The 56,464-nt window shown below is 74.1% G+C and carries 52 protein-coding genes, 1 tRNA gene and 1 other RNA gene (2 of these 54 running past the window's edge); 38 read left to right on the top strand and 16 right to left on the bottom strand.

Going from position 1 to position 56,464, the window contains the following annotated elements:
- Window positions 1-933, top strand: the 3' portion of a protein-coding gene (locus tag ACTMS2_RS04820; RefSeq protein WP_441174294.1) for a stage II sporulation protein M. 60 nt of this gene lie to the left of the window's left edge; the window shows 933 of its 993 coding nt (coding positions 61-993); the start codon falls outside the window, past its left edge; it ends in the stop codon at window positions 931-933.
- A 24-nt stretch (window positions 934-957) separates the two neighbouring features.
- Here the strand turns inward: ACTMS2_RS04820 and ACTMS2_RS04815 are convergent, their stop codons facing one another.
- The 5 genes from ACTMS2_RS04815 to ACTMS2_RS04795 are packed head-to-tail and all read right to left on the bottom strand — an operon-like array spanning window position 958 to window position 6,215.
- Window positions 958-2,268, bottom strand: coding sequence for a DUF58 domain-containing protein (locus ACTMS2_RS04815; protein WP_441174293.1), 1,311 nt, complete (start codon window positions 2,266-2,268; stop codon window positions 958-960).
- On the bottom strand, window positions 2,265-3,257 hold the full coding sequence (locus tag ACTMS2_RS04810) for an AAA family ATPase (protein ID WP_363624103.1): 993 nt from the start codon (window positions 3,255-3,257) through the stop codon (window positions 2,265-2,267). Before ACTMS2_RS04810 ends, ACTMS2_RS04815 begins: the two co-directional genes overlap by 4 nt.
- A complete protein-coding gene (locus ACTMS2_RS04805; protein WP_441174292.1) occupies window positions 3,254-4,813 on the bottom strand; it encodes a DUF4350 domain-containing protein in 1,560 nt (519 codons plus the stop codon). Before ACTMS2_RS04805 ends, ACTMS2_RS04810 begins: the two co-directional genes overlap by 4 nt.
- Window positions 4,810-5,376 carry a DUF4129 domain-containing protein gene (locus ACTMS2_RS04800; protein WP_441174291.1) on the bottom strand — a complete coding sequence of 189 codons (567 nt, stop codon included), beginning with the start codon at window positions 5,374-5,376 and terminating at the stop codon, window positions 4,810-4,812. The genes ACTMS2_RS04805 and ACTMS2_RS04800 overlap by 4 nt, the downstream gene beginning before the upstream one ends.
- Window positions 5,373-6,215: a hypothetical protein gene (locus ACTMS2_RS04795; protein ID WP_441174290.1), complete on the bottom strand. Its 843-nt coding sequence runs from the start codon at window positions 6,213-6,215 to the stop codon at window positions 5,373-5,375. Before ACTMS2_RS04795 ends, ACTMS2_RS04800 begins: the two co-directional genes overlap by 4 nt.
- A 199-nt stretch (window positions 6,216-6,414) precedes the next feature.
- On the opposite strand from ACTMS2_RS04795, the gene mtrA reads away from it, so the two are divergent.
- The 5 genes from mtrA to hpf all read left to right on the top strand — a co-directional run bounded on the left by mtrA (window position 6,415) and on the right by hpf (window position 12,286).
- Window positions 6,415-7,104 (top strand): MtrAB system response regulator MtrA, encoded by a 690-nt coding sequence (gene mtrA, locus ACTMS2_RS04790; protein ID WP_089001893.1) that lies wholly within the window; start codon window positions 6,415-6,417, stop codon window positions 7,102-7,104.
- Window positions 7,105-7,116: 12 nt separating this feature from the next.
- Entirely contained in the window at window positions 7,117-8,904 is a 1,788-nt protein-coding gene (gene mtrB, locus ACTMS2_RS04785; protein WP_441174289.1) for an MtrAB system histidine kinase MtrB, read from the top strand.
- A complete protein-coding gene (locus ACTMS2_RS04780) occupies window positions 8,901-10,697 on the top strand; it encodes an LpqB family beta-propeller domain-containing protein (protein ID WP_441174288.1) in 1,797 nt (598 codons plus the stop codon). The genes mtrB and ACTMS2_RS04780 overlap by 4 nt, the downstream gene beginning before the upstream one ends.
- A gap of 5 nt (window positions 10,698-10,702) precedes the next feature.
- Window positions 10,703-11,407, top strand: coding sequence for a ComF family protein (locus tag ACTMS2_RS04775; RefSeq protein ID WP_441174287.1), 705 nt, complete (start codon window positions 10,703-10,705; stop codon window positions 11,405-11,407).
- A gap of 249 nt (window positions 11,408-11,656) precedes the next feature.
- Window positions 11,657-12,286: a ribosome hibernation-promoting factor, HPF/YfiA family gene (hpf, locus tag ACTMS2_RS04770; RefSeq protein WP_441174286.1), complete on the top strand. Its 630-nt coding sequence runs from the start codon at window positions 11,657-11,659 to the stop codon at window positions 12,284-12,286.
- A 134-nt stretch (window positions 12,287-12,420) separates the two neighbouring features.
- Here the strand turns inward: hpf and ACTMS2_RS04765 are convergent, their stop codons facing one another.
- Window positions 12,421-13,530, bottom strand: coding sequence for a GNAT family N-acetyltransferase (locus ACTMS2_RS04765; protein ID WP_441174285.1), 1,110 nt, complete (start codon window positions 13,528-13,530; stop codon window positions 12,421-12,423).
- The gene (locus tag ACTMS2_RS04760; protein WP_441174284.1) at window positions 13,527-14,690 is read right to left on the bottom strand and encodes a GNAT family N-acetyltransferase; all 1,164 of its coding nucleotides are present in this window, start codon (window positions 14,688-14,690) and stop codon (window positions 13,527-13,529) included. The genes ACTMS2_RS04765 and ACTMS2_RS04760 overlap by 4 nt, the downstream gene beginning before the upstream one ends.
- 160 nt (window positions 14,691-14,850) lie before the next feature.
- Here ACTMS2_RS04760 and secA point away from each other — a divergent pair, with 160 nt between their 5' ends.
- On the top strand, window positions 14,851-17,772 hold the full coding sequence (secA, locus tag ACTMS2_RS04755; RefSeq protein ID WP_441174283.1) for a preprotein translocase subunit SecA: 2,922 nt from the start codon (window positions 14,851-14,853) through the stop codon (window positions 17,770-17,772).
- Between the two features lie 113 nt (window positions 17,773-17,885).
- Here secA and ACTMS2_RS04750 read toward each other — a convergent pair whose 3' ends face one another.
- Both ACTMS2_RS04750 and ACTMS2_RS04745 read right to left on the bottom strand, forming a co-directional pair.
- Window positions 17,886-18,482, bottom strand: a complete 597-nt coding sequence (locus tag ACTMS2_RS04750; protein ID WP_441174282.1) for an Rv3235 family protein — start codon at window positions 18,480-18,482, stop codon at window positions 17,886-17,888.
- A 104-nt stretch (window positions 18,483-18,586) separates the two neighbouring features.
- Entirely contained in the window at window positions 18,587-18,814 is a 228-nt protein-coding gene (locus tag ACTMS2_RS04745) for a helix-turn-helix domain-containing protein (protein ID WP_089001884.1), read from the bottom strand.
- A gap of 214 nt (window positions 18,815-19,028) precedes the next feature.
- Here ACTMS2_RS04745 and ACTMS2_RS04740 point away from each other — a divergent pair, with 214 nt between their 5' ends.
- On the top strand, window positions 19,029-19,538 hold the full coding sequence (locus ACTMS2_RS04740) for a DUF6912 family protein (protein ID WP_441174281.1): 510 nt from the start codon (window positions 19,029-19,031) through the stop codon (window positions 19,536-19,538).
- A gap of 61 nt (window positions 19,539-19,599) precedes the next feature.
- On the opposite strand, the gene ACTMS2_RS04735 is transcribed toward ACTMS2_RS04740, so the two are convergent.
- Complete coding sequence (locus ACTMS2_RS04735; protein ID WP_441174280.1) at window positions 19,600-20,712, bottom strand: hypothetical protein; 1,113 nt, start codon at window positions 20,710-20,712, stop codon at window positions 19,600-19,602.
- Between the two features lie 356 nt (window positions 20,713-21,068).
- On the opposite strand from ACTMS2_RS04735, the gene pruA reads away from it, so the two are divergent.
- The 10 genes from pruA (at window position 21,069) to ACTMS2_RS04685 (ending at window position 30,159) form a co-directional block, all read left to right on the top strand.
- Window positions 21,069-22,697 (top strand): L-glutamate gamma-semialdehyde dehydrogenase, encoded by a 1,629-nt coding sequence (gene pruA, locus ACTMS2_RS04730; protein ID WP_441174279.1) that lies wholly within the window; start codon window positions 21,069-21,071, stop codon window positions 22,695-22,697.
- Window positions 22,698-22,805: 108 nt separating this feature from the next.
- On the top strand, window positions 22,806-23,609 hold the full coding sequence (locus ACTMS2_RS04725) for a tryptophan 2,3-dioxygenase (RefSeq protein WP_441174278.1): 804 nt from the start codon (window positions 22,806-22,808) through the stop codon (window positions 23,607-23,609).
- Between the two features lie 152 nt (window positions 23,610-23,761).
- On the top strand, window positions 23,762-24,277 hold the full coding sequence (locus ACTMS2_RS04720) for a PadR family transcriptional regulator (RefSeq protein WP_089001880.1): 516 nt from the start codon (window positions 23,762-23,764) through the stop codon (window positions 24,275-24,277).
- A gap of 195 nt (window positions 24,278-24,472) precedes the next feature.
- The gene (gene prfB, locus ACTMS2_RS04715) at window positions 24,473-25,594 is read left to right on the top strand and encodes a peptide chain release factor 2 (RefSeq protein ID WP_089001879.1); all 1,122 of its coding nucleotides are present in this window, start codon (window positions 24,473-24,475) and stop codon (window positions 25,592-25,594) included.
- A 118-nt stretch (window positions 25,595-25,712) separates the two neighbouring features.
- The gene (ftsE, locus tag ACTMS2_RS04710; RefSeq protein WP_089001878.1) at window positions 25,713-26,393 is read left to right on the top strand and encodes a cell division ATP-binding protein FtsE; all 681 of its coding nucleotides are present in this window, start codon (window positions 25,713-25,715) and stop codon (window positions 26,391-26,393) included.
- Window positions 26,394-26,458: 65 nt separating this feature from the next.
- Complete coding sequence (gene ftsX, locus ACTMS2_RS04705) at window positions 26,459-27,334, top strand: permease-like cell division protein FtsX (protein WP_441174275.1); 876 nt, start codon at window positions 26,459-26,461, stop codon at window positions 27,332-27,334.
- A gap of 135 nt (window positions 27,335-27,469) precedes the next feature.
- A complete protein-coding gene (smpB, locus tag ACTMS2_RS04700; RefSeq protein ID WP_088979560.1) occupies window positions 27,470-27,949 on the top strand; it encodes an SsrA-binding protein SmpB in 480 nt (159 codons plus the stop codon).
- Between the two features lie 106 nt (window positions 27,950-28,055).
- Window positions 28,056-28,431: a transfer-messenger RNA gene (gene ssrA / locus ACTMS2_RS04695) on the top strand.
- 254 nt (window positions 28,432-28,685) lie between these two features.
- Window positions 28,686-29,156 (top strand): hypothetical protein, encoded by a 471-nt coding sequence (locus ACTMS2_RS04690; protein WP_441174274.1) that lies wholly within the window; start codon window positions 28,686-28,688, stop codon window positions 29,154-29,156.
- Window positions 29,157-29,196: 40 nt separating this feature from the next.
- A complete protein-coding gene (locus tag ACTMS2_RS04685; protein ID WP_441174273.1) occupies window positions 29,197-30,159 on the top strand; it encodes a hypothetical protein in 963 nt (320 codons plus the stop codon).
- A 139-nt stretch (window positions 30,160-30,298) separates the two neighbouring features.
- On the opposite strand, the gene mdlC is transcribed toward ACTMS2_RS04685, so the two are convergent.
- The gene (mdlC, locus tag ACTMS2_RS04680; protein ID WP_441174272.1) at window positions 30,299-31,894 is read right to left on the bottom strand and encodes a benzoylformate decarboxylase; all 1,596 of its coding nucleotides are present in this window, start codon (window positions 31,892-31,894) and stop codon (window positions 30,299-30,301) included.
- Window positions 31,895-31,951: 57 nt separating this feature from the next.
- On the bottom strand, window positions 31,952-32,755 hold the full coding sequence (locus ACTMS2_RS04675; RefSeq protein WP_441174271.1) for an S-methyl-5'-thioadenosine phosphorylase: 804 nt from the start codon (window positions 32,753-32,755) through the stop codon (window positions 31,952-31,954).
- A gap of 151 nt (window positions 32,756-32,906) precedes the next feature.
- On the opposite strand from ACTMS2_RS04675, the gene ACTMS2_RS04670 reads away from it, so the two are divergent.
- The 3 genes from ACTMS2_RS04670 (at window position 32,907) to ACTMS2_RS04660 (ending at window position 34,844) form a co-directional block, all read left to right on the top strand.
- On the top strand, window positions 32,907-33,497 hold the full coding sequence (locus ACTMS2_RS04670) for a YqgE/AlgH family protein (protein WP_089001872.1): 591 nt from the start codon (window positions 32,907-32,909) through the stop codon (window positions 33,495-33,497).
- A 111-nt stretch (window positions 33,498-33,608) separates the two neighbouring features.
- Window positions 33,609-33,681, top strand: a tRNA-Ala gene (locus ACTMS2_RS04665).
- Window positions 33,682-33,902: 221 nt separating this feature from the next.
- The gene (locus ACTMS2_RS04660) at window positions 33,903-34,844 is read left to right on the top strand and encodes a phytanoyl-CoA dioxygenase family protein (protein WP_157747210.1); all 942 of its coding nucleotides are present in this window, start codon (window positions 33,903-33,905) and stop codon (window positions 34,842-34,844) included.
- Window positions 34,845-34,857: 13 nt separating this feature from the next.
- On the opposite strand, the gene mgrA is transcribed toward ACTMS2_RS04660, so the two are convergent.
- Window positions 34,858-35,853: an L-glyceraldehyde 3-phosphate reductase gene (mgrA, locus tag ACTMS2_RS04655; protein WP_441174270.1), complete on the bottom strand. Its 996-nt coding sequence runs from the start codon at window positions 35,851-35,853 to the stop codon at window positions 34,858-34,860.
- 75 nt (window positions 35,854-35,928) lie between these two features.
- Here mgrA and ACTMS2_RS04650 point away from each other — a divergent pair, with 75 nt between their 5' ends.
- The 7 genes from ACTMS2_RS04650 to ACTMS2_RS04620 all read left to right on the top strand — a co-directional run bounded on the left by ACTMS2_RS04650 (window position 35,929) and on the right by ACTMS2_RS04620 (window position 44,499).
- Entirely contained in the window at window positions 35,929-36,897 is a 969-nt protein-coding gene (locus ACTMS2_RS04650; protein ID WP_363898467.1) for an aldo/keto reductase, read from the top strand.
- 179 nt (window positions 36,898-37,076) lie between these two features.
- The gene (locus ACTMS2_RS04645) at window positions 37,077-38,321 is read left to right on the top strand and encodes a sensor histidine kinase (protein WP_441174269.1); all 1,245 of its coding nucleotides are present in this window, start codon (window positions 37,077-37,079) and stop codon (window positions 38,319-38,321) included.
- On the top strand, window positions 38,318-38,989 hold the full coding sequence (locus ACTMS2_RS04640; protein WP_357661184.1) for a response regulator transcription factor: 672 nt from the start codon (window positions 38,318-38,320) through the stop codon (window positions 38,987-38,989). The genes ACTMS2_RS04645 and ACTMS2_RS04640 overlap by 4 nt, the downstream gene beginning before the upstream one ends.
- Window positions 38,990-39,066: 77 nt before the next feature.
- On the top strand, window positions 39,067-40,134 hold the full coding sequence (locus ACTMS2_RS04635) for a hypothetical protein (protein ID WP_441174268.1): 1,068 nt from the start codon (window positions 39,067-39,069) through the stop codon (window positions 40,132-40,134).
- Window positions 40,135-40,319: 185 nt separating this feature from the next.
- Window positions 40,320-41,783 carry a magnesium chelatase gene (locus tag ACTMS2_RS04630; protein WP_441174267.1) on the top strand — a complete coding sequence of 488 codons (1,464 nt, stop codon included), beginning with the start codon at window positions 40,320-40,322 and terminating at the stop codon, window positions 41,781-41,783.
- A gap of 2 nt (window positions 41,784-41,785) precedes the next feature.
- The gene (locus ACTMS2_RS04625) at window positions 41,786-43,741 is read left to right on the top strand and encodes a VWA domain-containing protein (protein WP_441174266.1); all 1,956 of its coding nucleotides are present in this window, start codon (window positions 41,786-41,788) and stop codon (window positions 43,739-43,741) included.
- A 293-nt stretch (window positions 43,742-44,034) separates the two neighbouring features.
- On the top strand, window positions 44,035-44,499 hold the full coding sequence (locus tag ACTMS2_RS04620) for a hypothetical protein (RefSeq protein WP_363898450.1): 465 nt from the start codon (window positions 44,035-44,037) through the stop codon (window positions 44,497-44,499).
- Between the two features lie 6 nt (window positions 44,500-44,505).
- Here the strand turns inward: ACTMS2_RS04620 and ACTMS2_RS04615 are convergent, their stop codons facing one another.
- Complete coding sequence (locus ACTMS2_RS04615; protein ID WP_363624043.1) at window positions 44,506-44,790, bottom strand: DUF427 domain-containing protein; 285 nt, start codon at window positions 44,788-44,790, stop codon at window positions 44,506-44,508.
- A 109-nt stretch (window positions 44,791-44,899) separates the two neighbouring features.
- Between ACTMS2_RS04615 and ACTMS2_RS04610 the strand changes: the two genes are divergently transcribed.
- From ACTMS2_RS04610 to ACTMS2_RS04595, 4 genes are all read left to right on the top strand, one after another.
- Window positions 44,900-46,300 carry an FAD-binding oxidoreductase gene (locus tag ACTMS2_RS04610; protein WP_441174265.1) on the top strand — a complete coding sequence of 467 codons (1,401 nt, stop codon included), beginning with the start codon at window positions 44,900-44,902 and terminating at the stop codon, window positions 46,298-46,300.
- Window positions 46,297-47,640, top strand: a complete 1,344-nt coding sequence (locus ACTMS2_RS04605; protein ID WP_441174264.1) for a class I SAM-dependent methyltransferase — start codon at window positions 46,297-46,299, stop codon at window positions 47,638-47,640. Before ACTMS2_RS04610 ends, ACTMS2_RS04605 begins: the two co-directional genes overlap by 4 nt.
- A gap of 88 nt (window positions 47,641-47,728) precedes the next feature.
- Window positions 47,729-48,286 carry a helix-turn-helix domain-containing protein gene (locus ACTMS2_RS04600; RefSeq protein ID WP_441174263.1) on the top strand — a complete coding sequence of 186 codons (558 nt, stop codon included), beginning with the start codon at window positions 47,729-47,731 and terminating at the stop codon, window positions 48,284-48,286.
- Window positions 48,279-49,157, top strand: a complete 879-nt coding sequence (locus ACTMS2_RS04595; RefSeq protein WP_441174262.1) for an SRPBCC family protein — start codon at window positions 48,279-48,281, stop codon at window positions 49,155-49,157. The genes ACTMS2_RS04600 and ACTMS2_RS04595 overlap by 8 nt, the downstream gene beginning before the upstream one ends.
- Before the next feature lie 73 nt (window positions 49,158-49,230).
- On the opposite strand, the gene ACTMS2_RS04590 is transcribed toward ACTMS2_RS04595, so the two are convergent.
- Window positions 49,231-49,527, bottom strand: a complete 297-nt coding sequence (locus ACTMS2_RS04590) for a helix-turn-helix domain-containing protein (RefSeq protein ID WP_441174261.1) — start codon at window positions 49,525-49,527, stop codon at window positions 49,231-49,233.
- Window positions 49,524-49,889: a type II toxin-antitoxin system RelE/ParE family toxin gene (locus tag ACTMS2_RS04585; RefSeq protein ID WP_441174260.1), complete on the bottom strand. Its 366-nt coding sequence runs from the start codon at window positions 49,887-49,889 to the stop codon at window positions 49,524-49,526. Before ACTMS2_RS04585 ends, ACTMS2_RS04590 begins: the two co-directional genes overlap by 4 nt.
- 107 nt (window positions 49,890-49,996) lie before the next feature.
- On the opposite strand from ACTMS2_RS04585, the gene ACTMS2_RS04580 reads away from it, so the two are divergent.
- From ACTMS2_RS04580 to ACTMS2_RS04555, 6 genes are all read left to right on the top strand, one after another.
- Complete coding sequence (locus ACTMS2_RS04580; protein WP_089001858.1) at window positions 49,997-50,230, top strand: zinc-ribbon domain-containing protein; 234 nt, start codon at window positions 49,997-49,999, stop codon at window positions 50,228-50,230.
- Window positions 50,231-50,530: 300 nt separating this feature from the next.
- Window positions 50,531-50,950 (top strand): hypothetical protein, encoded by a 420-nt coding sequence (locus ACTMS2_RS04575; RefSeq protein ID WP_441174259.1) that lies wholly within the window; start codon window positions 50,531-50,533, stop codon window positions 50,948-50,950.
- A gap of 92 nt (window positions 50,951-51,042) precedes the next feature.
- Window positions 51,043-52,152 (top strand): hypothetical protein, encoded by a 1,110-nt coding sequence (locus ACTMS2_RS04570; RefSeq protein ID WP_441174258.1) that lies wholly within the window; start codon window positions 51,043-51,045, stop codon window positions 52,150-52,152.
- A 64-nt stretch (window positions 52,153-52,216) separates the two neighbouring features.
- Window positions 52,217-53,746, top strand: a complete 1,530-nt coding sequence (locus ACTMS2_RS04565) for a hypothetical protein (protein WP_441174257.1) — start codon at window positions 52,217-52,219, stop codon at window positions 53,744-53,746.
- Window positions 53,747-53,903: 157 nt separating this feature from the next.
- Window positions 53,904-56,111 carry a trypsin-like serine protease gene (locus tag ACTMS2_RS04560; protein WP_441174256.1) on the top strand — a complete coding sequence of 736 codons (2,208 nt, stop codon included), beginning with the start codon at window positions 53,904-53,906 and terminating at the stop codon, window positions 56,109-56,111.
- 174 nt (window positions 56,112-56,285) lie between these two features.
- Window positions 56,286-56,464 carry the 5' portion of a MerR family transcriptional regulator gene (locus tag ACTMS2_RS04555; RefSeq protein ID WP_441174255.1) on the top strand. Its footprint extends 580 nt past the window's final position, so only the first 179 of its 759 coding nucleotides appear in the window; its start codon is at window positions 56,286-56,288; the stop codon falls past the right edge of the window.

The following is a 56,464-nucleotide window of genomic DNA, read 5'->3' as shown; positions in this document are numbered from 1 at the left end:
TCCGGGCGCGGCCGGCTCGACGCCGCCGAGGTCGACGAGCTGGTCGCTCTCTACCAGCGGGCCACCACCCAGCTGTCGGTGCTGCGCAGCCGCTCACCCGACCCGGCGCTGGTCAGCCAGCTCTCCCAGGTGGTGCTGCGTGCCCGCGCCCGGCTCACCGGCCGACCGCGCCCGTCGTGGGCGGCGGTCGGGCGGTTCCTCGTGGCCGGCTTCCCCGCCGCCGTCTACCGCGCCTGGCCCTGGTGGTGCGGGGTGGCGACGGGCTTCACCCTGCTCAGCCTCTTCCTGATCTGGTACGTGGCCGACAACCCGCAGACGGCGGCGGCCTTCATCGGCGACGAGGCGGCCGCCGACCTGGTCGAGTCCGGGTTCGCCGGCTACTACACCGAGTACGCCGCGCCGACCTTCGCCTTCCACCTGTGGACGCACAACGCCTGGCTCGCCGCCCAGTGCCTCGCCGCCGGGGTGCTGATCGTGCCGGTGCTCTACCTGCTCTGGCAGAACGCCCTCAACATCGGCGTGGTCGGCGGGGTGATGGTCGCCTACGGCCGCGCGGACGTCTTCTTCGGCCTGATCACCCCGCACGGGCTGCTGGAACTCACCGGGGTCTTCGTGGCCGCCGGCGTGGGCCTGCGCATCGGCTGGTCCTGGATCGCGCCACCGACACAGCTCACCCGGGGGCAGGCGGTGGCCCGGGCCGGCCGCGAGGGAGTCCTGGTCGCGGTCGGGCTGGTGGGGCTCTTCGCGGTCTCCGCCGTCATCGAGGCGTTCGTGACCCCGGCGCCCGTGCCGGTCCCGCTGCGCGTCGCCGTGGGCGCCGCCGTCTGGCTCGCCTTCCTGGCGTACGTGGTGCTCCTCGGCCGCCGCGCGGGTGCCGCACCCTCCGGCGCGCACGACGGGGACGACGTACTCGATCTCCACCCGGGACGCTGACCCTCGGTGCGGCCCCAAGCCGCCTCAGAGCTGACCGAGGGCCTTGAGGCGCAGGTAGGTGTCGGCCAGCGTGGAGGCCAGGCGGCCCGCCGGGGCGTCCACGACCGTCACGCCGTGGCGACCCAGGGCGGTGCGGACGCGGTCGCGTTCGGCCAGGGCCCGCCAGGCCGCCGCGGCGGCGTAGGCGTCCGCCGGGCGCTGCGGGACGGCGGTGGTGAGGGCGGTCAGCACCGGATCGTGCGTCGCCGCGACCACCACCCGGTGCCGGCCGGCGAGCCGGGGGAGCACCGGCAGCAGCCCCTCGCCGAGGGCGCCCGCCTCCAGCGCCGTGAAGAGCACCACCAGGCTGCGCTGGCGCTGCCGGCGCAGCAGCTCGCCGGCGATCAGGTCGAAGTCCGTCTCCGCCAGCGTCGGCTGGAGCGGGGCGAGGGCGTGCACCACGCGCGGCAGTAGGGCCGGCCCGCCCGTGCCGGTGACCGTGGCCCGTACGGCCGTGTCGGCCGCGAGCACGTCAACCCGGTCGCCGGCGCGGGCGGCGAGGGCGGTGAGCAGCAGGGCGGCGTCGATGGCGGTGTCCAGCCGGGGCTCGTCGCCGACCCGCACCGCCGAGGTCCGCCCGGTGTCCAGCACGCACAGCAGCCGGCGGTCCCGCTCCGGCCGCCACGTACGCACCAGCACGTCGGCCCGGCGCGCGCTCGCCCGCCAGTCGATCGAGCGCACGTCGTCGCCGACCACGTACTCGCGGAGGGTGTCGAACTCGGTGCCCTGGCCCCGCCCGCGGCTCACCTGGGTGCCGTCGATGACCCGCAGCCGGGACAGCTTCTCCGGCAGGTGCCGGCGGGAGTCGAAGCGCGGCAGCACGCGCAGCGTCCACGGCGGCGTGGCCGGCCGGCCGGAGCGCTGCCGGAATCCCAGCCCCAGCGGCCCGAACGAGCGCACCGTCAGCGCCACCGCCGGCCGGTCGCCCCGCCGCAGCGGGGTCAGCCGGCTGGGCAGCGCCACGGTCACGCCGGGATCGACGCGTACGAGCCGCGACGGGGGCACGTCGGGGCGGGCGCCGGCGGAGGGCACCCAGGCGTCGCGGACCTTGGCCCGCAGCGTACGGCCGGAGGGGTTGTGCAGCAGCAGCGCGACGGTGGCGGTGCCGCCGAGCCGGACCGCGCGGTCCCCCTGCCGGGCGGCCGTGAGCGCACCCGGCGGCGCGGCCAGCGCCCGGTCGAGCAGCACCAGCAGCAGCACCGCCCCGGTCATCACCAGCAGCCCGACGAACGGCGCCGGCCAGGCCGGCAGGGTCAGCGCGCCGACCGCCAGCAGGAGCGCCGCCCGCCAGGTCATCGCGGCGTCGGCACGGTGGCGAGCACCGTGTCCAGCACCGCGTCCACGCCGACGCCCTCCAACTCCACCTCGGGGCGCAGCCGCAGCCGGTGCCGCAGCGTCGGCCGGGCGACCGCCTTCACGTCGTCCGGTACGACGTGGTCGCGGCCGGCCAGCCAGGCCCACGCCTTGGCGGTGTTGAGCAGCGCCGTCGCGCCCCGGGGCGAGGCGCCCAGCTCCAGCGCCGGGGTGTTGCGGGTGGCCCGGCAGAGGTCGACGATGTAGCCGAAGAGCGGCTCGGCCACGTGCACCCGGCCGACCGCCGCCCGGGCAGCCGCCAGGTCGGCCGCGTCGGCCACCGGCCGTACGCCGGCAGCGGCCAGGTCGCGGGGGTCGAAGCCGGCGTGGTGCGCGCGGAGCACGCCCAACTCCTCGTCCCGGTTGGGCAGCGGCACGGTGAGCTTGAGCAGGAAGCGGTCGAGCTGCGCCTCCGGCAGCGGGTAGGTGCCCTCGTACTCGATCGGGTTCTGGGTGGCGGCGACGATGAACGGGTCGGGCAGCGGCCGCCGATCGCCCTCCACCGAGACCTGCCGCTCCTCCATCACCTCCAGCAGCGCCGACTGGGTCTTCGGCGGCGTCCGGTTGATCTCGTCGGCGAGCAGGAGGTTGGTGAAGACCGGCCCCTCGCGGAAGGTGAAGGCGGCGGTGTGCGGGTCGAAGATCAGCGAGCCGGTGACGTCGCCCGGCATCAGGTCCGGGGTGAACTGCACCCGCTTGGAGCCCAGGTCGAGGGCGGTGGCCACGGTGCGGATCAGCAGCGTCTTGGCCACGCCCGGTACGCCCTCCAGCAGCACGTGCCCGCGGCAGAGCAGGGCGATCACCAGGCCGGTGACGACCGCGTCCTGCCCGACGACCGCCTTGGCGACCTCGGTACGCAGCCGGTGCAGGGCGGCGCGCGGGTCGACGGGCTCGATGGTCGACGGCTCGGCGGTGCCGGCGGGTCGGGTCACCGGGGGTCTCCTTCGGCTCGGTGCGGATGCGGTGCGGCAGGCGGTGGCGGCCCCTCGGCGGGCGGCGCGGCGGCCGGGGCCGGTCCGTCGGTGGCCGGAGGTGGTCCCTCGTGGAACGGCACCGCGGCCGGGTGCGGGGCCCCGGCGGGCGGGGGCGGTCCGTCGGCGGTGTGCGGGGCGACGGCGCGGGTGAGCCGGTCCAGCGCGCGGGCCAGGTCCAGCAGGTCCCCGTCGGTCTCGGGCTCGGCGCCGTGCAGCACCTCGTCGGTCCACCGCGGGTCGTCGCCGGTACGGGCGGCCACCGCGGCGGCCACGTCGGCCGGCGGCGCGGTCGGCGGCAGGTGCAACCGGGGCGTCAGGCGGTCGAGGGCGGCGGCCCGCAGCGTCCGGGCGGCCGCGTCCCGGGCACCGGCCTTCTCGTAGAGGCGGGCGCGGCCGAGCACCGTCTCGGCCGAGCGGACCGTGACCGGCAGCGGCTCGGGGGCCGGCGGGCCGAGCCGCCGGGCCCGCCAGAGCGCGGCCAACAGGGCGGCCACGGCGAGTTGGGCCAGCAACGCCCACAGCCAGCGGGGGAAGGCGGACCACAGCGGGTCCGGCGGGTCGGGCCGGTCGGCCCGCGAATCGCCCTCGCCGTCGTCGTTCCTGTCGCCGGCGGTATTCCCGCCGGGACCGCCGGGATCCCCGTCGCCGGTGCCGGTGCCGTCGCCGTCTCCGCTGCCCGGTCGGCCGTCCCCGGTGGAGCCGCCCGGCGTGGGCGACCAGGCCGGGCGGCCGGTGCTGCCGTTGCCGAAGACCGGCGGGGGTTCGGGGCCGTCCAGGTCGAGCCACACCACCCGACCCGGCCCGCCGAGCAGCGCGGTGGCGAACGCCCGGTTGTCCCACTCGTCGATCCGGTCGTTGCGGAACGGGTCGCTGGCGCCCACCACGACCGTTGCGTCGGGGACCCGGGGCAGCAGGGCGAGCCCGTCGGCGAAGCAGAACCGGACGGGCGCCGAGGCGCCCGGGGTGGCCGCGTAGCGTTGCAGCCCGACCGCCGCCCGCCCCAGCTGGCGCAGCTCGGGCAACGGGCAGGGCAGGCCCCGCGCGTCCGGCCCCACCGCCTGCGCGGCCCACCGGCGGCCGGCCGGCTCCACGGGCAGCCCGACCGCCTCCAGCACCCGGCGCGGCGGATCCACCAGCACCAGCCTGGTGGTCGAGGGCAGCGAGTCCAACGCGCCGACCGTGTCGGGGTGCAGCAGGGTCGGCGCGGGCACGAAAAGCGTGGTCGCACCGCTGCGGGCGGCCAGCAGCGCCGGCAGCGTCTCCGTCTCCCGCTGCACGGTGACGCCCCGCTCGCGCAGCGCGTCGGCGAGCCGGCTGCCGCCGTCGTCCCCGGTCGCGACGGGGGAGAGGAACCCCCGGTCGTCGGGGTCGGGCTGGTCGACCGCGTGGGTGACCAGGGTCGTGGTCAGCAGCAGCGCGGCCAGGCCCAGCGGGATCAGCAGCCGGTGCCGGCGGCGTTGGGGAGCGGCGGCGGTCCGTGGGGCCGGCGGGGCGGCGGTGGCGGGTGCGCTCATGCTCGGGGCCCGTCCTCGGGGTGCCCGGTCAGCACCCGGTCCAGCTCGGCGGCGTGCTCCCGCATCCGGTGGTCGTGCTCGACGGAGGCGGGGCGCTGGCCGTACCAGACCTCGGAGAAGACCGCCCCGGCGGCGCCGAGCGGCGGGCCCACCTGCGGCCGGCTGTCCGTCGCGGCGCGTACCAGCTCGACGACGGTCATGCCGGGCTGCGGCTGCACCACGCGGCGGGCGGCCAGCTCCCGGACCATCGCCCGCAGCCGCTCCCGGACGGCCTCGGCGTACCGGCCCTCGGCGGCGAGCCGGTCCGCGAGGGAGACGTACGCGGCGGCCGCCAGCTCCGGCTCGCGGGGCGCGGGGACGACCGGCTGCCCGGCGGCCTCCGGCGGCGCGGGCCTGCAGCGCCGGCGCAGCCGGGGCAGCCGCCGGGGGATCCAGGCCGGGAACGTGTACCAGCCGACCGCGACCAGCACCGTGGCGAGCACCAGCAGCAGCGCGACCAGGGGCAGCGGCACCCGGTCGCCGAGCGCCGCCGTGGTCTCGGTCCACCACCGGCTGAAGCTCATCGCCCGGCCGCCAGCAGGACAGCCTCGGGCGTGCCCGCCCTGGCCCGGGAGAGCCGGATGTCCAGTCCCTCGGTACGCATCCGGGTCTCCAGGTGCAGCACCGCGTCGAGGCAGGCCAGGGCCGGGTAGGCGACGGCGTTCACGCCCGCCCAGACGGCCAGCGACAGCCAGCCGGCCCAGGCCCGGTCGACGAGGTCGAACGAGTCCAGCCCGAGGTAGACGCCGATGCCGAGGCCCAGGCGCACGATCCACCACACCAGGTAGCCGAGCAGCCGGATCCAGCCGGCCCGGCCGGCGCCCCGGACGGCCAGGGCGGCGGAGCGCAACGGGGCGCGCAGCGGGTGCACCCGGTCCACGACCAGCGCCGGCGCCACGGCGCCGAGCAGGGCGAAACCGACGATCCAGACCGGCCCGAACAGCGCGAACCCACACATCACCACGCCGACCAGGACGGCCAGCAGCAGGGTGGCGCCCCAGCGCGCGCTGGCCGGGCGGAGCAGCTCCCGGGCCCCGACCGTACGGCCGAGCAGCGCGGCCCCGGCGGCGCGGGCGGCCGGGTTGCCCAGCAGCAGGACGACCACCGCCTCGGTCGCCGCGCCCACCGCCAGCAGCAGCCAGTACGCCCCGAACCGCCCGGACTCCAGGAACCACACGGGCGGCGCCGTGCCAGCGAAGAGGCGCAGCGGGTACAGCAGGAGCTGCTCGGCCACGGCCAGCGCGAGGGCGACCGGCACCAGCACCCGGGCCTGGGCGCGCAGCAGCAGGACCGCGGAGTCCAGCAGCTCGCCGACCGTGAGGGGGCGGCGCGGAAGCACGGCGGTCGGGCCGGCGTCGGGCACGCGTACTCCTGGGGAGGGACGGCGGTGGCGCGTGACGGCGCACGCGGGGATCATGGTGACACGCCCGTTCCGATCGGGTGGACCCGCACGTCGGGGCGGCGACGCCGGGCACCTGTTGCTGGGCGGCGACGTCCCACGGCAGTACCGTGCCGGGTGACGGGGATCCCACCTAACTGAAGGGGATGGAAACATTAACCCCATGAGAGCCCGGGTACTGGTGGTCGACGACGACCCCGCGCTCGCCGAGATGCTCGGCATCGTCCTGCGCAGCGAGGGCTTCCTGCCCTCGTTCGTCGCCGACGGCGAGCGGGCGCTGGCGGCGTTCCGCGAGAACCGCCCCGACATCGTCCTGCTCGACCTCATGCTCCCCGGCATGAGCGGCATCGACGTGGCGCGGTCGATCCGGGCCGAGTCGGGCGTGCCGATCGTCATGCTGACCGCCAAGAGCGACACGGTCGACGTGGTCCTCGGCCTGGAGTCCGGGGCCGACGACTACGTGGTCAAGCCGTTCAAGCCCAAGGAGCTGGTCGCCCGGATGCGGGCGCGGCTGCGCCGCGGCGAGGACGTCGCCCCGGAGATGTTGACCATCGGGCCGCCCGGCAACCAGATCACCATCGACGTCCCGGCGCACACCGTCAGCCGCAACGGCGAGGAGGTGAAGCTGACGCCGCTGGAGTTCGACCTGCTGGTCGCGCTCGCCCGCAAGCCGCGCCAGGTCTTCACCCGCGAGGTGCTGCTGGAGCAGGTCTGGGGCTACCGGCACGCGGCGGACACGCGGCTGGTCAACGTGCACGTGCAGCGGCTGCGGGCCAAGATCGAGCCGGATCCGGAGCGGCCGGAAATCATCCTCACCGTGCGGGGCGTGGGCTACAAGGCGGGCACCGGATAGCCTGGTCACACTGTGGCCACCTCCCCCATCCCGGACCCCCCGACGGCAGTCCCGCGCCGGCGCGTCGCCGCGCGGGAGCTGTGGCGTGGCGTGCACGGCCGGGCCGCGCGCCTGCTCGCCGGCCTGCACCAGGCCTGGCGGCGGTCGCTCCAACTGCGGGTGGTGACCATCACACTGGTCGCGTCCAGTCTGCTGGTGGGCGGTTTCGCCTACCTGATCGCCGACAAGATCACCGGCATCCTGGTGGAGAACGTCGAGACGGACGTGCGGGTGCGGCTGGGCAGCGGCGCGGACTACGCGGCGAAGCAGTTCGGCCTCTACAACCAGCCGCAGGAGACGCAGCTCCAGGAGACCATCGAGGGCACGGTCAACTACCTGGCCGGCGGCGACCCGCAGCAGACCACCGGCGTGATCGTGGCGCTCGCCGCCGACAACCACACCGACGCCATCCAGCCGCGCTCCTCGCCCGCCGTCAACGTCCGTCCGCTGATCAGCCCGGAGCTGCGCGAGACGGTCGCCGGGGGCAAGGTCGCCAGCCAGATCCGCACGGGGCGCCTCGGCGAGGAGCGCACGAAGTACCTGGTCTACGGCTCCCCGGTGCCCACCCGGTTCGGTCAGGTGGAGCTCTACTACCTCGTACCGCTGGCCCGGCAGGACGCCACGGCCGCCGAGGTCCGGGACACCGTGGCCGCCACCGGAGCGGCCCTGGTGCTCCTGCTCGGCCTGCTCGCCGGCCTGGTCACCCGGCTGGTGGTGACCCCGGTACGGGTCGCCGCCCGGACGGCCCAGCGGCTCTCCGCCGGCCTGCTCGACCAGCGCATGGTGGTCAACGGCGAGGACGACCTCGCCCTGCTCGCGGCGTCGTTCAACCAGATGGCCACCAACCTGCAACGGCAGATCCTGCGGCTGGAGGAGATGTCCCGGCTGCAACGCCGCTTCACCTCCGACGTCTCGCACGAGCTGCGCACCCCGCTGACCACGGTCCGGATGGCCGCCGACCTGATCTTCGCGGAGCGCGACGAGTTCGACCCGGCGGTGGCGCGCAGCGCCGAGCTGCTCCAGGCCGAGCTGGACAGGTTCGAGGAGCTGCTGACCGACCTGCTGGAGATCAGCCGCTTCGACGCCGGCTTCGCCATGCTCGACTCCGAGCCGACCGACCTGGTGCCGGTCGTGCACCGGGTGGCCGACCGGCTGGCCGGCCTCGCGGAGCGCGTCGGCGTGGCCATCGAGCTGGACGTCCCCGGCACCCCGGTGATCGCCGAGGTCGATCCCCGGCGGGTGGAGCGGGTGCTGCGCAACCTGGTCGGCAACGCCGTCGAGCACGGCGAGGCCAAGCCGGTGCTGATCACGCTCGGAATGGACGACACGGCGGTGGCGATCACCGTCCGCGACCACGGGGTGGGGCTCAAGCCGGGCGAGGAGAAGCTGGTGTTCAACCGCTTCTGGCGGGCCGATCCGTCCCGGGCCCGGCAGACCGGCGGCACCGGGCTGGGCCTGTCGATCAGCCTGGAGGACGCCCGGCTGCACGGCGGCTGGCTGGAGGCCTGGGGTGCGCCCGGACAGGGTGCCCAGTTCCGGCTCACCCTGCCGTCGCGGGCCGGCGACCGGTTGACCACCTCGCCGTTGCGCCTGGTGCCGGCCGACGCCGCGCTGCCCTTCGGCGGGCCCCGGTCGGGCGGGCTGCTGGCCATCGGCCCCGGCACTCAGGGCGCCCTCGCGATCGGTCCGGGCACCGACGGCGCGCTGACCGTCGGTCCGGGGCGGCCGGGCAACGGTGGGCACGCGGAGGTGGGGTCGTGAGGCGTCGGCTGCTCGCCGGACTGCTCGGCGGCGCGCTGCTGCTGGGCGGCGTGGCCGGCTGCGGCATTCCGGAGAACACCGAGGTCCGGGTGGACGGGCCGGGACCGGCGGCGGAGGGCGGTTCGACCAGCGGCAGCCGGGGCGAGCCCCCGAGCCGGAGCGCGGCCGGCACCGACGCCGAGCAGTTCGTCCAGAACTTCCTCTCCGCCGCGGCCGGCGAACCGGACGGGGCGTACCAGCGGGTCCGGCAGTTCATCGTGCCGGCGGACCGCGACCGCCTCCAGACCAAGCAGGGCAGCGAGGTCACGCTGGCCGTCGTCCGGCTCACCGAGGAGCCGGTGCCCGTCTACGCCCCGGACCGGACCGAGGTCACCCTCAAGGTGCAGCAGGTCGGGCAGCTGCGCACGGACGGCACGTTGGCCCCGCCGGAGACGAGCACCACGACCTACACCTTCGAGCTGCGCAGCCAGGCCGGGCCGGACGGCCTGACGGACGGCGGGCTGTACGTGGCGAACCCGCCGACCGCGTTGCTGCTCAGCGTCGAGGCGCTGGAGACGTACTACCAGAGCCGGACGATCTACTTCTGGAACAACGACCGCACCCGGCTCGTCCCCGACCAGCGTTACCTGCCGCTCGCCGTGCCGGACGAGCGGCGGGTCAGCGAGGTGGTCAAGTGGCTGACCGCCGGGCCCTCGGCCTGGCTCGGCACGGCCGTGCGCCGGCTGCCGGACGGCACCCGCCTGATCAACAACGCCACCCGGACGGACGGCCGCTGGGAGGTCGACCTGGAGATGCCGGAGGACAAGGCCCGGCTGGAGCAGCTCGGCACGCAGCTCGCCTGGTCGCTGTCGGACCTCGACGGGCCGCTCGACATCAAGATCCGCAACCAGTCGCAGGAGTTCATCCCCGACCTGGAACGGCGCCGCCTGGACCGCCCGGTGCACCAGCTCCCGGAGAGCTTCCAGCGGTTCTGCGTCTACGAGGGCGCCGTCCACCCGCTGGCCTACCCGGGAGAGCCGACCGGCCCGGTGCCCGTGGACCCCAAGGCGAACCGGAACGTCGTCTCCGCCGGGCTCAGCCGCGCCGACAACCAGATCCTGGCGGCGCTGGTGGTCTCCGACGCCAACCGCCAGTGGCTCTCCGTCGGCACCGGCACCGACCCGGTGGCCACCTTCACCCGCAGCGCCAAGGGGTACGCCGCCATGGGCCAGCCGGTCTGGCTGCGCTCCACGTACCGGGGGCAGCCGGCCGGGCTCGTGGTCGCCGACGGGAGCCTCTACCGCTTCGACGCCCAGGCGCAGCTCACCGCCGTGCCGCTGGGCGTACCCGGTCCGGTGACCGCCGTGGCGGCCTCGCTGGACGGGCACCGGATCGCCGTCATCGCCGGGGGCACGCTCTACGTCGCCGCCCTCAGCCCCGACGGCGCGGGGGCGACCCCCGGCCCGGCCCGTCGGCTGCACACCCGGCTGACCAGCCTGTCGGCCGTCGACTGGTACGGCGAGAACACCCTGGTCCTCGCGGGCGCGGTCGGCCGCCCAGCGGTCTACGAGGTCAGCGTGGACGGCGCCCGGGAGAGCCGGTTGGAGGACAAGATCGGCGCCCGGGTGACGCACCTCGCCGCGTACCCGGCGAACGCGGTGGGTCGCCTCGGCGCCGCGATGTACGAGGCGAACGGGGTCGCGTACCGCAGCAGCCCGTTCGAGCGGATCCAGCCGCAGCAGGTGCAGGAGGTCACGCCGCCGTCGGCCGGGGCGCGCGCCGGCAACCCGACCGCCCCCTTCTTCCTCTACTGATCTCCGTGCGGGATCTCGGCGGGCTCTGGGCGGACCTCACCGACCTGGTGCTGCCCGTGGAGTGCGCCGGCTGCCGGGAACGCCGACCGGGGCTGCGGCACGGCGTCTGCCCGGAGTGCGTGGCGGCGCTCGGCGCGTTGCGCCCCAGGGCCGTACGCCCCACTCCCGCCCCGCCCGACCTGCCGCCCTGCGTCGCCCTCGGCCCGTACGCCGGCCCGCTGCGGGAGGCGCTGCTGGCGTACAAGGACCACGGGCGACACGGGCTGGCCCGGCCGCTGGGGGCGCTGCTCGCCGAGGTCGTGGCGGCGGCGGTGGGTGAGGCCCGCCCGGTGACGCTGGTGCCGGTGCCGGACACCGCGGCGGCGGCCCGCGCCCGCTACGGCGACCACCTCGGCCGGCTGACCCGGCACTGCGCGGACCGGCTGCGCCGGGCGGGCTGGCCGGTGCGGGTGCGCCGTCCCCTGCGGGCCCTGCCCCGACCCGACTCGGTGACGCTGGACAGCGCCGGCCGCGCGGCGGCGGCCGAGTCGGCCTTCCGGGTCCGCCCGCGGGTGCCGTCCGTGCCCGACGGGGCGGCGGTGGTGGTGCTCGACGACATCCTCACCACCGGCGCCACCCTCGCCGCCGTGGGGCGGGCGCTGACGGCGAGCGGGCTGTCACCCACGGTCGCCGCGGTGCTCGCCGCGACCGAGAAACGGCACCGGCCGTAGCGCTGCGTGTTTCCGTTTCACCCGTTGGTGTATGAGCCGTGAAAAATTGTGGGCCGTCCCGGCGACTGGGGGTGACTGTCGGGCGAATTGGAGTTAGCGTTTTCGTGTCGGGGGTAGGAGGTCTTTCCACCCGCTCCCGGCGGTGAAAGGAGGCGTAGCCGCACTGACCGGTCGACGCCGAGTGGGACCTCCCCCGGGGGCGCACGACCGGATGTTGGAACGAACGACCGTCCGAACTAGGGAGGTCACATGGACATCGTGGTCAAGGGCCGTAACGTCGAAGTGCCGGATCACTACCGGGTGCACGTGGCGGAGAAACTCGCGAAGATCGAACGTTACGATCACAAACTTATTCGTGTCGATGTAGAGCTTTTCCACGAGCGCAATCCGCGCCAGGCGGACCACTGCCAGCGCGTCGAAATCACCTGCGTTTCCCGTGGCCCGGTGATCCGGGCGGAGGCCTGCACGAACGACTTCTACAGCGCGCTCGACGCGGCCATCGCCAAGCTGGACACCCGGTTGCGCCGGGCGGCCGACCGCCGCCGCGTCCACCGCGGACGGCACGCGCCGCTCTCCGTCGCCGCCGCCACCGCCGGCCTGCCGGTCGCCGGTCTCGACGGGCCGCTGGGTGCGTCCCCCGACGGCTCCGCCACGGCCACCGCCGTGGCCGAACGGGTCGAGGAGGAGCACGACCAGCCCTGGCACATCGCGCGGGAGAAGGTGCACCCCGCCGAGCCGATGACCGTCGACGAAGCCCTGTTCCAGATGGAACTCGTCGGCCACGACTTCTACCTGTTCCAGGACAAGGAGTCCGGCCGCCCGAGCGTCGTCTACCGACGGCACGCCTACGACTACGGAATCATCTCCCTGGACGCCTGAGCCGCCCGCGCCGTGGTGGTGGCCCACGCCGCCACCACGGCCCCGGGCCGGCCTCCGGGCGGCCCGCCCGCCCGCCGCGTCGGCGCTCGACTGCGCGGCGTCGACGCCCGGCGTACCTCCCGGACTGCCGCCGGTCAGCGCAGATCGTCGGGGAGCAGCCCGAAGACCAGGTCGTCGAGGCGGGTGCCGGACGGTCCCGGCAGGCGCCCGCGCAGCAGGCCCTCCCGGCGGAATCCCACCCGCTCCAGCACCCCGTGCGAGGGGGTGTTGTCGGGCACGGTGCCGGCCACCAGCCGGGCGAGCCCCGCCGGGCCGAACGCCCAGCCGGCCAGGAGCCGCACCGCCCGGGTGGCCAGCCCGCGTCCCCGCCGCTCGGGCAGGAGCGCGTAGCCGACCGAACCCTCACCGGCCGCCGGGTCGGAGATGCTGAGCCCACAGCTGCCCGCCGGCTCGCCGGTGACCGCGTCGAGGATCAGCAGCCGGGCGATGGCCCCGGTGAGCCACGCGCTCTCGGCAGTCAGGCAGCGCCGCTCGATGGCCGCCCGGGTCGGCGGCACCGGCGGGGCCTGGTTCGCCACCACCTCCGGCCGTGAGTGCAGCCGGTACATCAGGTCGACGTCGTCCGGGCCGAGCCGGCGCAGGGTCACCACGCCGTCGGTCAGCCGGCCCTCGGGCAGGTCGGGCAGCGCCCGGGGGGCCGGGCCGGGCGGGTCGTCGGCGAGCCGTACCCACACCAGCAGGTCCGTCCGGCCGCCGCCGCGCAGCTGGCCGGCCGCCCGGCGTACGCCCTCGTGGCGGAAGCCGGCGGCGAGCGCCACCCGCTGGCTGGCCGGATTCTCGGCGTGGGTCAGCAGCTCCAGCCGGTCGACGCCGTGGCGCAGCGCGGCGTCGGCCAGGGCCCGGGTCGCGGCGGTGGCGACCCCGCGCCGCCGCGCCCACGGCGCGACCCAGTAGCCCACCTCCGCCTGCCGGCGCGGCGTCACGACCTGGCCGATGCCCGCGCCGCCGACCAGGCGGTCGGTGGCCGGATCGGCGATGGCGTACGCGGCCCCGCCGCTGGCCCAGGCGGCCGGGGCGCCCTCGGTGATCCACCACCGGGCGTCGGCCTCGGTGTACGGCTGCGGCATGCCGGGGTTGAACCGCAGGTTGACCGGGTCGCCGCAGCCGGCGGCGAGGTCGGCGGCGTCGGCGGGGCGGAACTGCCGCAGCCGCACCCCGTCGGCCTCGATCGTCTCCGGCGTCATGCCAGGTCCCCGGCCAGCAGCGCGCCGACCCAGACGTCCACCCGCTGGTCGCGGTGGGTGAGCCCGCCCCGGGCGATGCCCTCGACCGTGAAGCCGGCCTTCTCGGCGACCCGGCGGGACGCGGTGTTGCCGACGTTGGCCCGCCACTCGATGCGGGCCAGGCCCAGCGTGGCGAAGCCCCAGGCGCTGAGCGCGGTCAGCGCGGCCGACAGGTGGCCGCGGCCCCGGGCCCGGGGGTCGGCTATGAAGCCCACGTCGGCCAGCAGCGGGTCGGCGGCGGAGAGCCGCAGGTCGATCGTGCCCACGTACCGGTCGTCGACGTCGGCGACCACGAAGCAGGCGCTGCTGCCGCCGGCCCAGGTGCTGCGCGTGTAGGCCAGGTACGACTCGGCGTCCGCCCGCTCGTAGGGATCGGGCAGGCTGGTCCAGCGGATGGTCTCCGGGTCCCGGCAGGTGTCGACGATCGCGTCCAGGTCGCGCTCCTCCATGGGACGCAGCCGCATCTCGGTGCCGCCGGCGGTGGCGAAGAGGACGGGCGGGGGTGCGCCGAATACGGCGGCGCGGCGGGCCTCCAGGGTGCCCGGGCCGACGGGACCGGTCTCGCCGGGTGCGGGCACCTCGCCGGGGAGCAGTGAGCCGATCCAGCCCGCGGGGCTGCCGTCGGGGGCGGGGTCGGCGAGGCGCAGCCGGCCCTCGACGCGGAAGCCCGCCCGGAGCGCGACCAGGCGGGAGGCGTGGTTGCCCACCTCGGCCTGCCAGATCAGCCGGCGCAGCTTCAGCGCGTCGAACGCCCAGCGGGCGACGGCGCGGCTGGCCCGGACGGCCACGCCCGCACCCCGGGCCCAGGGCGCGGTCCAGTAGCCGATCTCGCCGGAGCGCAGGCCGGTGTCGATCGAGACGAGCCCGCAGGAGGCGAGCAACTCGCCGGTGGCGGCGTCGCAGACCGCGAACGGCGTCCCGGTGCCCGTCGCCCAGTCCGCCGTGGCTACCTCGGTCACGAACCTGTGTGCGTGTTCGGGCAGGTACGGGCGAGGTACGGTGGTCCAGCGCTGGATGTCCGGGTCCTGGCACGCCCGGTGCACAGCGTCGGCGTCGGTCGCCCGCCAGGGGCGCAGCAGCAGGCCGTCCTCGGTGATCTCCACAGGTTCCACCCGAGCCATCGTGCCGGACCGTTCGCGGACGGCGTAACCGGATTTCGGCGGCGCGGCGCGTGCCGGGCGTGTTATGTCGGTTTCGCCGACTCGGAGGGCCGCCACCAGTGACCATCGCGCCGATGGAGCGCCTACGATGGTTCGAGACTGTCTAGGGGAGCGTTGATCCGTGTCGATTCTGGAAAAGGTCCTCCGCGCGGGCGAGGGCCGTATGGTGCGCCGGCTGAAGGCCATCGCCGCCGCCGTCAACTCGATCGAGGACGACTACGTCAACCTCACCGACGACGAGTTGCGCGGCATGACCGACCAGTTCAAGGAGCGGCTCGCCGACGGCGAGACCCTCGACGACCTGCTGCCGGAGGCGTTCGCGGTCTGCCGCGAGGCGGCCGCCCGGGTGCTCGGCCAGCGGCCCTACGACGTCCAGGTCATGGGCGGCGCGGCGCTGCACTTCGGCAACATCGCCGAGATGAAGACCGGTGAGGGCAAGACCCTGACCTCGGTCATGCCGGTCTACCTCAACGCGCTCTCCGGCGAGGGCGTGCACGTCATCACGGTCAACGACTACCTGGCCCAGCGTGACGCCGCCTGGATGGGGCGGGTGCACGAGTTCCTCGGCCTCACCGTCGGCGTGGTGCTGCCCAACCGGCCGGCCACCGAGCACCGGGCCGCCTACGAGTGCGACATCACGTACGGCACCAACAACGAGTTCGGCTTCGACTACCTGCGCGACAACATGGCGTGGTCGAAGGAGGAGCTGGTCCAGCGCGGCCACAACTTCGCGGTGGTCGACGAGGTCGACTCGATCCTGATCGACGAGGCCCGCACCCCGCTGATCATCTCCGGCCCGGCCGAGCACTCCGCCCGCTGGTACTCGGAGTTCGCGGGCGTCGTGGCCCGGCTCCAGCCCGGCAAGGACGGCGAGGGCGACTACGAGGTCGACCACTCCAAGCGCACCATCGCGGTCACCGAGCGCGGCGTGGCCAAGGTCGAGGACCGGCTGGGCATCGACAACCTCTACGAGTCGGTCAACACCCCGCTGGTGGGCTACCTCAACAACGCCATCAAGGCCAAGGAGCTCTACAAGCGCGACAAGGACTACATCGTCAGCGACGGCGAGGTCCTGATCGTCGACGAGTTCACCGGGCGCATCCTGCACGGCCGCCGCTACAACGAGGGCATGCACCAGGCGATCGAGGCCAAGGAGGGGGTGGAGATCAAGCAGGAGAACCAGACCCTGGCCACCATCACCCTCCAGAACTACTTCCGCCTCTACGAGAAGCTCTCCGGCATGACCGGTACCGCCCAGACCGAGGCGGGCGAGTTCAACAAGGTCTACAAGGTCGGCGTGGTGACGATCCCGACCCACCGGCCGATGGTCCGGCAGGACCGGCCGGACGTGATCTACAAGACCGAGAAGGCCAAGTTCAACGCCGTGGTGGAGGACATCGCCGAGCGGCACGCGATGGGTCAGCCGGTGCTCGTGGGCACGGTCTCGGTCGAGAATTCCGAGATCATCTCCCAGCTCCTGCGCCGGCGCGGCATCCCGCACTCCGTGCTGAACGCCAAGTTCCACGCCCGTGAGGCCGAGATCGTCGCCCAGGCCGGCCGCAAGGGCGCCGTCACCGTCGCCACCAACATGGCCGGTCGTGGCACCGACATCCTGCTCGGCGGCAACGCCGAGTTCCTCGCCGCCAACGAGCTGCGCCAGCGTGGCCTCGACCCGATGGAGCACGAGGAGGAGTACGCCAAGGCGATGGAGGAGGTCCTGCCCCAGTGGAAGCAGGCCTGCGACGCCGAGGCGGAGGAGGTCGCCGCCGCCGGTGGCCTCTACGTGCTGGGCACCGAGCGGCACGAGTCCCGCCGCATCGACAACCAGCTGCGCGGTCGGTCGGGCCGGCAGGGTGACCCGGGCGAGTCCCGCTTCTACCTCTCCCTCCAGGACGAGCTGATGAAGCGCTTCCGCTCCGGCGCCGTCGAGGCGGTCATGGAGCGCTTCAACATCCCGGAGGACGTGCCCATCGAGTCGAAGATGGTCACCAAGCAGATCAAGAGCGCGCAGGCCCAGATCGAGGGCCAGAACGCCGAGATCCGCAAGAACGTCCTCAAGTACGACGAGGTCATGAACAAGCAGCGCCAGGTGATCTACGCCGAGCGGCTGCGGGTGCTCAACGGCGAGGACCTCTCCGACCAGGTCCGCAACATGATCGACGACGTCGTCGAGGCGTACGTGCGGGGGGCCACCGCCGACGGCTACGGCGAGGACTGGGACCTGGAGCAGCTCTGGGCCAGCCTCAAGCAGCTCTACCCGGTGGGCGTGACGATCGACGAGCTGGAGGAGGAGGCCGGCGGCTCGCGGGCCGGCATCGACGCCGATTTCCTGCTCTCCCGGCTCAAGGACGACGCGCACGCCGCGTACGACCGGCGCGAGGAGCAGCTCGGCGAGGAGGGCACCCGCCAGCTGGAGCGGATGGTCCTGCTCCAGGTCATCGACCGCAAGTGGCGCGAGCACCTCTACGAGATGGACTACCTCCAGGAGGGCATCAGCCTGCGGGCGTACGCCCAGCGCGACCCGGTGGTGGAATACCAGCGCGAGGGCTTCGACATGTTCGCCACCATGATGGACGGCATCAAGGAGGAGACGGTCGGCTTCCTCTACAACCTCGAGGTGCAGGTCAACGAGCCGGAGCCGGAGGCCGAGGAGGTCCAGCTGCTCGACAAGCCGGTCGAGATCCGGGCCAAGGGCCTGGGCCGGGCGCCGCAGCAGCAGGGCCTGCAATACTCCGCGCCGACCATCGACGGCGAGGCCGGTGCCGGCGCGGTGGCCGTCGAGCGTGCCGAGCAGCAGGCGCCGGCGCTGGGCGTCGGTGGCCCGGCCCCGGCGGCCCCGGCCGCGCCGGGGACGACCGCCCCGGCGGCGCCGCAGCGCCCGGCGTCCGGCCAGCGCGGCCCGGGCGTCCCGGCGGCCAGCAGCCGGCGGGTGGCGCCGGGGCAGGCGGAGGCCGGCAACGGCCCGTCCCGCAACGCGCCGTGCCCGTGCGGGTCCGGCCGGAAGTACAAGCGCTGCCACGGCTCCCCCAACGGCGGCGCGTGACAAGCAGTTGAGCGGGCCCGCGCCCGCCGGAGCAGTCGAGCCGTGGTCCTCGTGGACCACGGCTCGCTTCCGTCTCGGCGAACGTCCGGGCGCCGTGGCCGGAGCCCGGACGCTCAGAGCACCTGTAGGGCCGTGCAGAGCCACCTGCCCCGGCGGTGCTCCAGGCGCAGCGCCATCGCCCAGGTGCGCCCGCCCGCGCCGGCGAGGACCGCGGCGACCTCGACGGCGGCGGCGCGCGGCTCGCAGACCCGCAGCCGACGCAGGCGTACGGCCGGCCGGGTCGACCGGCGGCGGACCGGACCGGAGCGGGCGGTGGCGCGGGCCAGCTCGGGCAGCAGCCCGGCGGCCCGGGACGGATCGAGCAGCGGCCTGAGCTGCCCGGGCGGGCGGTAGCCGTTGATCACCTCAAGGCAGGTGCCGACGAAGCGGTGCGCGGCCCGGGTCGCCTCGGGGGTGGCGGTCACGAGCGCGTCGAGCGGCAGCGGGGCGGCGCTGCGCCGGCCGGGGCCGGTCGGCGCGGGTCGCTGCCGGCGGCCGAGCGGTCGGTCGGCCTCGCGTCGGGCCGGCTCGAACAGGTCGAGCACGAGCTGGGCGTGGCCCGGGGCCGGCCAGTGGGCGGCGTCGTCGTCGGTGAACGGCGGCTCGAACGAGGGGGCGGGGCGCAGCCGGACGGGAGGCCGCGCCGGCCCGGGACGGCGGGGGTCGGTCATCCGGGAACCTCCCATGATTCCTGCGTTTGCTTCCGTTTGCCTTCGACAGGCTCCATCTTCGGGCATGGCAGAGCCCTCGGTCAATGCCCTGCGGATCGGCCCGGTTACTCCGGGTCGCGCTCGGTCAGCGGATTGCTGCGCACCCACTCGGCCGTCTCGGCGTACTTGCGCTCGATGTACTCCTCCAGCCGGGCACGCTCCACGCGCCACTGGCCGCGTCCGCCGATCTTGATCGCGGGCAGCTCGCCGCTGCGCACCATGTGATAGACCTGCGAGTCCGACACGTTCAGCTCGGTGGCCACGTCGGAGAGCAGCAGGAACCTCGGCTCCACGAGAACCCCCGGGGTTGGCGTCGTTTGGTTCAGTTTGCCACCGACCACCGACGTGGCCCAGCCGACGGGTCGCGACCTGCGGCGACGCCTTCGCGGGACACACCGGCGGGGCGCTTCCGCCCGCACAGGTCGCGGTGTATGACGGTCACGGGATAGGGCATGATCGGCCGGGACCGGCGGAGGCCGGCACGGAACCTGAGCGGGGAGACGACCGGTGACCGAGCAGCTTGTCCGGGTGTACGTGCCGGCGACCGTTCCGATGCTGACCCTCCTGCGCGGCCCCGGGCTGCCGGTGGCCGCCGCGCACGCGGTGACCCCCACGCTGCGCGAGTGGTACGCCGAGGGCGACGAGGAGGAGCTGGAGTACGTCGCCTTCACGCGGGCCGCCCAGGACGCGTTGCAACTGCTGCGGGCCGACCCGGACGCGCCCCGCCGCCGGGTGGTCGTCTCGGTGGACCTGCCCGCCTCGGCGGTGGCCCGGGGCGACGGAGAGCTGGGCTCCAGCGCGGTCGAGCTGGGCGACCCCGTGCCGGTCGGCGCCGTCGCGGCCGTCCACGTGGACGGCGCCGACGCGGTCGAGGACGTCACCGCCGCGACGGAGGCGGTCACCGAGGCCCTGGCTGGCGACGCGGACGCGCAGTTCACGGTCGACGGTGCCGAGGACCACGAGCTGGAGTGGTACGACGTCACCGAGCTGGACCTGCTGCTGCGCGCCACCTCCTGACCGACCGCCGCCCGCACCGACGGGGCGCCGACCGCGCCGGCGGGCGTGGCTGGTGCCCGGGTCAGCGGGTGAACGCGGTCTCGGCCGGCTCGTCGTCGTCGGCGTGGGCCGGCCCCAGGGTGCGGCCGAAGGCGATCATCGCGGTCAGGGCGCCGACGAAGAGCACCCAGATGGCGTTGTCGATCCGGGAGGTACCCAGCGAGGTCTGGGCCACCGCGTCCGCCTCGCTCAGCGCACCGGCCAGGTCGAGCAGGGACCGCCCGCCGACCCGGATGATCACCTCGGCCACGAGCAGGAGCAGGCCCGGGCCGGCCCCGGCCAGCAGATAGGCGGGCCAGCGGGGCGCGGGCGCCGCCGCATCGAGCCGGGCGGCCCGACGGCGGGCCAGGGTCAGGTATCCGAAGGCCAGCAGCCCGGCCACCAGGCCGGCGAGCAGGGACTCGGTGCGCGAGACCCACTTGGCCGCGCTCAACAGCGACTCCTGGCCGTCGCCGCTGCCGAACAGGTCGAAGAGCGGGTCGCGGGCCCGGCTGAAGGCCACCACGAAGATCAGCGTGCCGAGGGCGGCGGCCACCACGGCCCCGACCACGGGCCCGCTGCGGGCGCCGGCGACGGCTCCGCCGATGGTCGCGGCGGCGGCGGTGGTGGCGGCGATCACGTTGGTGGTCGCGTTGTCGGCGTACGTCAGGTTGATCGCGAACGCGGCGGCGAGCCCGACGAGCAGGCCGGTGCCGATCGCCGCCAGGAAGCGCAGGGTGACCCGGTCGCTGCCCCGGCGGGCGAGCAGGTCCACGCCGAAGAGGGCGAAGCCGGCGCCCGCGACCAGCGCGGCCGAGATCACCCCCGGCAGGGCGAACGCGGAGAGGCTGATGGCGGTGAGCCCGGCTGCCGCCGAGCTGATCACCTCGCGGGTCGACCAGAGCATCGCGGCGAGCCACCCGAGGGCCAGCAGGGCGAGCACCGGCGCCCCGGGCGCGAACGCCGCAGCGGTACCGCCCCGCGCGTCGGCGGAGGGCCCGGCCCCGGTCGCGTCGGTCGTGTCCACCGGTCCGGCGCCGGTGGCGTCCTGTGCTTCGGCGGTGGAGTCCCCGACGGCGTCCGTCGTGGCGGCGTCGGCGGCCGACGCCGACCGGTCCGACTCCGCGGCTGCGGAGCTGCCGGGCTGCTTGGTCATCGTGTTCCCTCCGACGGACGCCCGGCCCCGGTGGGCCGGCAGTTCACCGGCCACCCAGCGTACGCGTCCACGAGCCCCGTTCCCCGTGCCCGCCCTCCCGCCGCCGACCCGGGCCCGGGTCGGCGGCGGGAGGGCGCCGGCCCGGCGGAGGAGCCCTCGATCGATGAAGCCTGGCGCGGGGCGGCGACGCGGCGGCGACGGCCACGGGTGGGACGGCGGTGGGGGCGGGGCGTGGAAGAATCGGGGAAGGCCCCGCTGTCGTGACCGGTGAACCCGGCGCGGCGTCGGCGCCGGTCGTCCGGCCGGTGCCCGCGGGTCCGGTTTCGCCACCGCTGCCGAGATCGCCAGGAGCCTTGATGGACGCCGTGTTCTCCGTACCCGAGCCCCGCAACGAGCCGGTGCGCAACTACGAGCCGGGCAGCACCGACCGGGAACGGCTCCAGCGGCGGCTGACCGAGCTGGCCGCCGAGCGGATCGACCTGCCGATGACCATTGCCGGCGAGCAGCGGATGGCCGCCGGCGAGTCGATCGACGTCGTGCAGCCGCACAGGCACGCGCACGTGCTCGGCGTCACCGCCCACGCCACCCACGACGACGCCCGCGCCGCCGTGAAGGCGGCCAAGGACGCCGCCCCGATGTGGCGGGCCCTGCCGTTCGAGGAGCGGGCCGCGATCTTCCTGCGGGCCGCCGAGCTGCTCGCCGGCCCGTGGCGGGACACGCTGAACGCGGCCACCATGCTCGGCCAGTCGAAGACGGCGATCCAGGCCGAGATCGACGCCGCCTGCGAGTTCATCGACTTCCTCCGGTTCAACGTGCACTTCGCCCGGGAGCTGCTCGAGGCGCAGCCGATGTCGTCGCCGGGCGTGTGGAACCGCTTCGACCACCGCCCGCTGGAGGGCTTCGTCTACGCGGTCACCCCGTTCAACTTCACCGCCATCGCCGGCAACCTGCCCTCGGCGCCGGCCCTGCTGGGCAACACCGTGGTCTGGAAGCCGGGCCCGACCCAGCAGTTCGCCGCGCACTTCACCATGCGGCTGTTCGAGGCGGCCGGCCTGCCCCCCGGCGTGATCAACATGGTCACCGGGCGCGGCGAGGAGGTCTCCGACGTGGTGCTCGCCGACGCCGACCTGGCCGGCATCCACTTCACGGGCTCCACGAAGGTTTTCCAGCACCTGTGGCGGACCGTCGGCGAGAACATCTCCCGCTATCGCGGCTACCCCCGGCTGGTCGGCGAGACCGGCGGCAAGGACTTCGTCGTCGCGCACACCAGCGCCGACGTCGACGCCCTGCACACCGCCCTGATCCGCGGCGCCTTCGAATACCAGGGCCAGAAGTGCTCGGCGGCGTCCCGGGCGTACGTCCCGCGTTCGCTGTGGGAGGGCGGGCTGCGCGACCGGCTGGCCGCCACCGCGGAGTCCCTCACCTACGGCGACGTCACCGACTTCGGCAACTTCGGCGGCGCGGTGATCGACGCCAGGGCGTTCGACCGGCACACGGCCGCGCTGGAGCTGATCGGCGGCGACGACGCCTGCCGGGTCCTCGCCGGCGGCACCGCCGACGACTCGGTGGGCTGGTTCGTCCGGCCGACGCTCTTCGAGTGCACCGACGCGGCCCACGAGACCTTCACCACCGAGTACTTCGGGCCGATCCTCGGCGTGCACGTCTTCGACGACGGCCGCTTCGACGACGTGGTCGCCCAGGCCGAGTCGATCGCGCCGTACGCCCTGACCGGGTCGATCTTCGCGACGGACCGCCGGGTGGTCGACGCGGTGGCCGAGAAGATGCGGTACGCCGCCGGCAACTTCTACATCAACGACAAGCCGACCGGCGCGGTGGTCGGGCAGCAGCCCTTCGGCGGCGCCCGCGCCAGCGGCACCAACGACAAGGCCGGCTCCTGGCACAACCTCGTCCGGTGGATGTCGCCCCGCACGATCAAGGAGACCTTCGTCGCGCCGACCGACCACACCTATCCCCACATGGGCTGAGGCGTGCCGAAGGGCCCCCTCCCGGCGTCGAGCGCACGGGAGGGGGCCCTTCCCCGCACCCCTACCGGGGAGAGGCGGGGGCAGCCGTACGGCGGTACCGTGGCCGCTGTGACCCACCCCACCCCCGCTCAGGACCCCCACTTCGGCGAGCAGGGTGGCCTGCTCACCTACACCGACTACCTCCGGCTGGCCGACCTGCTGGCCGCCCAGGTGCCGGAGTCCGACCCGGCCTCCCACGACGAGCTGCTCTTCATCACCATCCACCAGGTCTACGAGCTGTGGTTCAAGCTGCTGCTCGCGGAGCTGACCGACGCCCGGGACCGGCTGCTCGCCGGCGAGACCTACCTGCCCCGGGTGCGGCTGGAGCGCTGCCACGTGGTGGAGCGGGTCCTGATCGGTCAGGTCGACGTGATCGACACGATGACCCCGCAGGACTTCCTGGCCTTCCGCACCAAGCTCGCCCCGGCCTCGGGCTTCCAGTCCGCCCAGTTCCGGGAGATCGAGTTCCTCTCCGGCCTGAAGGACCCGGACTACCTGCGCCGTTTCCGGGGCCTGCCCGACGCCGAGCGGGAGCGCCTGGAACGGCGGCTGGCCGAGCCGAGCCTCTGGGACGGCTTCCTGGCCGTGCTCGGCAGGGCCGGCTTCGACGTCGCCGAGGAGGAGTCGCGCTTCGCCGCGTACACCACCATCGCGGGGGACCGGGAGCGGTTCGGGCCGCTGTGGGACCTCGCGGAGGCGCTGGTCGCCCACGACCAGGCGTTCTCGCTGTGGCGGGCCCGGCACGTGCTGATGGCCGAGCGGCAGATCGGCACGAAGCCCGGCACCGGGGGCTCGGCGGGTGGGGCGTACCTGCGCTCGCGCGTGGAGACCCGGTTCTACCCGGAGCTGTGGGAGCTGCGTAGCCGGCTGTGACCCCCGGGCTTCCCCCGGTGACTCCCCGGGGGACCGTCCCGCCCGCCTCCCCGGCGGACTGTCTCGCGCCGACAGTGCACATAGGAACCCGACCGGGTGGCGAAAATGCCAAATCCTGGACGCCGGGTCGGCAAAGTGGCAGCGTGAGGGGCATGGCGGATTCCGGAGTCAACCCCACGGCGGCGGCCCTGCTCGGGCTGCTCCACGAGGGCCCCATGACAGGTGGCCAGTTGATGGCCGCCGCCGAGCGCCGGCTGGCGCCGTACTGGTCGATGACGCGTAGCCAGGTCTACCGGGAGCTGCCGGTGCTGGCCGAGCGGGGCCTGGTCCGGATGGGCAAGCCCGGCCCGCGTTCCAGCCAGCCGTACGCGATCACCGCAGCGGGAAAACGGACATTCTCCCGCTGGCTGGCCGAGGAGCCGGGGCGGGACACCATCCGCAATCCGATCGCCCTGCGGATCGCCTTCGGTGAGCTGCACTCGGCCAGCCAGCTCAAGAACCTCCAGGCGGCGGCCAACGAATACCACACCGAGGCCCTGGCCAAGGTCCGGGAGCAGGTCAAGAACGCCAAGAAGGAGGGCGACGCGTACGACGCCAGCGCGCTGGAGTTCGCCGTCGCCTACCACAAGGCCGCCCTGTCCTGGCTGAAGAGCGCCCCGGTCGGCTGACCGCCCCGGCCCGACGGCATCTTTTCGGCTCGTGACTGCGGGGTCTCGTAGGTTCACTCCTCGCACGAGCGGCACCTTTTCGGCTCGTGACTGCGGAGTCTCGTAGGTTCACTCCTCGCATGAGCGGCACCTTTTTGGCTCGTGACTGCGGGGCTCGCAAGCTCACTCCTCGCACGAGCAGTACCCTTGTCTGTCGTGACCGCTGCCGATTACGCCGAACAGCTCAAGGACCTCGACGCCACCCTGCGCAACATCGAGGCGGTGCTCGACATCGACCGGCTGCGCGCGGACAAGGACCGCCTGGAGCAGGAGGCCTCCGCGCCCGACCTGTGGGACGACCAGGCGAAGGCCCAACAGGTGACCTCCCAGTTGTCGTACGTCAACGGCGAGATCAGCAAGCTCGGCAGCCTCCGTTCCGGGCTCGACGACGCCAAGGTGCTGCTGGAGCTGGCCGAGGCGGAGTCCGACCCGGGGGTGCTCACCGAGGTCGAGGCGGAGATCGCCTCGCTGGGCAAGGCCATCGAGGAGATGGAGGTCCGCACCCTGCTCTCCGGCGAGTACGACTCCCGGGAGGCGCTGGTCGCCATCCGGGCCGGCGCCGGCGGCGTGGACGCGGCGGACTTCGCCGAGATGCTGCTGCGGATGTACCTGCGCTGGGCCGAGCGGCACGGCTACCCGACGGAGGTCTACGAGACCTCCTACGCCGAGGAGGCGGGCCTGAAGTCGGCCACCTTCACGGTCAAGGTGCCCTACGCGTACGGCACGCTCAGTGTCGAGTCGGGCACCCACCGGCTCGTCCGGATCAGCCCCTTCGACAACCAGGGCCGCCGGCAGACCAGCTTCGCCGGCGTCGAGGTGCTGCCGGTGGTCGAGCAGACCGACAGCATCGAGATCCCCGAGAACGAGATGCGGGTCGACGTCTACCGCTCCTCCGGCCCGGGCGGGCAGAGCGTCAACACCACCGACTCGGCCGTGCGGCTCACGCACATCCCGACCGGCATCGTGGTCACCTGCCAGAACGAGAAGTCCCAGCTGCAGAACAAGGCCTCCGCGCTGCGGGTGCTCCAGGCCCGGCTGCTGGAGCGCAAGCGCCAGGAGGAGCAGGCCAAGCTCCAGGGCCTGAAGACCGACGCCGCCGGCTCCTGGGGCGACCAGATGCGCTCGTACGTCCTGCACCCGTACCAGATGGTGAAGGATCTGCGGACCGAGCAGGAGACGGGCAACCCGACCGCGGTCTTCGACGGCGACCTGGACAAGTTCCTGGAGGCGGGCATCCGGTGGCGCAAGCAGCAGCAGCTCGCCGGCGACGCTGCGTGATCGACCGTGGGCGGAGCGCGTCGTCGATCTCTCCGGTACGCCCGAATTGGATGACGCGACTCGCAACGGCGGGGCGTGGGGCTTGGCTCCCCGGTTACACCGCGTAGACTCACCACCCGTGATTCAGCTTGAGCAAGTGACGAAGACGTACCCGAAGGCGTCCCGGCCTTCGCTCGACAACGTGTCCGTCTCGATCGAGAAGGGCGAGTTCGTCTTCTTCATCGGTCCATCCGGCTCCGGCAAGTCCACCATCATCAAGTTGCTGCTGCACGAGGTCTCGCCCAACAAGGGGCGGGTCGTCGTCAACAGCAAGGACGTCACGTCGATGCGTTCCTGGAAGCGACCCCACTTCCGGCGTTCCATCGGCTGCGTGTTCCAGGACTTCCGGCTGCTGCCGAACCGCACCGCGTACGAGAACGTGGCGTTCGCCCTCGAGGTGATCGGCAAGACCAAGGCGGTCGCCCGCCGGGTCGTGCCCGAGGTTCTGGAGCTGGTCGGGCTCGGTGGCAAGGAGCACCGCTACCCGCACGAGCTCTCCGGTGGTGAGCAGCAGCGGGTCGCCGTCGCCCGGGCGTTCGTGAACCGTCCGCTGATCCTGCTCGCGGACGAGCCGACCGGAAACCTGGACCCGGACACCTCGATCGAGATCATGCGCCTGCTGGACCGGATCAACCGCACCGGCACGACCGTCGTGATGGTCACGCACGACTCCAACATCGTGAACCAGATGCGCCGCCGGGTCATCGAGATCGAGAGCGGCCGCATCGTGCGCGACCAGGCCCGCGGCGTCTACGGCTGAGCCGACGCCACCCCTGCGCAGCCTGACGACGAACACCTCATGCCGGAGACCCGGAGGAAATCCCGATGCGCGTGAAATACGTCCTGTCCGAGGTACTGGTCGGACTGTGGCGCAACGTGACCATGACCATCGCGATGATCATTACGATGGCGGTCTCGCTGACCATGCTCGGCGCCAGCGGTCTGATGTACCGCCAGGTCGACGACATGAAGGACCTGTACTACAAGAACATCCAGGTCTCCATCTTCCTCGACCAGGAGGTGAGCCCCGAGCAGCGTGACGCGCTGGCCGCCAAGCTGGAGGGCGACCCGCTGGTCAAGGAGAGCATCTACGTCAACAAGGACGAGGCGTACAAGCGCTTCCAGGAGATGTTCCAGGACGCTCCGGACCTGCTCAGCGCCGTGAAGGCGGACAGCCTGCCCGAGTCCTTCCGGCTCACGCTCAACAATCCTGAGCAGTACAAGAGCATCTACGACCAGTACAAGGACACCGAGGGCGTCGACGAGATCGTCGACCAGAGTCGGCTGCTGGACAAGATCTTCGACATCCTCACCTCGATCCAGAACATCGCCCTGGCCGCCGCCATCGTGATGGCCGTCGCCGCGCTGCTCCTGGTCGCCAACACGATCCAGGTGGCCGCGTACAGCAAGCGGCGTGAGGTCGCGGTCATGAAGCTGGTCGGCGCGTCGAACTGGTTCATCCAGGCGCCGTTCGTGCTGGAGGCCGTGGTCGCCGGTCTGATCGGTTCGCTGCTCGGCCTGGTGGCCCTGATCGCGGCCAAGTACCTGCTGTTCGACGGGTCGCTCCAGGCGTTGCAGGGTCTGCTCTCGCCGGTGAGCTGGGGCGACATCCTGTTCATGTTCCCGCTGATGGCCGGCGTCGGTGCCCTGGTCAGCGCGGTGACCGCCTGGGTCACGCTCCGCTTCTACCTGCGGGTCTGACGCCGTACGGCTCGACGAGGACCCTCCCGCGCCAGGAATAAACGGCGCGGGAGGGTCCTTGTCGTTCGGGTAGCATGATCTCCGCCCCGCGGCCGGTGACGTCCGGCGCGGATCACCGGAAAGGGGGTGGCGCCGATGCCACGGGAAAAGGGACGCAAGGTCGTCGCCTCCAACAAGAAGGCCCGGCACGACTACGCGATCCTCGACACCTACGAGGCGGGCATGGCGTTGACCGGCACCGAGGTCAAGTCGTTGCGGGCCGGGCGCGCGTCGCTGGTCGACGCGTTCGCGCAGGAGCGCAACGGCGAGCTCTACCTGCACGGGATGCACATCCCGGAATACACGCAGGGCACGTGGACCAACCACGAGCCCCGGCGGACCCGCAAGCTGCTGCTCAAGCGGCTGGAGATCGACCGGCTGATCGGCAAGACCCGCGAGGGCGGCCTGACCATGGTGCCGTTGCAGGTCTACTTCTCCGACGGCTGGGCGAAGGTGGAGATCGCCCTGGCGAAGGGCAAGAAGTCGTACGACAAGCGGCAGGACCTCGCCAAGCGGGACGCGGACCGGGAGATCGCCCGGGTCGCCGGCCGGCGTGGCAAGGGAATGGACGACTGATCTGTCGCATTCGTCCCGGTCGGCTCGCCGGCCCCCGGGGCTCGGGATGAAACCCGTTGCGGTAGGCGTTACGCTTGTCGGTGCCGCCACATGGGCGGCCTGTCGAGGGGGTGACTGGTTTCGACTTCGTACGCAGCGACAGGGGAAGCGAGCCGAGGAAGCCGACGTCGTCTCGAGAATCGGTCGTCGGAAACCAATAAGCGCCAAGAACAATCGCGCTGACTTCGCTCTCGCCGCCTGAGGCGAGTAGTGAGTCTGTCGGCCTGGGAGTGCCTTCGACCCAGTCTGCCGGCATCAGCTAGAAGGCTGGCCAATCGGACCCGGTCGCGGGGTCCGTGCGGCGAGATCAATCAGCGACTGGGCCCGTCACACCAACTTGCTCGCGTGAGCGGTGGGGCCGAGTAGAGGCATAGCGAGCTGCGCTCGGAGAAGCCCTGACAAACCGGCGAAGGACCCGGGTTCGATTCCCGGCACCTCCACCACCCAGACGATGCGCCCCGGTCCACGCGACCGGGGCGCATCGTCGTGTCCGGCCCCGGCCGCCCGCCCTGGGCCGTGGCGCCGCCGGGCCGCCCTGGGCCGTGGTGCCGCCGGGCCCTCCCGTGCTGTGAGGTTGCTGGGCCTCAGGGGACAGGTGGGGCGGGCGGGACGGATGAGGTGGGGCCGGCCCCTGGACAGGGCGACGCGGCGGGTCCACCATCGCTGTACGCGGTCAGACGCGACGCGGGAGGTGCCCATGGTCACCGGTCCGATCCAGCAGCCGCCCACCCTTTCCGGAGGGCTCCGGCCGCCCGCCGCGCGCCGGCCCGCCGTCACCGGGCTCGGGGACCTGCACCCGCTCGCCCGGGCCCTGGCCGCCGCGCCGGCCGAACCGCGCTGGCGGGAACGCCTCCTCGTGGGGCTGGGCCCCGTGCGGCGGAGCTTCACCGAGCACGTCCGGGTCACCGAGGGGCCCGCCGGCCTGTACGCCGAGCTGCTCGGCCAGGCGCCCCGGCTGGCACGCGGCGTACGGCTGCTGGCCCGGGAGCACGTCGTGATCACCGCCGCGCTGGCCGCCCTCCAGCACGCGGCGGAGGCGCCGGACGCCTCGGTCGACGACCTGCTCGGCCGGGCCGGGTACCTGCTGCGGGTCCTCGCCGGGCACCGGCAGCGCGGCGCGGACCTGCTCTGGGAGGCGTACGAGACGGATCTCGGCGGAGAGACCTGATCGCGGGGAACCGGCGTGCGAATGCCGGCGTCCAACCGACATGCGCCGTACCGCCGCCCTGCTGGGCCTTCCACTGTTGATGATCGTCGCCGGGTGCGCGCCGGCCGGCTCCGACCCCGCTGTCGACGCGCCCGCCGCCGACCCGCGCCGGGACGCCTTCGCCCAGCGGGCCACCGAGGTGGCCGACGCGTGGCGACCGCTCCCCGCGTGGAAGTCCGGTTACGTGCCGTTGCAGGACCCGACGGTGCTCGTCGGCGACCCGGGCTTCACCGAGGAGACCAGGGTCGCCTTCCGCAGCGGCTGGTACCGCGACCAGATCGACCTGCCGACCGCGAAGCCCGCCGACGGCGCCATCCGGTTCCCGGACGGCACGTTGAGCGTCCCGCTGGTCAGCGCCGCCACCGCGTACGGGCAGCTCGACCAGGGCGACCCGCCGCCGTGCGACGGCCGTCCCCGGGACCCCGGGCCGAAGCTCCCCGGCGGTGGTCCCACCATCGAGCCGGGCCCCGACGGCCCGGTGAGCAGCGCCCCGCAGACCGCCTGCGTTCCGCTCACGGTCACCGCCGTGAAGCTGGGCACCGCGCCCGTGCGCACCAGCCGGGGCGAGGCGCAGGTGCCGGCGTGGCTGTTCACCGTCGAGGAACTTGCCGCGCCGGTCGCCCGGCTCGCCGTGGCGCCGCAGGCCGTCAGCGCACCGCCCGAGCCCGCCCCGCCGGCCGGCCCGGCCCCGCAGGGCGTGGTCGGCGCCCAGGACGTCCAGTCCGTCGACGGCGCCGAGCTGACCTGGCGGCTCGGCGTGGGTAGCTGCGACACCGGGATCACGCCGCTGGTGCAGGAGCGCGACGACGTCGTGGTGGTGGGCGGCAGCGTGGTCACCGCCACCGGTGTGTGCAACTCGATGCTGAAGCTCGAACCGGTCACCGCCATGCTGAAGGCGCCGCTGGGTGGCCGGCCGGTCCTCGACGTGCTCACCGGCGCGCCGCTGCGCCTCGCGTCGAGCTGACGCCGGGTGCCGGTCCTGGCCGGACCCCCGCGCTCGCGCAGCCGCCGGCACAGGGCAGTCACGCCACCGTCCCGGGCCGGCGAGATCGGCGCCGCGCTGGGAGTTGACGGAGCGGGCCGCCCGGCGCGGACCGGGCGGCTCACAGGAGGCGGGGCACCTCGGTGCTGACCGGCACCGGCAGCACCGTCGGGCCGTCCGCGTGCAGCCCGGCGGCCAGGGCCTCGCCGAGCTGCTCCGGGGTCTGCGCGACGGTGGCGGCGCAGCCGTAGCCGCGGGCGATGGCGGTGAGGTCCAGCCCGGGCAGGTCCAGCCCGGGCACCCCGGGCGTGTCCTTGAACGCGGCGAAGGCCTTCAGGATGGCGTACTGCTGATTGACCGGCACCACGACGACCAGCGGCAGGCGCAGCCGCGCGGCCGTCCAGAGCGCCTGCACCGAGTAGTGGAACGACCCGTCCCCGATGACCGCCACCACCGGCCGTCCCCGTCCGGTGTCGCGCTGGGCGAGCGCGACGCCGACCGCCGCCGGCAGGCCGTACCCGAGGCCGCCGCTGGCCATCGTGAAGTACGACCCGGGGCGGGTGGCGCGCAGCCGGCGGCGTAGCGCCGGCAGGTTGGACGGCGACTCCTGGACCAGGATCCCGTCGGCCGGCCAGTGCCGGGCCAGGGCCGCGAAGAGGGCGTCCGGTTCCAGCGGCAGCCCATCGGCCGGCGGCGGCGGGTCGGGGCGCGCCGGCGGCGCCGGCCGGTCCGCCGCCGGGAGCAGGTCGACCAGGGCGGCCAGGGCCAGCCCGGCGTCGCCGAGCAGGCTGTCGCCCACGGGGGCCCGGGCCGCCTCGTCAGGGTCGTCGGTGACGTGCAGCAGGCGTGCCCCGGCGGGCAGGTGCTCGCCCGGCACGTGCGGGTAGTAGCGGAACACCGGCGCCCCCACCACCAGCACGGTGTCGTGCCCGTCCAGGGCCTGCGACAGCGGCCCGATCGCGAAGGGGAGCACGCCCCGGAAGAACGGGTGGTCCTCGGGGAAGGCGGCCCGCTCCGGGGCGGGTGCCGACCAGACCGGTGCGGCCAGCCGCTCCGCCAGCGCCACGGCGGCGGGCCAGCCGTCGGCCCGGTCGACGGCCGCGCCGAGCACCAGCACGGGCGCGCGGCTGGCGGCCAGCACGTCGGCGAACTCGCGCAGCCGGTGCGGGTCGGGGGCGAACCGGGTGGCCACCGTCCGCACCGCCGGCGGCGGGCCGGACGGCTGCGCCCAGTCGTCGAGGGGCAGCGAGAGGAAGACCGGCCCGGCGGGCGGCTGCACGGCCGTCGCGTACGCCCGCATCAGCGCCGCCGGGACGTCCTGCGCGCGCACCGGCTCGTGGCTCCACTTGACGTACGGCTGGGGCAGCTCGGTGGCCCGCCGGCTGGTCAGCCGGGGCTCGGCCAGCAGCATCTCCCGGGTCTGCTGGCCGGCGGTGACGATCAGCGGGGTGCGGTTGTGCCACGCGGTGACCAGGTTGCCCATGCCGTTGCCCGTGCCGGGGGCGGTGTGCAGGTTGACGTGCGCCGGCCGGCCGGTGACCTGCGCGTAGCCGTCCGCCATGCCGACGGCCGACGCCTCGTGCAGGGCGTGCACGTAGTGGAAGTCGTCGGGGAAGTCCCGCAGGAACGGCTCCTCGGTGGAGCCCGGGTTACCGAAGACGGTGGTCAGGCCGAGGGCACGGAGCAGGTCGTACGTGGTGTCGCGGACCGTAGCCATCGCCTCCCAATCTATCGGGATGACTCGGGCGGTCCGGGCCTTTCGCCCCCTCGCGCCTCAGGGCAGCGCGAAGGGCAGGGTGATGCCGTCCAGCGCGCGCCCGCAGTCGCAGTCCCGCTCGGTCGGCAGCTCGGCGACGGCCGCCAGCAGCAGGCCCCGCAGCCGGTCCGTGTTCTCGCCGAAGACCCGGAACACCTCCTCCTGCGTCACCGCCCCGCCGCCCTCGACGCCCGCGTCCAGGTCGGTGACCAGGGCGATCGAGGAGTAGCAGAGGGCCAGCTCGCGGGCGAGCACCGCCTCCGGGTGGCCGGTCATGTTGACCACCGCGCCGCCGATCGAGGCGTACCACCGCGACTCGGCCCGGGTGGAGAAGCGCGGGCCCTCGACCACCACCACCGTCCCGCCGTCGACCGCCGGCACGTCCCGGCCGGCCGCGGCGGCCAGCAGCGTACGCCGCCCGGCCGGGCAGTACGGGTCGGCGAAGGAGACGTGTACCGCGCCCCGGTCGTAGTAGGTCTGCGTCCGCCCGCTGGTGCGGTCGATCAGCTGGTCGGGCACCACGAACGTGCCCGGCCCGAGCTCCGGCCGCAGGCCGCCCACGGCGCAGGGGGCGAGCACCTGGCGTACGCCGAGCGAGCGCAGCGCCCAGAGGTTGGCCCGGTACGGGATCAGGTGCGGCGGGTGGCGGTGGTCGCGGCCGTGGCGAGGCAGGAACGCCACCCGCCGCCCGCCCACCTCGGCGACGGTGACGGCGTCGGACGGCGGCCCGTAGGGCGTCTCCACCACGTGCTCGGTCGCGCCGTCGAGCAGTGCGTAGAGCCCCGAGCCACCGATCACCGCGAGTTCCGCCGTGGGACCCATCGGTCCTCCCTCGTGTCTGTCGATCAACCGACCGTCAGACCTTAACCACCGCCCCGGGGGCAAGCTATGGTGCCAGGCATGGCGTTCACAGCGCGGATGACACCGGTGCCCCCGGGCGTCCCGGTCCGGTCGGTCTGACGGGGTGTCCGGCATGCAGGGAGAGGGGCAGGCCATCGGCGGGCGGGCGACGGGGTCGATGACCGGGCGGCTGCTGGTCGCGACGCCGGCGCTGAAGGATCCGAACTTCGACCGTACGGTCGTGCTGCTGGTGGCGCACGAGCCTGGCGGCGCCCTCGGTGTGGTGCTCAACCGGGCCACCGAGGTGCCGGTCGCCGACGTGCTCGGCGACTGGAGCGACCTGGCCCGCGACCCGGCGGTGCTCTTCGAGGGCGGCCCCGTGCAGCCCGACTCGGCGATCTGCCTGGCCCGGATGCGGCACCCGGTGCAGCGGCTAAGGGGATTCCACCAGGTCTCCGGGGCGGTCGGCACCCTCGACCTCTCCGTCGACCCGGGGCCGCTGCGCGAGGGCATCACCGGCATCCGGGTCTTCGCCGGCTACTCCGGCTGGGGCACGGGGCAGTTGGAGCAGGAGATCGAGGACGGCTCCTGGTTCGTCCTCGACGCGCTGCCCGGCGACGCCTTCGTCGACCGGCCGGACGACCTGTGGCCGATGGTGCTGCGCCGTCAGGGCGGCATGATGGCGGCGGTCGCGCACTTCCCGCCGGACGTGGCGCTCAACTGAACGCCGGGACGCCCGGGTGCCACGCCCGCCGACGGGTGGCCCCCCGCGAGATGACCATGCGACGGGCGCTGTGTATAGTTCTCTCGTGCCCGGGTGACCGGGACGAGGCAAGGGGCCGTGGCGCAGCTGGTAGCGCACCACACTGGCAGTGTGGGGGTCAGGGGTTCGAGTCCCCTCGGCTCCACCCTTGCGAAAGCCCTGGTGCGGGAGTCGTCCCGCCCCAGGGCTTTCGGCTTTCCGGCGTGGTCCCGCACCGCCGCCCGCCGACGGCGAGCGGAATAGGGGTTCCGTCCCACGAATGAGGCGTTGTCGCCCGTCGGCGCCCGTGCCACGATCGCCGCACTGGAGGCCCTTCCCCGCCCGGTGGTGGGGCCGATCCCGTGGCGCGCCGCGAAGGAGCCGATGGTGGATCACCCCCACGCGTTGACAGCCGAGCAGTCGGAGCAGTTCCGGCGCGACGGGCACCTGATCCTGCGGGGCGTGCTCCCCACCGCGACGCTCGACGCGCTGCACGGCTCGTTCAGCCGCGTCGTCGACCACCTCGCCCGGCAGTGGCAGCAGCGGGGAGTGGTCACCGAGACCTTCGCCGACCTGCCGTACGACCAGCGCTACCTGCGCCTGATCGAGTCCAGCCAGGTCCGCGTGCCGGCCGCCTGGCGGCGGATCCTGGTGGGACGCCCGGTGTACGACCTGTGGCGCACCCCGGAGCTGCTCGGGCCGGTGCGCAGCCTGATCGGTGACGAGGTCTACGCGCACGGCGTGTGGAACGCCCGGCCGCGTGACCCCCACGGCCGTACCCAGCAGGTCGCCTGGCACCAGGACGCCTACTACTACAAGGGCTGGGACCCGTCGGTCGGGCCGCTGCTGTCGGCGTGGATCCCGCTGGTGCCGGTCGACGAGGACACCGCCTGCCTCCAGTTCGTCACCGGCTCGCACACCCGGGGCTGGATCTCCCGCGACCGCCTGCCGAACGGCGAGTACGGCACGTCGGACGAGGCCGTCGGGGACGGCCCGGTCAGCACGGCCCGGATGGAGCCCGGCGACGTGGTGATCTTCACGGACACGACGCTGCACCGCTCGACGCCCAACGTGTCGGACCGCATCCGGTGGAACATCGACATCCGGTTCGCCCCGGCCGTCGACGAGGTGATCCGGAACTCGCCGCGCGGCTACCGCTGCTTCAGCGCCGCCGACCCGGCCCGGGTCGAGTCGTTCGAGACCTGGGCCGGCCGCTACCGCTACGAGCCCGAGGACCTGCTGACCGAGCTGACCAACTTCGAGGAGGGCTACGACCTCGACGTGCTCAGGGCCTTCTCCCGGGCGTCGCCGTACGCCGACATCTACTGAGGACGCCGCCGGCTCAGCCGAGGTGACGCTCGATCTCGGCCAGCTCGTCGGCGCCGAGGTCGAGGTTGTCGAGGGCGGCGATGTTCGCCTCCAGCTGCGGCACGCTGCTCGCCCCGATGATCAGGCTGGTCATCCGGGCATCGCGCAGCGCCCAGGCGAGCGCGAGCTGGGCCAGCGACTGGCCGCGCCGCTCGGCGACCGCGCCGAGCGCCCGGATGGTGGCCATCCTGGCCTCGTCGAGGTCGCCCTCGCTGAGGAAGACGCTGGTGCGCACCCGGGAATCCTCGGGGATGCCGCCCAGGTAGCGGTCCGTGAGCAGCCCCTGGGCCAGCGGGCTGTACGCGATGCAGCCCGCGCCGACCCGCTCCAGCGTGTCGAGCAGGCCGTCGTCCTCGGTCCACCGGTTGAACATCGAGTACGACGGCTGGTTGATCAGCAGCGGCGTACCCAGGTCGCGCAGGATCGCGGCGGCCCGCTCGGTCTGCGCCGAGTCGTAGTTGGAGACGCCGACGTAGAGCGCCTTGCCGGCCCGCACGACGGCGTCCAGGGCGCCCATCGTCTCCTCCAGCGGGGTGTCCGGGTCGAAGCGGTGCGAGTAGAAGATGTCGACGTGGTCCAGCCCGAGGCGGCGCAGCGACTGCTCCAGCGAGGAGACCAGGTACTTGCGCGAGCCCCACTCGCCGTACGGGCCGGGCCACATGAGGTACCCGGCCTTGGTGGAGACGACCAGCTCGTCCCGGTACGCCCTCAGGTCGGTGGCGAGCATCCGGCCGAAGCTCTCCTCGGCGGCGCCCGGCGGTGGCCCGTAGTTGTTCGCCAGGTCGAAGTGGGTCACGCCGAGGTCGAAGGCGCGGCGCACGATGTCCCGCTGCCGCTCGTACGGCCGGTCGGGGCCGAAGTTGTGCCACAGCCCGAGCGAGATGGCGGGCAGCCGCAGCCCGCTGCGTCCGCTGCGCCGGTAGGTCATCTTGTCGTAGCGCTGGTCCGCGGCGAGGTAGGTCACGGTCACCGAGCCTAGCCCCGCCGGCCGCCGACGCGCGGCGAACGGGCCTGGGACAACGGACGCCGGGGTAGTTTCGGGGCCATGCGTTTCGTCGAGCTCGACACCCCGAAGCCCCTGTCCAAGATCGGCCTCGGCACCTGGCAGTTCGGGTCCCGGGAGTGGGGCTACGGCCCCGAGTACGAGCGCCGGGCGGCCGACATCGTCCGGCGCGCCGTCGACCTCGGGATCACCGTCTTCGACACCGCCGAGCTGTACGGCTTCGGCCGCAGCGAGCGGATCCTCGGCGACGCCCTCGGCGACGACCGGCAGAAGGTGGTGCTCGCCACCAAGATCTTCCCGATCCTGCCGGTCGCCCCGGTGGTGCAGCAGCGGGCGGTCGCCTCGGCCGCCCGGCTCGGCGTCACCCACCTCGACCTCTACCAGGTGCACCAGGCCAACCCGCTGGTCGCCGACCACACCACGATGCGCGGCATGCGCGCGTTGCAGGACGTCGGGCTGGTCGGCGAGGTCGGCGTCAGCAACTACGGCCTGCGCCGCTGGCAGGTCGCCGAGGCGGCGCTCGGCCGGCGGGTGCTGAGCAACCAGGTCCGCTACAGCATGATCGACCGTGGGCCCGAGCACGACCTGCTGCCGTACGCGAAGCAGGCCGGCCGCGTCGTCATCGCGTACAGCCCGCTCGCCCAGGGGTTCCTCTCCGGCCGCTACGACGCGAAGAACCCGCCGAGCGGCGCGGTACGCCGGGCCAACCCGTACTTCCTGCCCGAGAACCTGGAACGCGGCGCGACCCTGATCGAGACCCTGCGGCAGGTGGCCGACGCCCACGACGCCACCCCCAGCCAGATCGCCCTGGCCTACCTGCTGCGCCACCCGAACGTGCTGGCCATCCCCGGCGCGTCCGGCGTGGAGCAGGTCGAACGCAACGCGGCGGCCGCCGACATCGACCTGGCCGACGACGAACACGCCGCGCTCGCGCGGGCGGCCAAGGAGTTCCGCCCGATCACCGGCCTCGCGGCGGCGCCCCGCCTGCTGCGGGCCCGGATCGGCCGGTGACCCCGCCGCCGGACACACCGCCGCCGGACTGACGGCGTCGAGCTGGCCGCCGCTGAGCTGACCGGCGTCGGGCCACACCCGGCCGGGTGGGCGCCGGGGCGGCCGGGCGGCCCGCCCGTCCGCCGATCTCCCCGACGTGGGGGAGTCGGCCCGGGGCGGGACCGGGACAGAATGGGCCGGTGAAGCCCCGCACGGTCGTCGCCCCGCTGGTGGCCGCCAGCACCTGGCGGCGCGGCGTGTTCCTGCTGCTCGGCGGGGTGCTCGCGCTGCCGTACGTGCTGCTCGCGGTGGCCTTCGCCCAGATGCTGACCCGCTCGGACGTGCCCCGGCCGCTGGTGCTGTCCCTGCTCGCCGTCGCGGCGACCATCGCGGCGGTCCCGGTCTTCCTCGACGGACCCCGGGCGTTGGAGATCGCCGCCGCGCGGACCCTGCTCGGCGTCGACCTGCCGGACCCGGCCCCCGGGCACGCCGCCGACCGGGAGACCCGGCTGCGCTCGGCGCTCTGGATCGGGCTGCACCTGATCAGCGGCGGGCTCGTGGTGGCCGCGCTGTTCAGCGCCGTGCCCATGGCGCTGGCCTTCATCGGGCAGCAGTTCGGGCTCGACACGGGGATGACCGGCGGCGACCGGTTCGGGCCGCTCGACGGGCGGGACACCGGCTGGCTGACCGTCGCGGGCGTCGTGGTGCTGGTGACGCTCGGCTACGCCGTGGCGGGGCTGGGCGCGCTGGCGGTGTCGATGGCCCCCGTGCTGCTCGGCCCGGCCCCGGCGGAACGGATCGCGGCCCTGGAGGCGCGCGCCACGCGCCTGGCCGAACGCAACCGGCTGGCCCGGGAGCTGCACGACTCGGTGGGCCACGCCCTCACCGTCGCCACCCTCCAGGCCGGGGCCGCCCGCGAGCTGCTGGACCGGGACCCGGAGTTCGTCCGGCGCGCGCTCGGCGCGATCGAGGAGGCGGGGCGACGGGCCATGGACGACCTCGACCACGTGCTGGGGCTGCTCCGCGAGCCCGACGGGCGGCCGGCGGCGCCCGCGCCGCAGCGTACGCTCGCCGACCTGGACCGGTTGGTGGCCGACACCCGCGCGGCCGGCCTGCCGGTCGACGCCCGGCGCACCGGCGACCCGGCCGACCTGCCGGCGGCGGTCTCCCGGGAGGGCTACCGGATCGTCCAGGAGGGGCTGACCAACGCCGCCCGGTACGGCCGGGGGCCGGTCGCGCTGCGCCTCGACGTGCACGCCGACGCGCTGGAGTTGGAGCTGGACAACGCGCTGGGCCGGCCGCGCCGCGCGGACCCGGGCCGGGGCGGCCGGGGCCTGGACGGGATGCGGGAACGGGTGCTGCTGTTGGGCGGCCGGTTGACCGTCGGGCCGGACGGCGACCGCTGGCGCATCCGGGTGCGGCTGCCGTTCGAGGAGGGCCGATGACGACCGGGACCGCGACGCCGAGCACGGGCGTGCTGATCGTCGACGACGACGAGCTGATCCGGGTCGGGCTGCGGGCGATCCTCGACGCCCAACCCGACCTGCGGGTGCTCGGCGAGGCCGCCGACGGCGCGGAGGTGCCGCCGCTGGTGGCCCGGCTGCGCCCGCAGGTGGTGCTGATGGACGTGCGGATGCCCGGCATCGACGGCATCCAGGCGACGCGACGGCTGCTCGCCACCTCCGCCGACCCGCCCCGGGTCCTCGTGGTGACCACGTTCGCCAACGACGAGTACGTCTACGAGGCGCTGCGCGCCGGGGCCAGCGGATTCCTGCTCAAGCGGGCCCGGCCCGCCGAGGTGGTGGAGGCGGTCCGGGTGGTGGCGCGGGGCGAGTCGCTGCTCTTCCCCGCCGCCATCCGCCGCCTCGCCGGGGCGTACGGGGGGCGGGGCGCCGACCGGCTGGCGTCCGCCCGGCTCACCGACCGGGAGGCCGAGGTGCTGCGGCTGATGACCACGGGACTGTCCAACCCGGAGATCGCCACGCACCTGGTGGTCGGGGTGGAGACCGTGAAGACCCACGTCGGCAACGTGCTGGCCAAGCTCGGCGTACGCGACCGCACCCAGGCGGTGATCGCCGCGTACGAGTCGGGATTCGTCACCCCGTCGGGCTGAGCTTTCCCTCCCGAGGGGGAGCCGGTTCACCGCCGCACGGGAGGGCGGGCGCGGCCCGTCGGCCGAGGCTGGGAGGCATGACGACGACCACCGCTCCCACCCACCGACCGGCCCTCGACCGGCTCGCCCCGGCCGCCGCCGGCTGGCTCGGCCTCTGGGGACTGCTCGCCCTGGTCAGCGCCGTCACCGGCGCCGGCTACCCGTTCGGGGCGAACGATCCGCGCGGCGGCGAGGCCAACCTGCTCCGGCTGGTCCCCACCGACCTCGGGCCACCCCTGTTCGCCGTGGTGCTGCTCGGCGCCGCGGTGGCCGCGCTCGCCATGACCGGGCCGGCCCGCCGCCCGGCCCGGCCGCTGCGCACCCTGCTGCTGGCGTACGCCTGGGCCGTCGCCTTCCTGCTCGCCGTCGTCGTGCCGGACGTGGGGGTGCTGACGATCCTCGGCTACGCCCCGATCCTGCTCGTCGGCGCGCCGTTCGGCTGGCCGCCGGTCGACTACGCCGAGGTGTTCACCTGGGCGCTGTCCGTCCGGTTCGCGGCCGTGGTCGGCGGGGTGCTGCTGGCCGGGGCGGCGCTGCGTTGGCAGCGGCGCACCGCCGGCGCCTGCCCGGCGTGCGGTCGCGACGGCGTCGACCACGGCTGGACCTCGCCCGCCTCGGCCGCGCGCTGGGGACGCGTGGCGGCCTGGACGGCGGCCACCATCCCCGCCCTGTACGCGGTCACCCGGCTCGCCTGGGCGCTCGACGTCCCGCTCGGCATCGAACGGTCGTTCCTCGACGAGATGCGGGAGTCGGGCCTGGTCTGGGCGGGTGCCGGGCTGGGCGGCTTCGCCCTGGTGGGCGCGGTGCTCACCCTCGGGCTGGTGCAGCGGTGGGGGGAACGGTTCCCGCGCTGGACGGTGGGCCTGGCCGGGCGGCCGGTGCCGGTCGCGCTGGCCGTCGTCCCGGCGACCCTGGTCGCGGTGGCGGTCACCGCGGCGAGCCTCGGCCTGCTCGCCAGCCCCGACTTCTGGGACTTCTCCGGCGGGCTAAGCCTGGCCACCGCCCCGATGCTGCTCTGGCCGCTCTGGGGCGTCGCGCTCGGCGCCGCCACGTACGCGTACCACCTGCGCCGCCGGGGCGCCTGCCGGCGTTGCGGGCGCGGCTGAGGCCGCCGCACGCGGTTGCGGGCCGGGGGACCTGACGGGGGGTGCCCGGCCCGGGACGCGTGGCGGATGGGGGGTGTCGTCGACGGGCCGTGCGGGCGAGCGGCCGGTCGGCGGCGCCCGCCCGCCGCCGTCCGGGATAGGGAGTGAGCTTTCGACGAGGTCGCCGCGTCGCCTCGTGAGCTAGCGTGGGTCGGGTGACTGCGCCTTCCCCGGTTACCCCGGCCCCACCGGCCGACCTGCCCGGCACGCTCGGCGAGCTGCGGGCGGCCGGCCACGCGTACCGCACGGTCAAGCGGGAACTCCGCGACAACCTCCTGGCCCGGATGCGTTCCGGCGCCGACCGCTTCCCCGGCATCGTCGGATACGACGACACGGTGCTGCCCGAGGTCGAGCGGGCCCTGCTCGCCGGGCACGACATGGTGCTGCTCGGCGAGCGGGGCCAGGGCAAGACCCGGCTCATCCGCTCGCTGGTGGGCCTGCTCGACGAGTGGACCCCCGTGATCGCCGGCTCGGTGCTCAACGAGCACCCGATGCACCCGCTCACCCCGGCCTCGCGGGCGCTGGTCGCCGAGGCCGGCGACGCCCTGCCGGTGGCCTGGCTGCACCGCTCGATGCGCTACGGCGAGAAGCTCGCCACCCCGGACACCAGCGTCGGCGACCTGATCGGCGACGTCGACCCGATCCGGATCGCCCAGGGGCGCACCCTCGGCGACCCGGAGACCATCCACTTCGGGCTCGTCCCGCGCACCAACCGGGGCATCTTCGCCGTCAACGAGCTGCCCGACCTGGCCGAGCGGATCCAGGTGGCGCTGCTCAACGTGCTGGAGGAGCGGGACATCCAGGTCCGCGGCTACCAGCTGCGGCTGCCGCTGGACCTGTTCCTGGTGGCCAGCGCCAACCCGGAGGACTACACCAACCGGGGCCGGATCATCACCCCGCTGAAGGACCGCTTCGGCGCCGAGGTCCGCACCCACTACCCGGTCGACCTCGACCTGGAGCTGGCCCTGATCCGGCAGGAGGCCGACCTGGTCGCCGAGGTGCCGGAGCACGTGCTGGAGGTCCTCGCGCGGTTCGCCCGCGCGGTGCGCGAGTCGCCGTCGGTGGACCCTCGCTCCGGGGTCTCCGCCCGCTTCGCCATCGCCGCCGCCGAGACGGTCGCCGCCGCCGCGCTGCGTCGCGCCGGCCTGCTGGCCGTCGCCGACACCCCCGAGGGGGTACGCCCCGAGGCACCGGTCGCCCGGGTCGGCGACGCGGTGCCGGTGACGTCGACCCTGCGCGGCAAGGTCGAGTTCGAGAGCGGCGAGGAGGGCCGGGAGGTGGAGATCCTCGGCCACCTGCTGCGTACCGCGACCGCCGAGACGTTCCGGGCCCGGCTGGCCGGGCTGGACCTCTCCGGCTTCACCGCCCTCGTCGACGGGGACGCGGTGATCGAGACCGGGGAGCTGGTCGGCTCCGCCGAGCTGCTGCGCCAGGTGGGCACCGTACCCGGGCTCGCCAAGGCCCTGGACCGGCTGGGGCTGGGCGACGCGCCCAGCCCCGAGCAGGCGGCGGCCGGCGTGGAGTTCGTCCTGGAAGGGCTGCACCTGACCCGGCGGCTCGGCAAGGACGTCACCGACTCCGGCCGGACCCGCTACGGCGGCCGGGCCTGAGCATGGCCGGCAACCGGTTCCGGTACGGGCAGTGGCGGGGCGGCCCCGACCCGCTCGCGCCCCCGTACGACGTGCGGGGGGCGGTGGACGCCGTCGGCGCCGAGGTGCTGGCCGGCGGCAGCCTGCGGGAGGCGCTGCGCGGCCTGCTGCGGCACGGGCCCCAGGGGCGCGGCGGGCTCGACGACCTCGCCGCCCGGGCCAGGCGGCTGCGTCGGGAGGCGCTGCGCCGGGGCGACCTGGACGGGGCCGTCACCCGGGCCCGGGCCCTGCTCGACCAGGCGCTCGCCGCCGAGCGGGACGAGCTGCGCGGGCGCGGCGACGACGACGCGCGGTTCGCCGAGGCGGTGCTGGACAACCTGCCCCGCTCGACGGCCCGGGCCGTGGAGGAGCTGACCGGATACCGGTGGGCCAGCGACGAGGCCCGCGAGACGTACCAGCGGATCCTCGACGGGCTGCGCGACGACGTGCTCGGCCAGCGCTTCGCCGGGCTGCGCGACGCGGTGCGCGCCTCGGCGGACCCGGCCGCCCAGCAGCGGCTGGCCGAGATGATGCGCGACCTCAACGACCTGCTCGCCCGGCACGCCCGGTCGGAGGACACCACCGACGCCTTCGCCGAGTTCATGCGCCGGCACGGCGAGTTCTTCCCGGAGCAGCCGGCCGACGTCGACGAGCTGGTCGACGTACTGGCCCGGCGGTCGGCCGCCGGCGAGCGGCTGATGCGCTCGCTGTCGGAGCGCCAGCGCGAGGAACTGGCCGGCCTGATGCGGCAGTCGCTCGGCGACCGGCTCGCCGGGGAGCTGTCCGCGCTGGACGCCAACCTGCGCGCGCTCCGCCCCGACCTGCACCGGGGCCCGGGCGAGCGGGTGCGGGGCGAGCGGCCGCTCGGCTACGGCGAGGCCGCCGGCGCGCTCGGCGAGATCGCCGAGCTGGACGAGCTGCTGGACCAGCTCGACCAGGAGCATCCGGGCGCCACCCTGGACGACGTCGACGTCGACGCGGTGGCCCGGACGCTGGGCCGGGACGCCGCCGACGACGTACGCCGGCTGCGGGAGCTGGAGCGGGAGCTGCGCCGGCAGGGCTGGGTGAGCCGGGACGCCGACGGGCTGACCCTGAGCCCGAAGGCGCTGCGCCGGCTCGGCGGCACGGCGCTGCGGCGCGTCTTCGCCGACCTGACGGCCGGGCCGCGCGGCCAGCACGACCTGCGCGCGGCGGGCGCCGCCGGCGAGGTCAGCGGCGGCTCCCGGCCGTGGGGGTACGGCGACGAGCAGCCCCTCGACGTGGTGCGGACGCTGACCCGGGCGGTCCGCCGCGCCGGCTCCGGCGTGCCGGTGCAGCTGGCCGTCGAGGACTTCGAGGTGGTCGAGACCGAGCGGCGGGCCTCGGCGGCGGTGGTGCTCTGCGTCGACCTGTCCTACTCGATGATCTCGCAGGGCCGGTGGGGCCCGATGAAGCAGACCGCGCTGGCGCTGGCGCACCTGATGGCGACCCGGTTTCCGCAGGACGCGTTGCAGATCGTCGGATTCGGCCTGGAGGCGCTGCCGCTGACCCAGCAGGAGCTGGCTGCCGTCGAGCCCGACCTGCGGCAGGGGACGAACCTCCAGCACGCGCTGCGGCTGGCCGCCCGGCACCTGCGGCGGCACCCGGACGCCGAGCCGGTGGTGCTGGTGGTCACCGACGGGGAGCCGACCGCCCACCTGGACCCGGACGACGGGGAGGCGCTGTTCCACTGGCCGCCGCTGCCGGAGACGATCGAGGCGACCGTACGCGAGGTGGACCGGCTCACCCGCTACGGCGCCACGCTCAACCTGTTCATGCTCGGCGACGACCCCGGCCTGCGCCGCTTCGTCGACGCGGTGGCCCGCCGCTCGAAGGGCCGCATGTTCACGCCGGACCTGGAGGACCTCGGCGAGTACGTGGTCTCCGACTACCTGCGCACCCGCCAGCCCCGACGGCGCTGACCGGCGGATTCGACGGAACCGAGCGGCTGCGGCTGCGGCGCGGCCCAGGGTGGTACCACCTCGAACGCTGTCGAGCTGCCGGCCGCTGCCCCTGGTCCTGTTGACGGGGCAGCTCGACAGCGCTCGATCAGCCCTTCGGCCTGCGGCGTCCCGGCACGCGTTCCAGCCGGTCCCTCCCGGCCGGTCTCTCCCGGCCGGTCTCTCCCGGCCGGTCTCTCCCGGCCGGTCCCTTCCGGGTGAACCGTCCGCGGGAACGCCGGGCCGGACAGCGCGGGCCGGGATTGACTGGGGACATGGACAGCGGGGCGTTGCGGGGGGCGTACGCGGAGGTGCTCGCGGAGGTCGAGGCGGGCGGGTTCGGGGTGCCGCCGGCCGGGCAGTTGAGCGCCGAGCAGATCGTCGCGCACCTCGCCGCCAACGACGAGTTGATGACCGAGGCGACCGAGGCGGTCCTCGCCGGTTCGCCGTTCGCGTACTACGACCTGGAGACCATCCACCGTCCCCAGGTGGACGCGCTGGTCGCCGAGTGCGGTGGGCTCGACGGGCTGGCCACCCTGCTGCGGGCCACGAGCCAGAAGCTTTGCGCCCTGACCGATCGGCTCGGCCCGGCGGCCCAGACCCCGGTGGAGACCCACCTGCGCGAGGGCTTCGACCTGGTCGTGGACGAGCCGCTGCCCTGGGCCCGCACGTTGGACCTGCACACCCGGGTGCACCTGCCGAAGCACCTGGCCCAGTTGCGCATGCTGCGCGCCGGCTGAGCCTCGTCAGTCGACGACCCGGACGTCCTTCCAGAAGGCGACTCGGTCGCGGACCTGCTCCGCCTCCGGCTTCGGCTCGGGGTAGTACCAGACCGCGTCGGCGCTGGTCCGGCCCTCGTGTTCGAGGGTGTAGTAGGACGCCGTGCCCTTCCACGGGCACACCGTGTGCGTGTCGGACTCGCGGACGAGGTCGTCGCGCAGGGCGGCACGCGGGAAGTAGTGGTTCCCCTCGACCAGCACGGTGTCGTCGCTCTCGGCCACGACCAGGTCGTTCCAGACGGCTCTCGGCATGGCTCCCACGCTATGCCGGTCGGCCGGCTGCGGCCAGTCGTCCGGTCATGTCGCGGACGCGCCTGGTCACGTCCCCCGCGATGGGCGCCGCGGCGCGTACAGTGATCGCATGTGTGCGGTCCGTGTGGATCATCATCCGGTCGACCACGAGGGCGCGGTGGCCCGGCTGCGACGGTCGTACGCGGCCGTGCCCGCGGGCGAACCGGTGCGCCTCGCCAAGCGCACCTCCAACCTGTTCCGCCCCCGGTCCGCCCCGCGCGCGCCGGGTCTGGACGTCACCGGGCTCACCGGCGTGCTCGCCGTCGACCCGGTCGCCCGCACGGCCGACGTGCAGGGCATGTGCACCTATGAGGACCTGGTCGACGCGACCCTGCCGCACGGGCTGATGCCGCTGGTGGTGCCGCAGTTGCGCACCATCACCCTCGGCGGGGCGGTGACCGGGCTCGGCATCGAGTCGACCTCGTTCCGCAACGGCCTGCCGCACGAGTCGGTGGTCGAGATGGACGTGCTGACCGGGGCGGGTGCGCTCGTCACCGCCCGTCCGGAGGGGGAGCACGCCGACCTCTTCGCGGCGTTCCCCAACTCGCTGGGCAGCCTCGGCTACGCCACCCGGCTGCGCATCGAGCTTCAGCCGGTACGCCGCTTCGTGGCCCTGCGCAACGTCCGCTTCACCCGGCTGGAGGCTCTGGCCGACGCGCTCGCCGAGGTCACCGCGACCCGGTCCTGGGGCGGGGAGGCGGTGGACGTGATGGACGGGGTGATGTTCAGCCCCGGCGAGGCGTACCTCGTGCTCGGCACCTTCACCGACGACGTGCCGGCGGCGAGCGACTACACGGGACAGGACATCTACTACCGGTCGCTGCGCCGGCGCACCCGCGACGCACTGACCACGTACGACTATCTCTGGCGCTGGGACACCGACTGGTTCTGGTGTTCGGCGGCGTTCGGAGTGCAGCACCCGGTCCTCCGGCGGGTCTGGCCGGCGCGGTGGCGACGCAGCGACGTCTACCACCGGCTGGTCCGGCTGGAGCACCGGCACGGCGTGGCCGCCCGGATCGACCGCCTGCGCGGTCAGCCGGCGCGCGAGCGGGTGGTGCAGGACGTGGAGATCCCGCTGGAGCGGACGGCGGAGTTCCTGCGCTGGTTCGCCGGCACGGTCGGGATGACCCCGGTCTGGCTGTGCCCGCTGCGGCTGCGCGAACCGGCCGGTCCCGGATCGGGTCGGGCCTGGCCGCTGTATCCGCTCCGGGCCGGTCAGAACTACGTGAACATCGGCTTCTGGGGCAGCGTGCCGATCAAGGAGGGCGCCGCCGACGGCGACGTCAACCGGGCGATCGAGCGCATGGTGTCGGAGCTGGGCGGCCACAAGTCGCTCTACTCCGACGCGTACTACGACCGGGATTCCTTCGACCGGCTCTACGGCGGCGCGACGTGGCGCGCGGTGAGGGACCGCTACGACCCGGACCACCGGCTCACCGGACTGTACGAGAAGGCGGTAGCACGAGCATGAGCCTGACCGATCGAGACCAGGGGGCGGCGAGCGCTCCCGCCAGCCCGCCGGCGGGGAGCCGGCGCCCGGGTCCGACCGTGGCGGACGTCGTCCGCGCGTTGACCACCGGGGCCCTCCCGGTGCGGGTCACCGGGTACGACGGCAGCGCGGTGGGCCCGGCCGACGCCGGGATCACCCTGTCGATCCGTTCCGAACGGGGCCTGACGTACCTGCTCACCGCGCCGGGCGACCTGGGCATGGCCCGGGCGTACGTCGGCGGCGACCTGGCGTTGCAGGGGGTGCACCCGGGCGACCCGTACGAGGCGTTGCGGGTGCTCAAGGACGAGCTGCGGCTGCGTACGCCGTCGCTGGCCGAGGGGCTGGCCCTGGTGCGCGGGCTGGGCTGGGAGCGGCTGATGCCGCCGCCGCCTCCGCCGCAGGAGGCGCAGCCGCGCTGGAAGCGCCTGATGAACGGGCTGCGGCACTCCCGGTTGCGGGACAGCACCGCGATCTCCCACCACTACGACGTCTCGAACGCCTTCTACGAGAAGGTGCTCGGCCCGTCGATGACGTACACCTGCGCGGTCTTCCGCTCGCCCGACGACACGCTGGAGCAGGCGCAGGCGGCCAAGTACGACCTGGTGGCCCAGAAGCTGGCGCTCAGGGCGGGGATGCGGCTGCTCGACGTGGGCTGCGGTTGGGGCGGCATGGTCCGGCACGCGGCCCGCGAGTACGGGGTGAAGGCGCTCGGGGTGACCCTGTCCCGGGCGCAGGCCGAGTGGGCGCGGGCGGCGATCGAGCGGGAGGGGCTGACCGGCCTGGCCGAGGTGCGCCACCTCGACTACCGGGACGCGCCGCGCGAGCAGTTCGACGCGGTCTCCTCGATCGGCCTGACCGAGCACATCGGGGTACGCAACTACCCAACCTACTTCGGTGCCCTGCGGGACCGGCTGCGGCCCGACGGCCGCCTGCTCAACCACTGCATCACCCGGGCCGACAACCGCGCGCCGCACCGCTCGGGCGCGTTCATCGACCGCTACGTCTTCCCGGACGGGGAGTTGGCCGGCCCGGGGCGCCTGGTCGGCGAGATCCACGACGTCGGGCTGGAGGTGCAGCACGAGGAGAACCTGCGGCTGCACTACGCGCTGACCCTGGCCGCCTGGTGCCGCAACCTCGTGGCGCACTGGGACTTCTGCGTCTCCGAGGTGGGGGCGGGCACGGCCCGGGTCTGGGGTCTCTACATGGCCGGCTCCCGGCTGGCCTTCGAGCGCAACGGCATCCAGCTGCACCAGGTGCTGGCCACCCGCAACGGCCCGGAGGGGGCGAGCGGCTATCCGCTGCGCCCCGACTGGCTGCCCTGATCCGCGTCCGACAGCCGCGCCGCCCGTCGGCGCGGCTGTCGTCGAACCAATTGACAAACAGATTTTGTACGTACAAACTGATTTTGCTATGAGAGACGTCCTGTACCTGGAACAGATCGAGCAGGCCGAGGTCCTGCTCAAGCCGCACCGCGTCGAGGTGCTGCGGCACCTGGCCGAACCGCGCACCTGCACCGAGGTCGCCACCCGGCTGGAGCAGACGCCGCAGCGCGTCTACTACCACGTCAAGCAGCTCGTCGCCGCCGGGCTCGTCGAGCTCGTCGACGAGCGCAAGGTCCGGGGCATCACCGAGGGCATCTACCAGGCCGCCGCCCGGTCCTACTGGCTGTCGCCCCGGCTGGTCGGCCGGATCGGCCTGCGCCGCGCCCGCGACGAGCTGAGCCTCGGCCACCTGCTGGACCTGATGGAGGAGGTCCAGGAGGACATCGCCGGGCTGGACCGCGCCGCCCCCGAGCTCCCCTCGATCGGGGTCGCCGGCGAGATCCGGGTGCCGGCGGAGCTGCGCCAGCAGTTCCTGCACGACCTGCAGAGCACTCTGCGGGACCTGTTCACGCGCTACGGGGGCGCCGAGGGCGACGCCTTCAAACTCGCCGTGGCCTGCTATCCGAAGGGGAAAGACCGTGACTGAACCGATGAGGCTGCCCGTCCGGCTCGCCGCGCCCGCCGAGGCCGTCCGCCGCGCCCTGACCGACCCGGCCGAGCTGCGCGTCTGGCTCGCCGAGCACGCCGAGGTCGAGCTGCCGCGACGGTACGAGTTCTGGGGCCGGCACACCCCGGAGGGCGACGCGCCGCACCAGCGGCTGCTGCACGTCGACGACGACACGCTGCGCTTCGCCTGGCTGCTCGACGGGGTCGAGACCACCACCGAGTTCGCCCTGCGCCCGGAGGGCCCCGACACCACCGTGCTGACCCTGACCCAGAGCCACTTCGACTTCGCCGAGGCGATGAGCGGCAGCACCATCCGCGGCGTGCTCCAGACGTTCTGGAGCCTGTCGATCGCCAACCTGGCCGCCCACCTGGAGGGTCAGCCGCTGCTGCCGAAGGTCGACTTCACCTCCGCCGAGATGCGCGGCGAGCTGCTGATCGACGCGCCGGTGGCGAAGGTGTTCGAGTCGCTGACCGACTCCGAGCAGGCCAGCGCCTGGTTCGGCTACCCGATCGGCATCGAGCCGTGGGTCGGCGGGCGCTACGCCATGGGCGGCTTCGAGTCCGGCTACGCGGCCAAGGTCGTCGACCTGGAGCCCGACCGGAAGCTGTCGGTGGACTGGGGGCCGACGGGTGTCAGCACCTGGGAGCTGGCCGAGTCGCAGGGCAAGACGAAGCTGACCTTCGTGCAGTCCGGCTTCGACGAGCAGAACCCGCCGTACGGGGCCTGGGCCGGGTCGGTCTCGGGGCTGTTCGAGCTGCGCCGCTTCCACGAGATGAAGGACTGGCAGCCCATCTGGCTCCCGGCGGAGGTGCCGGGCCTGGAACCCGAGTCCGCGAAGGCGACGAGCTGACGTACGCCCCCGGGGCGCGCCGTGCGACCGAAGGTGCCTGGCCTGTGGCGCGGGCCGGGCACCTTCGGCGCCGTCAGGCGATGGCGGCGATGTCGCCGTCGTCGAAGTAGATGGCCTGGTGCAGTCGCCCGCCCAGGGCCGCCGCGTAGCGGGCCACCACGTCCTGGCCCGAGATCCTGCCTTGCTCGATCTGGGAGACGCGGCCCTTGGTGACGCCCATCCGTTCGGCGATCTGCTGTTGGGTGAACCCTCTGGCGCGGCGGATCTCGGCCAGGCGATGCCCGACGACCTCGGCGAGGAGTTCCTCCTTGCCCCCGGCGCGGCGCACGTACTCCGCCCGGACGTCCTTCCAGCGCACGTGGCTGCTCACCGTCGTCCCCCCTCCTGCTGTGCCCGTTCCTTCAGGTGGATCTCATAGCGTTGCTCGGCCAGTGGAATGGCCTGTCGGTACCAGCTGTCCCACTGTCCCGCCTTGTCGCCGGCGACGAGCGGGATGCTGGAACGCCAGGGGTCGAAGACGAAGAGGATACGGACCGAGCCTGGCCGCAGCTCCTTGAGGTTCGCGATCGCCGACCCCGTTATGGTGTCGACGAGCGGCCGGCCGAGTCCCGGCCCTGCCTCGGCCAGGGCGTCGATGGCGTGGACGACCCGCGCAAGGGTCGGGGGATCGAGGTCGTCTATCCACTCGCGAACCTCGTCGACCACGAAGATGTCCCACTCCTCCTGCTCCACGAGCCGAGTATAGTTAATGCTATACCCTGGTCGCGGGCATGCTTCCCTTCGCGGAAAGCGGAGAATTCACAGGTGATAGTCGGGCCTCCGGTGGGTAGTGAAGGGCGATGTTCTTCATCTTCGGCCTTCGTACCAAGGTCAGCCAGTCCGGCGTGGTGCAGCAGGTCTGCCGCAACTGCCGCAACCACGCCGCGCAGGTGATCACGCGCCGGTCGACGAAGTTCAGCCTGTTCTTCGTGCCGATCATCCCGATCCGCACCCGCTACGTGCAGCAGTGCACCTTCTGCGGCGTCCAGTACGACATCTCCCGCGCCGAGGCCGAGCGCCTCCCCGTCGGCTGAACACCACCGATGGCCCGTTTCCTCTGCTGGCTGATCGGCCGGCAGCCCGCCGTGCCCGCGCCGGCCCCGGTGCACACCGTCTCCCGGCCGCCGTGCACTCCCGGACGTCGCCGCCGTCGCCGCGACCGCCGACCGCTGGCCGGCACCGCCCTGCCCCGTTCGCCCTGGAACCGCTCCGCCGGGCGCTGACCGGTCCGTGATCCGTCAGCTCTCGGCAGGCTGGTCGGGTCGTGCCAGGATGTGGCGGTGTCGTACCCCCCTCCTGCGTCGTACCCGCACATGCCCGGCCCCGTGACGCCCATGGTGTACCCCCACCCGATCGCGCCCCCGCCGGGCTACGCGGTGCTCGTCGTCTCGGTGAACCGTGGCCCCTACATCGTGCCCGCACCGACCACGAGCAAGTTCAAGATCGACGGCCAGTCGGTGCCGATCCCCGGTGAGGGCACCTGGCACGTGGTGATCCCCGCCGGGCCGCACGACGTCCGGTACACCGACTTCCTGGGCCTGCCGCTGATCACCACCGCACTGGTCGCCCAGCCCGGCGTGGCGTACCACCTGTCGTTCCGCTTCGGTGGCTGGCGCAACCGCGCCTACGACGGGTACGGCACCGACGTGACGAAGTTCGGGCTCTGGTCGAACTACAGCATCGCGCTGCTCACGCTCGGCGTCTTCGGGCTGCTCTGCTGCGGTGTCCTGGGGCCGTTCACCACCATGCTCTGAGCCGATTCCGTCCCGGTCGGCCCCTGCGGCGGGTGCCACCGGCCGGGGCGGCGCCGGGCACGGGCGGCGGGAACCGCCTATCGTGGCGGATCGTGACGAGCACCGAGGAACGACTGGCCGCGATCCGCGGCGGCGTGCCACCGAGGCGGCACAACGCCCGCACCATCGCCGCCCTGACCGGCAACCCGGGCTGCACCCGGCGGGCCGTACTGGACGGCGCCGGGGTGGACAAGCCCAGACTGGCCGAGCGGATCGGGTTCCCGGCCCGCTTCGGGCAGTCCCGGTTCGCCATCACCCGGGGCAACGCGTTCGAGGCGCAGGTCAAGGCCGACGGCGGGGCCGAGCTGCTGCGGCTGGTCGCCGAGCGGCTGGGCGTACCGGTGCCGGCGGCGGCGAGTTGGACGGACCTCGGCGACGGCGTCGAGGTCGACACGGCCGCCCGGCACCGACGCTCCGCCGCGCTGCTGACCGACGCCACCCCGGGCGGGCCCGACGACACCGCCGCGCTGTTCGACCACCCGCTGCTCGGCCTGGACGTCGCCGGCCGCCGGGTGCACCTGGAGCCGGACCTGGTCGCCGCCCGGCTCGCCGGCCGGTTCCACGTCGTCGAGATCAAGTCGTTCCCGGTGGTCGACGGCCAGGCCGACCCGGCCAAGGTGTCCGCCGCCGCCATCCAGGCCGCCGTCTACGTGCTGGCCCTGCGCGAGCTGCTCGCCGCCGCCGGCCACGACCCGGAGCTGGTGTCGCACGACGCGGTGCTGGTCTGCCCGCGCGACTTCGCCAACCAGCCGGTGGCCAGCCTGGTCGACGTGCGCAAGCAACTGCTGGTGCTGCGTCGCCAGCTCGACCGGATGGCCCGGCTGGACGCGCTGCTGGCCGCCGTGCCCGGGGACTTCACCGCCGACGTGACGGCCGAGCCCGCGGCGCTGCTCGCCGCGCTGTCGGGGGTGACGGCCCGCTACGCGCCCGACTGCCTGGCGGCCTGCGAGCTGGCGTACTTCTGCCGCGACGAGGCGCGCGGGCACACCGGGGCGCTGGGCCGGCCGGTCCGCGAGGCGCTCGGCGGCATCGCCGAGGTCGACGAGGTGCTGGCGCTGGCCGCCGGCGAGCGCACCCCGGAGCCCGGGCAGGAGGAGGCCGCCGCGCTGCTGCGGGCCGCCGCCCGGCTGCGCGCCGACGCCCTCACCGGGACCCCCGCATGAGTACGCCCCACGCGCCCCGACCGACCACGCCGAGCGCCGCGCCCGCCGGACGGGGTGGGCACGCGTGAGTACGCTGCGCGCGTTCGCCCGGGCCCAGGCGCTGGCCGCCGGCGTGGCCCAGCCGGTCGCCACCGTCCGGCACCTGCACCTGTCCGAGCGGCCGCTGGTGCTGGTGCCGCTGGCGATGGCCGGCGAGGCGAACGCGCCGCTGGCGGCGCTGGTGGGCGACGCGCCGGACGCGGCGCGGCTGCTGATCGTGCCGCAGCCCCGCAACCGCGACCAGCGGTTCGCGTTCGCCGCCGAGCTGGCCGCGATCGTGCTGCCCCACCTGGACGGGTTCCGGGGCGTCTCCGAGGCGGTGCCGGTCGACCGGGGCCGGGACGTGCGGTACCGCCACGTCGACGCCCCGCAGCTGCTGGTGCCCAACCCCGCCGGGATCACCTTCCTGCGGCTGCTCGGCCGCTCCACCCGGTTCCGCCGCCCCGACGGGGAGTATCCGGTGCACCCGTCGGTGCCGGTGCTCGGGCGCTGGCTCACCTTCTTCGCCGAGCGGGCCGAGCACCCGGGCTCGTCGGCACTGCTGGCGATGACCGACGCGCTGAGCCTGCATTGGGCCACCGGGCAGAGCGTGGTGGAGGACCTGCACCTGCCGGCGCTGCTCGGCTGGATCGACCCGCCCGCCGGGCTCACCGGCGCCGAGGCGGCGGCCCGGGCCGAGGACCCGGCGACCTGCCCGCCCGCCGGCCCGGCCACCGACCCCGACTTCGACAACACGCTCCTCGCCCCCGCCATCGCCGCGTACACCGCCGCCGAGGACGACCCGGTCGCGCGCGCCGGGGCGTACGCGGAGCTGCGGCGCCTGCTGCACGAGCAGCTCGCGCCCACCTGGGAGCTGATGTGGCGCGGCGTGGGGTTGCTGCGTGCCCTGCCGCCCGGCGCCCGGGTGCCCGGCCGGTGGGACGGCGACAAGGACGCCTTCACCGGCTACGCCGAGCACGTCGACGCCGGCGGCGCGCCGCAGCCCCGCCGGGACGGGGCGGTCACCGCCGCCCAGCGGCTGCACCGGCTCGAACGGGCCCTGACCTCGTACGCGGTGCAGCGCGCCTACGACGACCCGCTGGTGATGGCGGAGCACCGGCTGACCGGGGAGGCGTTCGTCGGCGAGGTGACCCTGGCGGACCCGAAGCGCGTGGACGACACCGGCAAGCGGCCGGTGCTGCGCCCCCGGATCCAGCTGGTCACCACCGAGCCGGTGCCGATGCCGACCGGCGCGGCGCTGTACTCGCCGGCCCGGCCGGCGCAGAAGGCCCGGGTGGTCTTCGTGACCCCGGCGCCGGACGGCAAGACCGAGGTGGTGCTGGAGCTCTCCGGCGGGATGGGGCGGGGGCTGACCGCGCCGCCGGGCAGCGTGCCCGAGGTGGGGGAGCGGCTCTGCTACACGACCCTGTCGGACGCGTTCATGCCGGCGGGGACGTTCCCGGCGCCGGAGGAGACACCGTGGACGCACGGCGGCCCGCCGGCCGCCGCCCCGGCAGGTGGCGTCGGCTCGGCCGGGCCGGTTCCGGACGACGATCCGACGGAAGAGTGGTCCTGAGGGGACGCGGATCGGACACAGGCTGGTTGGGTGTCATTTGTCCTCGGTGGAGGCTTTGCGAGTGAGGTCCCCCGGTCATGCATCGGGCTCGATAGCATGCGCTCTGTCCGGCCGGTTGATCCGGCCCGGATGACACCTAGAGACACGGGGGAACGCATTGTCATCTCGTCGCGCACGCCGGTGGGGCGCCGCCCTGCTGGGCGCAACCCTCGCGGCCGGTCTGCTGGGCGGCGGCTCCGCCTCGGCGATCGCCGCCGCCGATCCGGTTCCGGACGGCAGTTACCTCTTCAACGCCAAGATCACCTTCGGTGACGTCCACGCCTGCTCGGGCGCGCTCATCGACCCCAACTGGATGGTGACGGCGAAGTCCTGCTTCGCCGACGGGACCACCCCGGCCGTCGCCGGCGCGCCCACCCGGACGACCACCGCGCTCGTCGGCCGCACCGACCTCACGACCGCGTCCGGCGCTCAGCGCCGCGTCACCCATATCGTGCCCCACCCCGACCGCAACCTCGCCCTGGCACGGCTCTCCGCCCCGGCCACGGGCGTGCCCACGGTCGCGCTCGCCACCGCCGCGCCGACCGCCGCCGAGACTCTGCGGGTCACCGGCTACGGCCGTACCGCCACCGAGTGGGTGCCGGACCGGCTGCACCAGGGCTCCTTCACCGTCCAGGACGTGACCGGCGGGTCCGTCGGGCTGGTCGGGGCGTCGGCCGGCGCCACTCTCTGCAAGGGCGACGCAGGCGGCCCGGCGTTCCGCGACGTCGCGGGCACCGTCGAGCTGGTCGCCATCGCCGCCACGTCCTGGCAGAAGGGCTGCCTGGGCTCGACCGAGACCCGCGACGGCGCGACCGCCACCCGCGTCGACGACCTCGGACCCTGGGTCCGCGAGCAGCTCGCCGACGTGCAGATCTTCGGCGTCCTCGCCAGCGGGCAGCTCACCTACGGCGTCATCGACTCCGCCACCGGCGACCTGCGGGCCAACCGGCAGTCGACGGCCACCCTCGGCTTCACGCCCAAGGCGATGGCGACGCTGAACGAGAACACGATCCTGATCAACGACACCGGCGGCACCGTGTACCGGGTGGACGTCACCGGGTACGACCCGCTGACCTTCACCAAGACGAGCATCGCCAGCGGCTGGTCGCCGTACGACCGGATGGTCTACGACGGCTACGGCTCCCTCTACTACATCAACGGGAGCACCAACCAGCTCTACCGGCGCACCATCACCAGCGCCAAGCCGACCGGCGCGGACCTCACCCGGACGGTGGCGGTCTCCTCCGGCTTCGCTCAGAAGACCATCACCTCGCCGGCCCCCGGGCGGATCCTCGGCACGGTCTCCGACGGGCGGCTGCTCTCCTACCGCGTCTACGGCGACGGGCCGGGCGGCTGGGCGGTCAACGCGCTGGCCACCACGGGCTGGGCGGGCCCGACGCACCTCGTCTCGCCCGGCGGCGGCCTCTACTACGCCCGCAGCTCCACCGGCCGGCTGGACCGCTACCGCGACGCCAACCCCGTCGACGGCAGCGGCACCGACATCCAGAGCTTCCCCACCGACCCGGTCAGCACGTCCGGCTGGAACCAGACGCTGCTCTCCGCTCGGCCCTGGACCGGGCTCGTCTCGGTCTTCGGCACCAGCCCCGACGGGCGCCTGTCGTACACCGCGCTCGACCCGGTGACCGGGGCGAAGAAGGTCAGCACCGTCTCGGCGCAGACCCTCGGCTTCACCCCGAGGGCGATGGCCGCTCTCAACTCGGACACCATCGTGATGACCGGCACCAACTCGCACCTCTACCGGGTGGACGTCACCAGCCACGAGCCGCTGGCCTTCACCGTGTCCGCGCCGATCGCCACCAGCGGGTGGAGCCACGACCGGCTGGTCTACGACGGCAACGGCGGCCTGTTCGGCACGGCCAGCGGCTTCCTGCGTCGCTACAAGGTGACCAAGGCCAAGCCGGGGCCGGGCGACTTCCCTGGCTGGACGGTCTACAACGGCGACGGCACCCAGGCCTCCGGGTTCAGCCTCCCCACGCTGGCCGCCACCGGCAAGAACCGGCTGGTCGCCACGGCCGGCACCATCCTGGTGGCGTACGACATCGACGCCAGCAACGTGTGGCACCGCGACGATCTGGTGACGACCGGCTGGGGCAACATGACCTCGCTCTTCTCCCCGGGCGGCGGCCACTACTACCGGCGCGCGGCCGACGGCGTGGTCACCGGTCACCTGGACAACAGCCCGTTCAACGGCAGCGGCACCGACGTGACCGCCTACGTGCCGACGGGCACCACCAGCAGCGGATGGGACCCGATCCTGTCGGCCGTGCCGTACGACTCGTGGCCGGACAGCACCCGGCGTTGGTGAGACGCTGACGATCTGACGCACCAACCGTGTGGGCCGCCCGGAGACCGGGCGGCCCACACGCGTTCGGGCGGCATGGGCCGAACGCCCGCCGCCCGCGTGACGCGGGTCGCAGAATCGGGCTTGACCCTCACGTAACGGCAGGCGGGAGCCTCGTTGGCGGAAGGGAGGGAAACCATGGCCTACACGGTGGGACAGGTGGCGAAGGCGGCCGGCGTGACCGTGCGGACGCTGCACCACTACGACGAGATCGGACTGCTCTCGCCAAGCGGACGCAGCGGCACGGGCTACCGGCGCTACGACGACGCCGACCTGGAGCGGTTGCAGCACATCCGCTACTACCGGGAGCTGGGGTT

Origin of the sequence: Micromonospora sp. SD12, assembly GCF_052068495.1 — a bacterium.
Lineage (GTDB): Bacteria > Actinomycetota > Actinomycetes > Mycobacteriales > Micromonosporaceae > Micromonospora > Micromonospora echinofusca.
The sequence above is the reverse complement of the archived record's forward strand: the minus strand, read 5'-3'. Positions and strand labels throughout refer to the sequence as shown.

What these genes read in the sequence shown, in the direction of transcription:
- ACTMS2_RS04815 (WP_441174293.1), bottom strand. Translation starts at nt 2,268, where the DNA reads ATGACCTGGCGGGCGGCGCTCCTGCTGGCGGTCGGCGCGCTGACCCTG.
- ACTMS2_RS04805 (WP_441174292.1), bottom strand. Translation starts at nt 4,813, where the DNA reads ATGAGCGCACCCGCCACCGCCGCCCCGCCGGCCCCACGGACCGCCGCC.
- ACTMS2_RS04800 (WP_441174291.1), bottom strand. Translation starts at nt 5,376, where the DNA reads ATGAGCTTCAGCCGGTGGTGGACCGAGACCACGGCGGCGCTCGGCGAC.
- mtrA (WP_089001893.1), top strand. Translation starts at nt 6,415, where the DNA reads ATGAGAGCCCGGGTACTGGTGGTCGACGACGACCCCGCGCTCGCCGAG.
- hpf (WP_441174286.1), top strand. Translation starts at nt 11,657, where the DNA reads ATGGACATCGTGGTCAAGGGCCGTAACGTCGAAGTGCCGGATCACTAC.
- ACTMS2_RS04765 (WP_441174285.1), bottom strand. Translation starts at nt 13,530, where the DNA reads ATGACGCCGGAGACGATCGAGGCCGACGGGGTGCGGCTGCGGCAGTTC.
- ACTMS2_RS04760 (WP_441174284.1), bottom strand. Translation starts at nt 14,690, where the DNA reads ATGGCTCGGGTGGAACCTGTGGAGATCACCGAGGACGGCCTGCTGCTG.
- ACTMS2_RS04750 (WP_441174282.1), bottom strand. Translation starts at nt 18,482, where the DNA reads ATGACCGACCCCCGCCGTCCCGGGCCGGCGCGGCCTCCCGTCCGGCTG.
- ACTMS2_RS04735 (WP_441174280.1), bottom strand. Translation starts at nt 20,712, where the DNA reads ATGACCAAGCAGCCCGGCAGCTCCGCAGCCGCGGAGTCGGACCGGTCG.
- pruA (WP_441174279.1), top strand. Translation starts at nt 21,069, where the DNA reads ATGGACGCCGTGTTCTCCGTACCCGAGCCCCGCAACGAGCCGGTGCGC.
- ACTMS2_RS04720 (WP_089001880.1), top strand. Translation starts at nt 23,762, where the DNA reads ATGGCGGATTCCGGAGTCAACCCCACGGCGGCGGCCCTGCTCGGGCTG.
- ftsX (WP_441174275.1), top strand. Translation starts at nt 26,459, where the DNA reads ATGCGCGTGAAATACGTCCTGTCCGAGGTACTGGTCGGACTGTGGCGC.
- smpB (WP_088979560.1), top strand. Translation starts at nt 27,470, where the DNA reads ATGCCACGGGAAAAGGGACGCAAGGTCGTCGCCTCCAACAAGAAGGCC.
- ACTMS2_RS04690 (WP_441174274.1), top strand. Translation starts at nt 28,686, where the DNA reads ATGGTCACCGGTCCGATCCAGCAGCCGCCCACCCTTTCCGGAGGGCTC.
- ACTMS2_RS04685 (WP_441174273.1), top strand. Translation starts at nt 29,197, where the DNA reads ATGCGCCGTACCGCCGCCCTGCTGGGCCTTCCACTGTTGATGATCGTC.
- mdlC (WP_441174272.1), bottom strand. Translation starts at nt 31,894, where the DNA reads ATGGCTACGGTCCGCGACACCACGTACGACCTGCTCCGTGCCCTCGGC.
- ACTMS2_RS04675 (WP_441174271.1), bottom strand. Translation starts at nt 32,755, where the DNA reads ATGGGTCCCACGGCGGAACTCGCGGTGATCGGTGGCTCGGGGCTCTAC.
- ACTMS2_RS04670 (WP_089001872.1), top strand. Translation starts at nt 32,907, where the DNA reads ATGCAGGGAGAGGGGCAGGCCATCGGCGGGCGGGCGACGGGGTCGATG.
- ACTMS2_RS04650 (WP_363898467.1), top strand. Translation starts at nt 35,929, where the DNA reads ATGCGTTTCGTCGAGCTCGACACCCCGAAGCCCCTGTCCAAGATCGGC.
- ACTMS2_RS04640 (WP_357661184.1), top strand. Translation starts at nt 38,318, where the DNA reads ATGACGACCGGGACCGCGACGCCGAGCACGGGCGTGCTGATCGTCGAC.
- ACTMS2_RS04635 (WP_441174268.1), top strand. Translation starts at nt 39,067, where the DNA reads ATGACGACGACCACCGCTCCCACCCACCGACCGGCCCTCGACCGGCTC.
- ACTMS2_RS04625 (WP_441174266.1), top strand. Translation starts at nt 41,786, where the DNA reads ATGGCCGGCAACCGGTTCCGGTACGGGCAGTGGCGGGGCGGCCCCGAC.
- ACTMS2_RS04620 (WP_363898450.1), top strand. Translation starts at nt 44,035, where the DNA reads ATGGACAGCGGGGCGTTGCGGGGGGCGTACGCGGAGGTGCTCGCGGAG.
- ACTMS2_RS04615 (WP_363624043.1), bottom strand. Translation starts at nt 44,790, where the DNA reads ATGCCGAGAGCCGTCTGGAACGACCTGGTCGTGGCCGAGAGCGACGAC.
- ACTMS2_RS04610 (WP_441174265.1), top strand. Translation starts at nt 44,900, where the DNA reads ATGTGTGCGGTCCGTGTGGATCATCATCCGGTCGACCACGAGGGCGCG.
- ACTMS2_RS04605 (WP_441174264.1), top strand. Translation starts at nt 46,297, where the DNA reads ATGAGCCTGACCGATCGAGACCAGGGGGCGGCGAGCGCTCCCGCCAGC.
- ACTMS2_RS04600 (WP_441174263.1), top strand. Translation starts at nt 47,729, where the DNA reads ATGAGAGACGTCCTGTACCTGGAACAGATCGAGCAGGCCGAGGTCCTG.
- ACTMS2_RS04580 (WP_089001858.1), top strand. Translation starts at nt 49,997, where the DNA reads ATGTTCTTCATCTTCGGCCTTCGTACCAAGGTCAGCCAGTCCGGCGTG.
- ACTMS2_RS04575 (WP_441174259.1), top strand. Translation starts at nt 50,531, where the DNA reads ATGGTGTACCCCCACCCGATCGCGCCCCCGCCGGGCTACGCGGTGCTC.